This is a genomic window from Agrococcus sp. ARC_14 (genome assembly GCF_022436485.1).
Lineage (GTDB): Bacteria > Actinomycetota > Actinomycetes > Actinomycetales > Microbacteriaceae > Agrococcus.
Genome location: NZ_JAKUDO010000001.1, coordinates 1,509,846 through 1,565,539, shown reverse-complemented (window position 1 = coordinate 1,565,539; position 55,694 = coordinate 1,509,846). Strand labels below are relative to the sequence as shown.

Below are 55,694 nucleotides of genomic sequence, written 5' to 3'. Positions count from 1 at the left end.
CGCATGGCTGCAGATCATCGGCTTCGCCGCGATCATCTTCAACTTCGCCGTCGTCAACCTCTTCTTCACCGGGCTCCACGCATACTCCGGCCTGACATCCAACTAGAGGTCCGCTTCGGCCTCACCGGTGACGGGCTGTCGCTCTCACAGCTGTCACCCGGACAACGTAGTCTCGTGCTCGCGTTGTTCTACCTTGTCGTGGACCGGAGAACCACTCCGTGCTGGATCAACCCGAAGAGAACCTCGACAACGAAACCATCGCGTCCAAGCTCGTGCCAGCGATTCATGAAGCCGCAGGGCGCAGACAGACGATCGTCGTTACTCACAACGCCAACCTCGCCATCGTCGGTGACGCCGATCAGATCGTGCACTGCCAAATGAACGATCGACGCTTCACGGTGAACAGTGAGAGCATCGCCGAACTCGACGTGGCGAAATTCGCGCTCAACGTCCTCGAAGGAACCAAGCCAGCTTTCGACAACCGACGACACAAGTACGAAGCGTACCCCGAGCTGTCCTGATCCCTGGACCTCTCGATGCTTGTGCGTCACCGATCAGATGCGTTCGACCCGTCGTCCTCGATGAGCCCAGCCTCGACAAGCGCCGCCCGCACGACCTTGCGGTCCACACCCATCCGCCGCCCGATCGCCCGCGTCGAGACGCCTGCTCGCCCGAGGCGCACGGCCTCCGCCCTTTCCTCGATACCCAACCCTGGACGACGGCTCGGCACGTTCCGGCGACGAAGGTGGGAGAACACCGTGGCGCGGTGGACGCCGTACCGCTCGGCGAGCGCCTTGACGCCCATCCCGGTCAGGTAGTCGCCGACGAGAGCATCTACCTCCATGGCGGTGAGAAAAGTTTGAGCGGTCTCGACAGTCCTCACGACAGCGCCACGACCGTCTTTCGGGGCGCTGTCCCGGGGACGCCGCGAGATCTCGTAGACCCCACGATTCAAGCGGTTGACAAGAGTTTTCGTCTTGGGTGCGGTGTTGCCGAACGCGCTACCCAGGTACCCACAGACGGGTCAGGTGTGAACTTTCGACCAAGGGACCACCCTTGGAGGAAGTTCGCACCTGGCCCTATTTCTTTGCCTCGGCGGCCCACCAGGGAAAAGCATGGCGAGGGCCACACTTGCTCGGCGTGCCTACCGAGGCACAGAGACTCCCGCCGGAATCTCTAAGCGAGCGAGAGGAAGAGCTTCTCCAGCTCGTCGATGCGCTCGCCGTCGCCCGGCTCCTCGGCTAGGCACTCCTTCAGGGCGCCGGCGACCACGAGGAAACCCGCGCGGTCGACGGCCTTCGACACGGCGGAGAGCTGCTGCACGACGTCGCGGCAGTGGGCCTCGTCCTCGACCGCCGCGATGACGGCGGCGAGCTGGCCGTGCGCGCGGCGTAGCCGGTTCACGATCTTGCGCTTCGACTCCGGGTCGTGCGCCGCGGCGATATCTGGGCTGGTGCTCATCGGGTTCCTCCTGGGTTGACATCCACCATACCCCCCGGGGTATAGTTTTGATACCCCCCGGGGTATAAGAGATCCGTCGACACCGCCAGGAGGGCGAGATGTGCAGAGCTGTGAAGTGCAACGTGTGCGGGAAGACGACCTGGGCCGGTTGCGGCCAGCACGTGAGCGACGTGCGCCGCACGGTCCCGGCATCCGACTGGTGCCCCGGACGGCACACGCAGCGCGACATCGATGAGGCGAAGGCCTCGCGACCCGGCTTCCTTGCGCGCCTGTTCGGCCGCTGATCCACTGACGAGAGGACATCACCATGTGTGCACGCACCACCTGCGACCGCTGCGGCAAGCCGAGCTGGGCCGGATGCGGCCAACACGTCGAGGAGGCCCTCGAGGGCGTCCCCGCGGCCGACCGCTGCCACTGCTGACGACTACGACGACGACGACGAACAAGGAGAGCATCATGCTGCTGGAGCGCATCTACGACGAGGACCTCGCACAGGCGAGTTACGTCATCGGCTGCCAGGCGACCGGCGAGGCGATCGTGATCGACCCCCGCCGCGACGTCGACGAGTACGTGCGACTGGCCGACAAGCACGGCCTGCGCATCGCGCACGTCACCGAGACCCATATCCACGCCGACTACCTCTCAGGCACCCGCGAGCTCGCGGCGCGCACCGGTGCTCGTATGCATGTCTCCGACGAGGGCGGACCCGACTGGACCTACGGCGCCGGCTTCGACGACGCCGACCGGATGCGCGACGGCGACGAGATCGTCGTCGGGAACGTGACGCTCCGCGCGGTGCACAGCCCCGGTCACACGCCCGAGCATTTGTCGTTCCTAGTGACCGACGGCGCGCAGGCCGAGGAGCCCGGCTTCATGCTCACCGGCGACTTCGTGTTCGTCGGCGATGTCGGCCGACCGGATCTGCTCGACGAGGCGGCCGGGGGCATCGACACACGCTTCGAAGGCGCCCGGCAGCTCTTCGCGAGCCTGCGCGATCGCTTCCTGACGCTGCCCGACTACGTCCAGGTGCTGCCGGCGCACGGTGCCGGCAGCGCGTGCGGCAAGTCGCTCGGCGCGATCGCGGCGACGACGGTCGGCTACGAGCGCGCGTTCTCGTGGTGGGCTCCCTACCTCGCCGCCGAAGACGAGCGGGGCTTCGTGCGGGCTCTGCTCGACGGGCAGCCCGACGCCCACGCGTACTTCGCCCGAATGAAGTCCCAGAACCGCACGGGCCCCGCGGTGCTCCACCCGCGCGCACCGCTTCCCGAGCGGTCCACTGGGGAGGTGCAGCACCTCCTGGAGCGCGACCTCGCGATCTTGGTCGACACTCGGGACCGCCGGCAGGTGCACGACGGCACCGTGGTCGGTTCCCTCAACATCCCGGGCGCAGCGAAGGCCGCGACCTACGGGGCGTGGGTCTACGATCCGGAGGCGGAGCACCGGCCGCTCGTGCTGCTTGCCGCCGACCGGGAGGAGGCGGAGCGGATGCGCGACCACCTCGTGCGGGTCGGCATCGACGCCGTCGACGGTTTCATCCGCTCCCTCGACGGGCTCGAGCTGGTGCAGCCCCGACTGCTGCAGCCAGAAGAGCTCGACGGCCTCGTCGACGCGCACCTCGTCGACGTACGCGGCAGCTCCGAGCACGCCGCGGGCCACATTCCCGGCTCCGCACACCTCAGCGGCGGCCGTGCGCTCTGGCACCTCGACGCGCTACCCCCCGAGGGCACCGTCGTGACGTACTGCCAGAGCGGCGTGCGCAACAGCGTCGTGGCCAGCGCACTGCGGCGAGCCGGCGTCGACGTCGTCGAGCTCGACGGCTCCTACCTGGGGTGGCTGCGGACGGCCGGGCGCGAGCCCGCAAGCAACTGACCGCCGCAGATCGAACCCTCCCATGACGCTGAGCGCCACCATCGCCGTACTGGCGCTCGCCGTACTGGTCGGCATCAGCCTCGGCCTGCTGGGCGGCGGTGGCTCGATCCTCACCGTGCCCATCCTCACCGCCGTCGGCGGCGTGGACCCGCGATCCGCCATCGCGTCGTCGCTGCTCGTCGTCGGCACGACGAGCGCGATCGGCCTGCTGCAGGATGCTCGCGCGGGCCGCGTCCGCTGGCGTGTCGGCCTGGTCTTCGGAGCGGCCGGTGTCGTGGGCGCGCTCGGCGGCGGGCTGCTCGGCGGCATGCTGCCTCCGGGCGTGCTCATGGTGCTGCTCGCCGGCACGATGATCGCCGCCGCGGTGGCCATGCTTCGCCGGCGTCCTCGCCACGACCAGGCGGAGCCCGCGCGGCCGCGCATCGCTCAAGTCCTCATGCTCGGAGCAGCCGTCGGCACGCTCGCCGGGCTGGTCGGCGCGGGCGGCGGGTTCCTCATCGTCCCCGCGCTGATCCTGCTCGCCGGCCTGCCCGCATCGGCAGCGATCGGCACGTCCCTGCTCGTCATCGCTATGCAGTCGCTCGCCGGGCTCGCCGCACAGCCAGCACTGCCCGACATCCCCTGGGCGCTGGTGCTGCCCTTCACAGCAATCGCCGTCGCCGGCTCCTTCCTCGGCTCGGTGCTCACCGGCCGCATCCCCGAACAGGCACTGCGCACCGGATTCGCGGTGCTCGTGCTCGCCGTGGCCGTCGCGCTGCTCGTGCAGCAGCTCGCGCTCCACCTACCGCTCACCTGAGCGACACCCCCCATCACCGGAGAACACCATGACCAGAACCCAGCTCGTCGGCCTCGCCGGCCTCGCGCTCGCCGCCGTCACGACAGGCTGCGCGGCGACGCCCCCTGCCAGCGTCGCCCTACCAGCAGACGCCGTCGTCATCGACGTGCGCACCGCGCGCGAGTTCGCATCCGGTCACCTCGACGGCGCCGTCCTCCTCGACGTATCGAACGGCGACCTCGCCGCCGCACTGCCCTTGCTCGACCCTGATGCGCCCTACTTCGTCCACTGCAGGTCCGGCAGCCGGTCAGCCCAGGCGGTCGCGCTCATGCGCGAGGCCGGCTTCGCGGACGTCACCGACCTCGGCGCGCTCGAGAGCGCGTCCGCGGCGACCGGCCTCGCGATCGAGCGCTGACGCCGGCCCATCCGACCAACACGTATCCAAGGAGCCACCCCAAACATGACCACGCGTGACATCACCATCGAAACCATGGACTCGACCATCGCCGGCGACGGCATGGTGCTCCTCGATTTCTGGGCGGCATGGTGCGGCCCGTGCCGCGGCTTCGCGCCCGTCTTCGAGCGAGCCGCCGCCGCGAACCCCGACATCGTGTTCGGCAAGGTCGACACCGAGGACCAGCAGCAGCTGGCCGCGGCCTTCCGCATCACCTCCATCCCGACGCTCATGGCCTTCCGCGACGGCATCCTCGTCTTCTCGCAGCCCGGCGCGCTCGGTCTGGCCCAGCTCGACAGCCTCATCGCCGGCGTCCGCGCGCTCGACATGGACGACGTACGCCGCCAGGTCGCCGAGCAGCGCGCAACCGCCGAGGCCCCGTGACCTCCCGCAGCCGCGCACCGGTCTGCGCTCCGGGAAGCATCGAACGCGTCGTGCAGGCCGCCGTCGGCGCGCTGACTGGCGCGTTCGCGCTGAGCAACCTGCACGACCCGCCGCTCGCCATCGCGGCCACGCTCGGCGCTGCGTTCCTCCTCACCGGCGCAGTCCGTGGGGGGTGCCCGGCATCGCTGCTCGCGCGAGTCAGCGCCACCGCCCCGGAGCAGAACACGCTCGGCATCCCCGAAGCCCGGCAGCCGCTCGACCCGCGGAGCCCTCACTAGAGAGCAGGGTTCGGCCGCCCCTTCTCGTGCCGCGTCGCCGATTGCTCGTCGTCGAGGTGTGTGTCGTGAGCCATCGGTTAGATGACGAGGGCTTCGGAGTAGTGTGCGCCGAGGCGCACGACGTCCGGGCGCGATCGCGTGCGGATCGGCCCGAGCGGGGCCGAGCAGGATCAGTTCATCGGCCACGATCCGATGCCGTCAGCGGATCCGCTCCGGCTGGCGCCGCGGATTCCGCGCGATTTCCGCGGCGCGCCAGCGCGATCGTCCACGATGCCGGCGAGGAGCAGTAGCCCACCCGCGACATTCCACGCGATGTCATATGGCAAGAGCTCGACCCCGTACCGGATCTGGTGCAGCCGCAAGAGCTTGTGATCGACGATGCCGTCCCACAACTGGAACAGCCCGAGACCGACCAGGAAGCCTGCCCAAGCCGCCGCCCCCCGGAACGAGCGGCGGCGTCGCGCGTCGAGCATGAAGAAGAAACCGACGACGAACGCGAACAGCTCGGCCGCGTGCAACAGCCCGTCCGAGAGCAATGCGATATCCGGTGTAGCGCGGTCATAGAAATGGTGCCAGGCCAGGATCTGATGGAACACGATCTCGTCGACCGCGGACATCGTGGCTATCCCAAGCAGGAGCGCCGCCCAGTACGACCGGTTGCGCCATGGCTGCGCTGCGGTGCGCTTCGGGACAGTGCTCATGACCGTTTCTCCTTTCGCTCACCCGACCCGTTCGGCCAGGAGCTGATCGATTCCCGGCATGACGACGTGGCCGCGGCGTTCGGGGCCTGCTGGGGCCGGGACGTTCGGGCGGACCTGCCGCATGCTCCAGCGAGATTGGTGCGCCGCACCCGCAGCCCGCCGGCAAGCGATGATCCGGAAGTCGCCGGCGCGCGGCGTTGCAGGCGAGGCCCGGGAACGCAGCTGACCGCGCTTCCCGACTGAGGTCCAGCTCCCCCACCTCGGCTTGCGCGGCGCGCGGCTCGCAATAGGGGACAGCATCGACATGCGCCCAGCGTTGCACCCCATGCTTTTTGCGCGCTCGCCGGACGTCCGCGAACTCCCGGCGCCGATGACCACGTCGAAGACGCTCCACAGCGAATCGAAGGCCGACACCAGGCCGAGCTCGGGAGTGCCGCGGTCGTAGAAGTGGTGCCAGTGCAGCAACTGGTGGAAGACGGTCTCGTCGATGAATGCGACGAGGCCCACCCCGAACAGCACCCCCGACCAGGCCTTCCGTCCCGAGGTGCGGCTTCACTCGAACCAATCCTGCGGCTCGCGCGTCGTTCGGTCTGCAGTGGGGTCTAGCTGTCCACGGCGCGGTCCGCTACCACTCGACGCCGGTGCATGATCGGCTTCGCCGAAACCCTCGGCGCCCTCGTCTTTGACGAAGCACGGTGGCCAGATTCCAGCGGCGAAGCGGTCGTAGGGGGCTAGGCCGACCCTGGATCGCGCCTGCGCGTGTCGAGCGCGGGGGTGCTGTCGCTTGTGCGGACTCGACCGGGCGGGGCTGCGCTGTCCTTGCTACGGTCGCGGGGATGTGGTGCACTTACACCCTTCGGACGCGGCTGGCAGCAGGATGCGGTGTCTCGTGGTTCAAGAGTTTCGTCGTCAAGCTTCGGCCAGTTCATGGCGTGCGCCCCTGGCCGCCTTGTCCGCATCGTGGCCGGCAGCGGCCTCGGCGCCTGGGGCCTCTCGAGGGGCGGCACCGGCGGCTACGCGCTCGCCGCCGGTGGGTCTGGTCCCGCTTGCAGCTGGCGCCTCCGACCGGCGCGTGATCACCGGGCGCGCCGAGGGCCGCTGGACGGGAACCAGCGTGAGGGCGTGTGGCTGAGATGACCGGCGACCGAGTCCGAGCACACACTTCGGAAGAAATACAGGCCGGCATCGACCGCGAAGCTAGCCGACGCGTCGAGCACCTGGCAGGCGCCTCTGAGCAACAGCTCACCGCTCGGCTGGACGAGCTCAGCCGAGAGTGGGATGTTGAGCGGGCGCTCGAAGTCAACGCATCCACGCTCATCCTGGTTTCCGCGACGATCGCGGCCGTGAAGACCCGCAGTGGGTGGTTCCTGCTGCCAGCCGTCGTAGCGGCCTTCCTACTTCAGCACGGGCTACGAGGCTGGTGCCCTCCCCTCCCGCTGCTACGCCGGCTGGGCTTTCGCAGCCTGCGAGAGATCGACGCCGAACGCACCGCGGATCGACTGCTGCGCGGTGACCTCCGATCGCCTTCGGACGTGCCCCAGCTTGAAGGATCGGCCGCCTGGGCGACACTCTCAACCCAAAGGGCGGGGGCGGCTCGGCAGCAGCGCTGCGCGGCGGTCATTGCTCCCGGAGTCGCCGATTTCTACGGGACACTCGTGCAGTCAGCCAAGACAGAAGCCGGACCGCAGATGAGCGCCGCCCGCAGCGCTCGGCGTACGCAGCGGAGCCGGAACGTGCCGCTCCCCGAGTCGGGCTCGGCGCGGCGGCAGTTCGTCGCCGCGATGCTGCGACACAGCTACTGGCTCTGGTGGCTTCGGCCGGAGGCGCGCCGCCTTGCGGAGATGTACGCGAGGTCTAAACCATCACCGATACTGTCTCGCCCTCCCAGATGGTGCGCCCAGTGCACCCATTGCCACGATCTACCAGAATTCTGAGTTCGCAGGGAGACTCCAACAGATTGTGCGGCAGCCACTTCTGGCAGAGGGATGGCCAGATACGGTGTCCTCGTGGCGCGGGGGAACAAGAAGCAGCGCGAGCGCGCTGTCGCTGCGGACGCGCTAACCGTGCTCGTGTGCCGTGGCGGCGACTGCGGCAGCCGGACGAAGCACCCTGACGTCGACCATGTCGGGCTGCTGCGCGAGATGAAGGAAACGGTCGCAGGGTCGGCGCGGGTCGTGCCGAGCAAGTGCCTAGACGCATGCGAGCACTCGAACGTCGTCGTGGTGGTGCCGGGCGCCCGTGACAGCGAGCCAGTGTGGACCGGCGGCGTGAACGACCGCGAACTGAACACGGCGCTCTGCGAGTTTGTGCGATCAGGCGGACCGGGAGTCGCCGAGCTGCCGATCGAGGTCGAGCTGCAGCAGTTCCGTCCCTCGCGGCGAAACTGCCAGGAGTTGGACGTCGAGCGCTCGATGCCTGGTAGTTGATCACCGAGGTAGGGGCGTCAGAGGAGTGTCGAAGAGCGTCTTGGCGAGGATGCTGTGCGACGCCATCGTGGCGAGGGGTGCGACTGCGGTGATGAGGTGAGGCGCTCGATGCGGTGTCGAGTCGAGGCCGATGGCCGCGGTTGTCCGGAGGTAGCCCGCGAGGAGCAGGTGGGCGTGGACCGCCACTTGTACCAGCGAACCGGACTGCATCCAGCCGACCAGGGGTGTCGAATAGATCTGCCACAGTCCGCCGGCATTGAGACACGCTGCGGTGACGGCTCGCGGGTCGGCGGCGCGCCGCCCTCGCCCATCCACTCCGTAGTGCCTAATGTCAAGATGCTCGCGAAAGTTGATCGCGTGCCTCATCTGAATTTGCTCGCGAAACGGTCTGGCTGAGGACGTCGGTCTTGGCGGCGGCGAGGTGGATGAGGCGGGTCTGGATGTCGACGATGCGGCGGGTGAGCTCGGCCGGGTTTGTCGCGTCGAAGATCCCCTCGAGTTCGGCTCGTTTGGCGTCGGTGAGCACGCCGCTGTCGATCACCCGCTGGAACGGGGTGCGGGGCTTGTCGTAGACGCGGGTGGCTTTGCCGTTGCGGTTGACGCGCCAGCCGACCGCTTTGGTGGTGGCGGTGAACATGTTGAAGCGGATCCGGACCAGGTCGTAGAGCTCGTTCAGCAGGCGTAGCTCCATCGCGGTGTCGTAGCGGTAGTGGAACACGAACCGGCGGACGATGTCGGCGTTCTTCTGCTCCACGTGCGCGTTGTCGTTGGAGTGGTACGGGCGGGCTCGGGTGAAGAACAGGTCGCGTTCGCCGGCCCAGTTGATCAGGGCGTCGTTGATGAACTCGCCGCCGTTGTCGCTGTCGATGCCGATCAGCGGGAACGGCAGCCGCTGCTCGATCAGCGGCATCGCTTCGAGCACCCAGCGGTGTGCGCCGTTCTTCAGCGCCCGGTTCTCGGTCCAGCCGGTATGCACGCAGGTGACCGTCAGCGAGCGGCAGAACTCGCCCTTGAGGGTCGGCCCGCAATGCAACACCAGGTCGAGCTCGCAGAAGCCCGGTGCCTGCTCGTGCTCGTCGCCGGCCTTGCGGACCTGGATCGAGTTGCGCAGCAACGGGCCCGGCTTGGTGCCCGAGATGCCGGTCAACCGCATCCCGTCACGGGTGGGCTTCAGCAGCCGGTCGATCGTCGCGCCCGAGACGGTCAGCAGCTGCGCGCGCGTGTGATCGTCGAGTCGGTGCGTGTCCTCGCCGAACTCGCCGTGCTGCTCAAGCTTGGGCAGCCAGAGCGCCATCGTCGCGGCCAGGTACTTTCCCGAGGGCTGTCCGGCGAGCATCCAGATCCGGATCAGCAGGCGGAGCGTGTCATAGCCATACGTGCGCGGCCGTGGCGTGCGCCGCACGGCCCGTTGCGGCCCCTTCCGCTCGCTGGCAGCTTGCACCTGCCGGCGAGCGTTGGCGCGTGACCAGCCGGTCGTCGCGACCAGCGCGTCGAGCATTCGCCCGCGCTCCTTCTTCGCCGCCGTCGCGTACTCGCGCGCGTACTTCTTGGTGATCTCACGCCTGGTCGCCATCGACAGCTCAGAGCCCATCCCGCCAGCACACCGCAGCGCCCCAACGATGACCAGCGTTTCGCGAGCAAAACCCAAATGAGGCATGCACCCCATTACGCGAGCACTCTAGGTGAGTCTTGTCGCACTCTTGTTCTCCAATACTACCGGGGGTATAGTTAGATGCATCAGCGGGAACCGCGGATCATTTCAGCACAAGCCTTCGGCCGACTCCCGCCCGCCCCGAGTCGCTTGGAGCAAGTCATGAGTTACGGCATCACCACGACAGTCGCCCTCCCCTTCGACGAAGCGGTCACCGCGATCCGCGCGGCGCTCGCCACGCAGGGATTCGGCGTGCTGACCGAGATCGACATGGCAGCGACGCTCAAGGCGAAGCTTGACGTCGACATGCCGTCGCAGGTGATCCTGGGCGCGTGCAATCCTCCCCTTGCGCTCCGCGCGCTCCAGGCGGAGGAGTCCATCGGACTGCTGCTCCCCTGCAACGTCACGGTGCGCGACGCCGGCGACGGCACGTCGCTCGTCGAGGCGCTCGACCCGAAGGTCATGGTCGACGTCACCGGGAACGAGGCGCTGCGAGCGGTTGCAGACGAAGCGGCGGACCGCCTGGGCGCAGCGCTCGCCGAAGTCGGCAGCGGCAACGAGTGACGGCGCGACTGCGCCTCAAGCACGAGAACGGGGAGGTCGAAGCATGCTGATGGGCAACTGGAGCGGCATGGGCAACTGGGGCGGCATGGGCCCCGGAATGGGGTGGGTATTCCTGCTCTTGATGATCGCGGGCATCGCGGCGCTCGTCGTCCTGACGGTGCGGCTCGCGACCGGCGGTCTGAACCGCGGAGACCACCGGCCACCGGAACCGCGAGGCGGATCGGCGCGCGCCATTCTCGACGAGCGCTACGCGCGTGGCGAGATCGACCACGCTGAGTACGACGAGCGAGTCGCACGCCTGCGCGACGCTCCTTGATGGAGCCGATCACCCGCCGCCAGGCTCTGGTATTGGGCGCCTGCGGCGCCGCGGGCGTGGTGGTCGGTGGGCTCGGGCTCAGCAGCACGGGTCTGCCCTGGACCTCGCCCGATGCAACGCCCTCCGGGCTGCTGGCCGAGCCGAGCTCGCTGCGAAGCCGCGGGGGCGTGCTCCGCACCGAGCTGGTCGCCGCGGAGCACGAGAACGAGATAGCCGGCCGCAGGGCGCTCGTGCTCGGCTACAACGGCAGCGTCCCGGCCTCGACGTGGCGCGTGCGCCCGGGCGACCGCATCGAGGTCCGCCTCCAGAACCGCCTGCGCGAGCCGACCAATCTCCACACGCATGGGCTCCACGTCTCCCCGGCAGGGAACGGAGACAATCCCCTCATCAGCCTCGCACCCGGCGAGGTGTTCGACTACCTCTTCGACATCCCGCGCGACCACCCCAGCGGCGTGTTCTGGTATCACCCCCACCACCACGGCAACGTCGCCGATCAGATCTTCGGCGGCCTCTTCGGCGCCATCGTGGTCGAGGACGACGCGCTCGCGGTCGCCCGCGAGCGGGTGCTCGTGATCTCGGACATCTCGTTCGCCGGCGGAGCCGTCGCTGCCGCTTCGGAGGCAGATCGCATGATGGGCCGGGAGGGCGACTTCCTGATGGTCAACGGTCAACTGCTGCCCGAGATCGTCGCGCGGCCGCGGGAGCGAGAGCGCTGGCGGATCGTCAATGCCTGCACGGCGCGCTACCTCCGACTCGCGCTGCCTGGTCAGCGGCTGGAGCTCCTGGGCATCGACTCCGGGCACGAACCGCGGCCCCGCGCCGTCGATGAGGTCCTGCTGGCTCCCGGCAACAGGGCGGATCTCCTGGTGACGATGCAGACCGGAAGTGCCCAGCTGCGCACACTCGGCTACGACCGGGGCGCCGCCATGATGGGCGGGATGATGGCCGGCGGGGGCAGTTCCTCCGGCCCGGCGCTGCTCGCCTTCGTCGAAGTTCGCGGGCCCGACGCCGCGGTGCTGCCCGCCGTGCCCCCGCGCGCGCCCGACGCCGACCTGCGCTCGCACACGCCCGACGCGCGGCGCGAGATCTCCTTCACCATGACCATGGGCATGGGCATGCCGCAGCAGGGCGGGATGATGGCCCTGGGTTTCGACGGGCGCGCATTCGACGCGGGGCGCATCGATCAGCGCGTCGGCGCGGAGACCGTGGAGGAGTGGACGATCCGCAACCCCACGCCGATGGATCATCCGTTCCACCTGCACGTCTGGCCGATGCAGCTGATCCAGGTGAACGGATCGGCGATCGACGGCACCCAGTGGCGGGACGTCGTGAACGTCCCGGCTCAGGGCTCGGTCGTGGTGCGCATCGACTTCGCGCGGTTTACGGGCCTCACGGTCTACCACTGCCACATCCTCGATCACGAGGACCTCGGGATGATGGGAACGGTGAAGGCCGCCGCGTGAAGCGCGACGCGAGTCGCCCTGCTCCCGCGACCCGCGGAGCCTCGGTAGGCCGCGAGCCGCCGTCGACGGTAACGGCCCGACACGCCGGCCGGGATCGCGTCTCGATGTGATGCCCAGGGACGTTGTTTCGTGACACGCCCTCTTCGCCAGGCTGGTTGTGAATCATTTCACGATCAGCCAGGAGGCGATGTTCATGTCTATCGGTCCAGGGTCCACGGCGTCGGAGATTCGCGAGTTCGTGCATGAGTACCAGGTGCAGCCGCACGGGCAGAAGGGTGCGTGGCCGCTGGCGCGGAACGTCCCGAATCGGCGTCCACGATCGAGACGGCGCTCGAACATCAGACTGCTGAACCCGGCCGATGCTCATAGCCACGTCCTTCGCCTCCGGTGCGCTGAAACGGGCGCGCCAGACCTGCGCATCCACGGCGCTGAGACCCGCGACCGCTCCATCGCGCTCGGCGAGCCGGAGCATCTCGACAGCTCCGGGGCGGGCCAGGACGCGGCCGTCACCGGATCGTTGGGATCGACGAGCATAGACAGCACCATTCGCGCGGTTCGTTCGTCGGTCGCCAGCTCACTCAAGCTCGGCATCGTCGGTTCCTCTCGGCGTTCGTTACCGACGAGGTGCGCCGACAGCCCCAGTGGATCAGCTCCGCGGAGGTGCGCTATGAACCGTCGCTGGCGTCGTCCATGATGAGCCCAGCCTCGACCAGCGCCGCTCGCACGGCCTTGCGGTCTACGCCCATCCGGCGACCGATCGCCCGCATCGAGACACCCGCCCGCGTGAGCCGCACGGCCTCCGCCTTCTCGTCGAAGCCCAGCCCCGGTCGACGACTCGGCACTTTCCGGCGGCGGAGGTGGGAGAACACCGTGGCACGATGGATTCCGTACCGCTCGGCGAGCTGCTTGACGCCCATCCCGGCCAGGTAGTCGCCGACGAGAGTGTCCACCTCAGCAGCGGTCAGAAAAGTTTGAGCCGTCTCGACAGTCCTCACGACTGGCCCCCGATCGTCCCTCGGAGCGCTACACCGGGGACGCCGCGAGACCTCGTAGACCCCACGATTCAAACGGTTGACAAGGGTTTTCGTCTTGGAGGCGGAGTTGCCGAACGTACTACTCAGGTACCCCAGAGAGAGCGCGAAGCCCCGGCCTGCAGGCCGGGGCTTCGCCGCTCCCGGAGCGGATATTCTGCTCCGGTGAACCACGATCCGCAGCCGACTGCCCCGCATCCAGCCCCCGCATCGCTGCGCGAGCGCGTTCGCTCCCTCGTCGAATCGGCGCCATTCACGCGCACGATCACGACGCTCATCGTGGTCAATGCGATCGTGCTCGGACTCGAGACCTCCGCGCCCATCGTGGAGCGCTGGGGCGAGCTGCTGCACGCCGTCAACCTCACGGTGGTCATCGTCTTCACCATCGAGCTGGTGCTGAAGTTGTGGGCATACGGCTGGCGGTTCTTCCGCGATGGCTGGAACCTGTTCGACCTGTTCGTGGTGGTGATCTCCTGGGTGCCGGTCGCCCCGGGCGCGCAGGTGCTCCGCGTGCTGCGGGTGCTGCGCGTCATGCGCCTGCTCTCGCAGGTGCGATCGATGCGCCGGGTGGTGAACGCGCTGCTCGCGTCGATCCCGGGCATCGCCTCCATCGGCGGGCTGCTCGTCGTGATCGGCTACGTCTTCGTCGTCGCCTCGACGATGCTCTACGGAACGGATCGGCCGCAGGACTTCGGTGACCTCGGCGCATCCACCGTCTCCCTCTTCCGTCTCCTGAACGGCGACGGATGGGGTGAGATCGTGCAGCCGCTCTCGGAGCTCCAGCCGAGTGCCTGGCCCTTCTTCATGGTCTACGGCGTGCTCACGACGTTCGTGGTGCTCAACCTCTTCATCGCCGTGACGACCGAGGCGCTCAACATCCAGCGCGAGGCGGAGGACGAGCAGCTCGAGGAGCACATCGAGGAGCACCAGGATGCGGTCGGCGAGCGGATCCTCGCGGAGCTCGCCGCCGTGCGTGCAGAGCTGGCGCTGCTGCGCGCCGAGCGCGAGCTCGACACCTGAGCGCCCGTAGGCTGAGCGCGTGGTGAACTCGCTCCTGGTCGTGCATGACCGAGCAGCTGGGCGCGTGCTCGAAGCCTGGCTGGCCGCCAACGGCAGCCCCGCCTCCGAGCGCTTCACCGCGGCGCTCGATCGCCGGCGCAGCATCACCATCGTCAGCCGCGACGTCGCGGCGAGCATCAGCGGCAGCACCTACTTCCGCGGCACCGCCCTGTCTCCAGAGCATGGTGCGATCGCGTTCGGCGTCGATGGGTGGCTGCAGCTGCCGCGTCCGCTCGACGAGCATGGCGTCGCCGGTGAGTTCCTGACCGCCAGCTGGGATCGCCGCCGCGTGCGGATCCGGCACGACGTCTTCGGCAGCGCGGCCCTGCTGCACACCTCCGGCCCCGGCTTCGTCGCCGCTTCCGACTCGCTGCTGGTGCTCGACGACCTGCGGGCCGCGTTCGGGCTGCGCTCGACGCAGCATCGCGAGGCGCTGCTGGCGCGCTCGGTGCTGAACAGCCATGCCGCGCAGCAGCTCTCCCCCGACACGTACATCCGCGAGATCGACTGGGTGCCGGCGGCACAGGGGCTCGAGATCGGGCTCGGGCTGCGGCTCAGCGTGCAGGTGGATGGCACACCCCTGGCGGCGCGGATCGTCGACGGTGCGTCCGACCCCGTGCAGACGCTGCGCAGTGCCGCCGCCTTCATCGCCGGCAGCACTGCCGCGCTCGCCGGCGTCCCCGGCTGGTGGACCGACCTGCAGCTCTCCGGCGGCTACGACTCGCGCGTGATCCTGGCTGGCGCGCTGCGCAGTGGCGCGATCGACGGGATCCACGTCAGCGCTGCGAACAAGGTCGCTTCGCAGGCGGAGGACTACCGCGTGGCGAGCCTGCTCGCCGAGCGCTGGGGCTTCCCCCTCAACGCGCCGCCCGTCGCTGGCGAGCCCGTCGACTACCGCATGAATCCGGCGACCATCTGGGCCTCCAGCCTGCTCGGCATCTACGACCGAGTGATGCCGTGGACCTCCGAGCGGAAGCTGCCGCAGGAGTTCACGCTCACGGGGCTCGGCGCCGGGGTGCTCAAGGGCGGATGGGGATGGACCGACATCGACGGGATCGTCGCGGATCTCGATCTCCCACCCGAACGGCTCGCGCCCTTCCGATCCCAGATCGCCACGGGCATCCGGGCCATCGGCGCCGATCCCAGCTGGAGCGACGCATCCGAGCTGCAGTACGCGGGCTACCGCAACGGACTGCACGGCGCCGGCCACATCGGGATGCACATGACCGGCGTGCGCCTGCTGCAGCAGCTGCCGCTCGCCGTCGTCGGGCATGTGCGCAGCGACGGCCTGCCTCCGCGCGAGCGGCGTGAGAGCGCCGCGTTCGACGATCGCGTGCGCGGGATCACCGATCTGCTCGCGCTGCTCCACCGAGAGGTGGCGCTCATGCCCTACGAGGGCGAGGGGCGATCGCTCGATCCCGAACGGCTCGATCGGCGCCTGCAGGAGCTCGGGGGCGCGCTCGGCGATGACGAGCTCGCTCCGGTGCAGCTGCTCGGCTCCCCCGACGCCGTACCGGCCGGACCTGCCGTGCTCGGCGACGAGATCGCGAAGCGGCGGGGGTTCGACATCGAGCTCACGGCCGAGGCGATCGTGCCCGCCGCCGAGGGTGCGCTCGAGGCGATCGCCGACGACACCGTTCGCGAGGTCTACCGCGAGCTCATCGCGCATGCGCAATGGAAGCTCACCAAGAAGGGGCTGCCGCCGCACCACGCGGGATACTCGACGCCACGGTCGCTCGGGCTGCTGCTCTTCGCCCGCTGACCGATTGCCCGGGCCGGCTCAGCGTTGCGTCGATCCACGGCCATCCTCGCCTCGGGCCGAGTCTGGCCGCGTCGCCGCTGGCCATCGCTGGTGGGTCGCGAGGTGCTGCACCCCGTCATCGCCGACGACTACCGGCGGCAGCGCAATCGCAAGGGCATGGCGGCCATGGCCGGACTGTTCGTGGTGGACGGCATCGTCACGCTGCTCATGCACGAGATGGAGACGCGGCGCTGAGGCCCGCAGCTCACTCGCTCGGCAGGATCTGCCCCACAGGCTCGCGCTTCTCTGCTTGGAAGCGGTCTTCGGTGCGGCCCTGAGCCCAGTAGCCCGAGAGTGAGACCTGCGCCCGCTCCAGCCCGCGGCGCGTGAAGAGCTCGTCGCGCATCGCCTTCATCGACTCGCGCTCGCCGTGCACGAATGCGTGCACGCGGCCGTCCGGCCAGTCCAGCGCCGCCACGGTCGCGGCCAGCAGCCCGACCGTCTCTGCGCGGGGCGCTCCTCGGTGCAGCCATCGCACCTCGACGCCCGCCGGAGCGCTGATCCCGATCTCCTCCGACGCATCCCGCGCCTCGAGGATGGCGATGCCGCGTGCACCCGCCGGCAGCGACTCGACGGCGCGGGCGATCGCGGGCAGCGCTGTCTCGTCGCCCACGAACAGATGCCAGTCGGCCGTCGGGTCGGGCGCGTAGCCGCCGCCGGGGCCGCCGAACGCGACGAGCTCCCCGGGCTGCACGGTGGCTGCCCATGGTCCGGCGAGGCCCTCGTCGCCGTGCACGACGAAGTCGAGGGCGATGGAGTCGGCCGTCACCTCGCGCACGGAGTAGGTGCGGGTGACGGGCAGGTCTTCGGGAGCGAGCGTCTCGCGCAGGCCAGCCAGGTCGTAGGGCGGCTCGAGGCCGAGCTCGGGCTTCACGAAGTGCAGCTTGACGTAGGCGTCGGTGAACTCGTTCGGCGTGAAGGTGGCGAGACCGGCGCCGCCGAGGTGCACCCTCACGAGGCTCGGCGCGATGCGTTCGCTGCGGAGGACCTCCAGGACGTGCTGCGGTCGAGGCGGGCGCAGGGCGCGATCTGGAGTGCTCATATGCCTCGACGCTATCACTGAGTTAGGGTTACCTCACTTGAGGGGATCGCGTGGTCGCGGCAGGCGCGGAGCGTCAGCTGCGAGAGAATGACGCTCATGGAGATGACGGTCGACGACTTCGAGGCGCTCGTCACGAGCGTGCTCGACGAGCTGCCTGACGAGATGGTCGAGGGGCTCGACAACGTCGTCTTCCTCGTGGAGGACGCGCACCCGGAGGAGGATCTGCTGGGGCTCTACGAAGGCGTCGCGATCACGGAGCGCGGCACCTACGGGTTCGGCGAGCTGCCGGATCGCATCATGGTCTATCGGCTGCCGCACGTCCAGACCGCAGCGACCCCTGAGGAGCTGCGCGCCGAGGTGCGCACGACGCTCGTGCACGAGATCGCGCACTTCTACGGGATCGACGACGAGCAGCTGCACGAGCTCGGCTGGGCGTAGGCGACCCACACTGCCGAAGCGGGTACGTCGGTAGTGACACCTAGGCTCGCGGCCATGCACGAGCTCGAGCTTCCTGACCGCTACGGCGAGATCCTCGCCGCGCTCAAGGCGCGCGTGCACAGCGCGCACCTGCGGGCGCAGCGCATCGTCAACACCGAGCTCATCGGCCTCTACTGGCACATCGGCCGCACCATCCTCGAGCAGCAGCAGGCGGCCGGCTGGGGAGGCAAGGTTGTCGAGCAGCTCGCACACGACCTCCGCAGCGAGTTCCCTTCGATGACGGGTCTCTCGCGGTCGAACCTGATGTACATGCGCGGCTTCGCTGCCGCGTGGCCCGAAGCGTCGGCAATTGTCCCGCAGGCTGTGGGACACATGGTGCAGCAGCCTGTCGCACAGCTGCCATGGGGTCACATCCGACTCCTCCTCGACAAGCTCGACGAGCGCGAAGAGCGCGACTGGTACGCCCAGCGTGCTGCGACCGAGGGCTGGTCTCGGGCAGTGCTCGAGCACAACATGCTGGGCCAGCTGCGGCAGCGCGAAGGAGCGGCACCCAGCAGCTTCGATGGGAAGCTCGAGGAACGCGACGCACGGCTCGCACAGGCGATCTCGAAGGATCCATACGTGTTCGACTTCCTCGGGCTCAGCAAGGACGCTGCCGAGCGCGAGCTCGAGCAGGCGATGATGGACCGCATCGTCGATGTGCTGCGCGAGCTCGGGCCCGGCTGGGCCTTCGTCGACCGGCAGAAGCACCTCGAGATCGACGGCGACGACTTCTTCATCGACCTGCTCTTCTTCCACACCGAGCAGCTGCGCTACGTCGTGTTCGAGCTCAAGGCCGGCAAGTTCAAGCCCGAGTACACCGGGCAGCTCGGCTTCTACGTCGCCATCGTCGATGACCTCATCCGGAAGGCGCAGCACGCGCCGACCGTCGGCATCCTGCTGTGCAGCGACAAGAACGAGTCGGTGGTGCGGTATGCGCTCGGTGCGACGTCCGGGCCGCTTGCGGTGAGCTCCTACACGTACGACAACCTGCCTGCCGCCGAGCAGCAGGCGCTCCCCGACGCCGAGCGCATCACGCACGCGCTCGACGGGATCGACGGCGACTAGGGCAGCGGCACGGCCTCCGCGTCGGCGAACGTCGCCGTGTCGATCACGAAGCGGAACTGCACGTCGCCCGCGACCACTCGGTCGTAGGCCTCGTCCACCGCATCCACACCGATCGTCTCGATCATCGCGCCGATGCCGTGCGCCGCGCAGAAGTCGAGCATCTCCTGCGTCTGGCGGATGCCACCGATGTTCGAGCCCGCGAGGACCTTGCCGCCGTTGATCAGCGAACCCAGCTTGATCGACTGCGGCCCCGGCGGCAGGCCGACGTTCACCATCGCACCGTGCGGCTTGAGGAGCCGCAGGTAGCGATCGAGCTCCAGGTCGGCGCTGACGGTGTTGAGGATCACGTCGAAGCTGCCCCGCAGCTCCTCGTCCCAGCCCTCGACGCCGGTGGCGACGGTGCGGCTGGCACCCAGCTCGGCCGCGAGCGACTCCTTCGCCAGCGAGCGCGAGAGCACGATGACCTCTGCGCCCTTCGCGGCGGAGATCTGCACGCCCATGTGGCCGAGCCCGCCGAGCCCGATGACGGCGACGCGCTTGCCCTCGCCGACGCCCCAGCGGTCGATCGGCGAGTAGAGCGTGATGCCCGCGCACAGCAGCGGAGCGGCGACATCGAGCTCGATGCCCTTCGGGATGCCCAGCACGAAGCGCTCGTCGACGACCACGTGCTCGGCGTAGCCGCCCTGCGTGATGGTGCCGTCGCGGTCGACGGATGCGTAGGTGCCGACGTTGCCCTGCAGGCAGTCCTGCTCCTCGTCGGCGAGGCACTGCTCGCACTCGCCGCACGAGTCGACCAGGCAGCCGACGCCGACGCGGTCGCCGACGGCGTGGCGCGTGACTGCGTCGCCGATCGCCTCGACGATGCCGGCGATCTCGTGGCCGACCGTGAGCGGGAAGGGCGCCTTGCCCCACTCGTCGCGGATGGTGTGGATGTCGCTGTGGCAGATGCCCGCCGCCTTGATCGCGATGACCACATCGTTCGGGCGCGGGTCGCGACGCTCGATCTGGGCGACGCGATAGGGCTGATCGGGAGCGGTCTTCTGCAGTGCCTTGGTGAGGATGGGCATGCTGCCTCCTTGAGTCTGTGGCGGCAACGACGCGATGCCGGCCGCCAGCCTACGCGCCGACGGCGGCATGCGGATGCGTCGAGGGGGCCCGCGAGGCGATCGGTGCCAGCACGGGCGCGTGACGCTCAGCCGAGCGACGTCGGCTGCACCTCGTCGGCGATCGCAGCGGGATCGTGCGCGGCGATGTGCGCGTCCTCCTGCTCGCGCCACAGCAGCCACCACGAGTCGTCGCCGTCGCGCTCCAGCGCCCGCGCCCGCCGGACGCTCTCGGGTGCTTCGAGCCAGATGGTGCGCTGCGCGTGCTCGCGGCTCTCGATCGTGAGCGAGCCGCAGCCCTCGATGATGAGGTGCTCCCCCGGGGCCGCGCGATCCTCCGGACCCCAGTCGCTGATCTCCCAGTCCCAGCGTCGCCATCGCGCCACCGCGCCGGCGGTCAGCGGCGCGAGGATGCCGCGCTCGAGCAGCCGAGACCCGGTGGCGAGGCCGTGCCAGCCGGCATAGAGGTCGTCCATGTGGATGACGCGGGCACCGGTCTCCGCGGCGAGTCGTGCCGCGAGCTCGGTCTTGCCCGAGCCGGATCGGCCGTCGATGATCGTGATCACCACGCCCCCTGCCACACCGGTCGGAACGATCCCGCCGCGAGCGAGACCCCGAGGGCGAGCGCCGCGACGGCGATCGCCAGCAGCAGCATCAGGAGGTCTGCCCGCCCCACCGTCGATGGCCGAGCCCACGTGCGCTCCGGACCCCCGAATCCGCGTGCCTCCATCGCTGTCGCCAGCGTGCCGCCGCGACGCAGCGCCACCACCAGCAGCGCGAACGCCGCCTGCAGCGCTCTGCGCACCACACCCGTGTCGCCCAGCCCGCGGGCGCGCCGGGCGAGCGCGATCTGGCGCCAGTCCTCCCCCAGCACACCGAACAGTCGCACCCCGGCGAGCGCCGCGAGCACGAAGCGGTGCGGCAGCCGTGCCACCTGCGCGAGCCCGTCGGCCAAGCGCGTGGGATCGATGCCGACGAGCGCGACCAGCGTCGGCACGCCGATCGCCAGCACGCGCAGACCGATCGCGAGCGCCAGCTCGATCGACTGGTCGCTGATGATCGCGAGCCAGACCTGCGCGTGGATGCGTCCACCGGGCTCGGCGTAGAGGAGCATGCTGAGCGCCGACAGCGGGGCCGCGATGAAGAGCGGCCACGATCGGCGCAGCACCGTGCGCGGCCCGATGCCCGCTGCGGCGAAGACGACGATCCAGGCTCCGAGCGCGACCGCGGCAGTGACGATGTCGATCGTCAGCAGCATCGGGATCGAGTAGACGACCGCGGCGGCGAACGGCGTGACCGGGTTCACCTGCTCGAGCACGGTGGACGGGCGCACGGTGCTCGCCTGGATGGGGGCGGTCACGAGCTGCCCGCCTGCGCAGGGCGGTCGCTCGCGCTCGCGGCGGGCTCGCCGAGCCGCAGCGTGCGGTCGCCCAGCACGCGCTCGACGTCGGCGTCGTGCGTGATCGCCACGACGGCGCAGCCGCGATCGTCGACGAGCGAGGCGATGAGCCGCACGAGCTCCTGCCAGGTGCGCCGGTCCTGGCCGAAGGTGGGCTCGTCGAGCACCATCACGCGCGGCGCGGGCGCGAGCACCGTCGCGACCGAGAGCCGACGCTGCTCGCCGCCCGAGAGCGTGAACGGATTCGCGTCGGCGAGCGCATCGAGCCGCAGTGCCGCGAGCAAGCCGTCGACGCGCTGTGCGATCTCGTGGCGCGGCAGCGCGAGCGCGCGCAGCCCCGCGGCCACCTCGTCGTGCACCCTGGCCGTCACGAACTGGTGCTCGGGCTGCTGGAAGACCGTGCCGATGCGGCGTGAGAGCTGCTTCGGCCGCCAGCGCAGGGGTGCCTGCTCACGCAGCTCTGCCCCACGCAGCGTCGACGTCGCCCGCACCTCGCCCACGACCGGCGCCATGAGGCCCGCGAGCGTCAGCGCGAGCGTCGACTTGCCGGCGCCGTTCGGCCCGGTGACGACGAGCGCCTCACCGGCACGGATCGCGAGCGTGACGGGCTCGTGCGCCGGCACCCCGCCGCGGCCGGCGCGCACCGCGTCGAGCTCGAGCAGCGCGTCGCCCGGGTGCCTGCTCCCGCGGGCGATCTCGACGGGGAGCCCAGGCACCCAGACGCCGTCCGCGGCCAGCTGCTCGCGGCGGGCGTCGAGCACGGCAGTCGGCGCACCGTCGGCCACGGCGCCGCCGCCTGCGGCGAGCACCACGACGCGGTCGACCACCGGCAGCCAGGTCTCCACGCGGTGCTCGACGACCACGAGCGTCGCGCCGGTCTCGGCTGCGACGCGCGCCACGGCATCCCGCACCTCCACGACCCCCGCGGGGTCGAGGTTGGCCGTCGGCTCGTCGAGCAGGATGAGGCCAGGCCGCATCGCGATGACGCCCGCGAGCGCGAGCCGCTGCCGCTGCCCGCCGGAGAGCGCCGCCGTCGAGCGGTCGAGCGCCACGTCGAGCCCGACGGCGGCGAGCGCGTGGCGCACCCGCTGCCAGATCTCGTCGCGCGGCACCGCGAGGTTCTCGCAGCCGAAGGCCACGTCGTCGCCGACGTGCGACATGATCGTGTTCGCCTGCGGATCCTGCAGCACGAGGCCGGCGGTGCCGGCGTCGGTGGTGCCCCGTCGGGTCGCCGGGTGCGCGCCGTCGACGGTCAGCTCGCCGGACTCATCGCCCTCGTCCTCGCCGCCGAGCACGCCGGCGAGGGCCGAGAGCAGCGTCGACTTGCCAGCGCCCGAGGGCCCCAGCAGCAGCACCCGCTCGCCGGGCTCGACGTCGAGGTCGAGCCCGGCGAGCGCGGGCGCCGCGCGACCGGCGTGCTGCCAGCCCCAGCCGCGCGCGCGGATGCGGGAGCCGCTCACCTGCCGCGCGAGCGCCCGGACGCGAACCGGTCGAGCACGCCCGTCGCCGCGAGCGCACGGGTCAGCAGCCAGCCGACGAGGCCCGCCAGCAGCGCGCCGGAGACCACGAGGCAGCCGAGGTAGATGAGCAGGAACTCCCCGCTCATCGCGAGGTTGCCGGAGGTGAACAGCTCGAGCGTCCAGGCGGCGACGGCCGCACCGATGCCGGCGAGCATCGCCACGAAGACCCCGAAGCGGCGGTATGCGAACAGCAGGAAGATCAGCTCGGCGCCGAGGCCCTGCGCGATGCCTGCATAGACGGTCTCGATCGCCCACACGCTGCCGAGCAGCATCGAGACTGTCGAGGCCAGCAGCTCGACGAACAGCGCGGCGCCCGGCTTGCGGATGATGAGCCCGCCGAGCACGCCGCCGATGAGCCAGATGCCGACTGCCAGGCCGCCGAAGCCCGGCGTGAGCGCGTCCATGCCCTCGAACCAGACGTAGCCGACGCCGTTCCAGAGCACGAACAGGAGCCCCGTGGCGACGCCGAGCACGGCGGCGACGACGATGTCGACGACCCGCCAGCGACTGGTGCGCGCACGCGGCGACGCGGTGGATGTGGTGGATGTGGTGGTCATGCGGTGCCCTTCACTCGGAGTGATGGCACGGGTGGTGTGTCCTCCCTGCGCTGGCATGATCCAGATCAGGTTTGACGGTCGAAGACTGCAGTCTTCCTCTCAGCCCGGCGCACCGGACTCCCGTGTCAGAACTGCAGTCTAGCCCGACCGCAGGTCGCGGGCCGGCTCGTGGCCCTGCGGCCGTAGGCTGGGCCGGTGATCGAGACCGGGGCCGAGGGACCAGCAGCGACAGCGCAGCCGATCCGATCGTTCGTCGCCATCGGCGACAGCTTCACCGAGGGCGTCGGCGACGAGCTGCCTGATGGTTCGTTGCGCGGCTGGGCCGACTTCGTCGCCGCGGGCCTCGCGACCGCGCAGGGCGCGCCGGTGCGCTACGCCAACCTCGCCATCCGCGGGCGCAAGCTCCACGGCATCCTCTCCGAGCAGCTCGATGCCGCGATCGCCCTGCACCCCGAGGCGATCAGCATCAACGGCGGCGGCAACGACATCCTGCGGCCGCGCGTCTCCATCGACCACGTGGGCGCCCGCCTGGCCGAGGCCGCGCATCGCATCGCGGCCGCGGGCATCCGCCCGATCCTGCTCTCGGGCGGCAACCCCAGCCAGGTGATGCCGATCGGTGCCGTGATGCAGCGCCGCGGCGACGCCCTCGCTCGCGCCGTGGAGTCGCGCATCGGGGATCTCGATGCGCCCTACGTCGACAACTGGGGCGACCCCGAGCTGCGCAGCCCGCGCTTCTGGTCGATCGACCGGCTGCACCTCAACGCCGCGGGTCACGCGCACGTCGCGCGCAACGTGCTGCGCGCGCTCGGCCACGAGGCGCCGGCAGGCTGGCGCGATCTCGCCGGCGCGACCACTGCAGAGGGCAGGCGCGATCTGGGCTACTACCGCGAGTACGTGCTGCCGTGGCTCGGCCGTCGCTTCACAGGCCGTTCCTCCGGCGACGGCCGCGACCCGAAGCTGCCGCGGCTGACCGAGGTGCAGCCGCTCGCTTGACCGGTCCGGATGCGTCGCCGGCGGCGGCTACCCGGCCGGCGGTGAGGACGCCGCCGTCACGAAGTCGATGAGCTCCTCGACGCGGCCGAGCAGCTCTGGCTCGAGATCGTTCCAGTCGCGCACCCGGGAGCGGATGCGCTGCCACGCCCGCCCGACATCCTCCTGGCTGCCGTGCGGCATGCCGAGCCGCTGCAGGGTGCCGCGCTTCCAGTCCTCGCCCTTCGGCACCGCCGGCCACGCAGCGATGCCGAGCCGCGCCGGCTTCACCGCCTGCCAGATGTCGATGAACGGATGGCCGACGATGCGCACGTGGGCACCGTGCGGCCCGCTCGTCACGGCTGCGGCGATGCGCGACTCCTTCGAGCCCGGCACGAGGTGGTCGAGCAGGATGCCGAGGCGGCGCTCGCGGGTGGGCGCGAACTCTGCCACGATCGCGGCCAGGTCATCGGCGCCGTGCAGCGGCTCCACGACGACGCCCTCGACACGCAGGTCGTGGCCCCACACCTGCTCGACGAGCTCGGCGTCGTGCACGCCCTCGACGAGGATGCGACTCGGCAGCGCGACGCGCGCCCGCAACCCCCCGACGGCACGGGAGCCGGATGCGGTGCGCGTCGATCCCGCCTGCTTCGCGACCGCGGGCACGAGCTCGACCTCGACGCCGTCGATGAAGAAGCCGCGGCCCAGGGGGAACGCGCGCACGGCGCCGCGACGGTCCTCGAGGTGCACGTTGCCGGCCTCGACGCGCACGACGGCGCCGACGTAGCCGTCGTGACGCTCGACGACGAGCTCACGGGCGGCCTCGACGCGCGTCGGCGGCGCAGGCGTGCGCGCAGCCTTCGCGTCCGCGGAGAGCACGTCTCCGCCCCAGGCGTCCCAATCCATCCGCACTCCGTTCGACGCCGGCCGGGTCCCGCACCCGCCCATTCGGCACCGGCCGAGCCTATGCGCGTCCCGCGCGGGCACCACCGAGGCACGCGCGCGTGCCGCCGAACGACTGTGCTTGGCTGTCAGACATGGACTTCCGCATCTTCACCGAGCCCCAGCAGGGCGCCTCCTACGACGAGCTGCTCGCGGTCGCGCTGCGCACCGAGCAGCTCGGCTTCGACGGCTTCTTCCGCTCCGACCACTACCTGCGCATGGGCGACGGCGATGCGGGGTACGGGCCGACGGATGCGTGGACGGCGCTGGCAGGTCTGGCGCGCGACACCGAGCGGATCCGGTTGGGCACGCTCGTCTCCTCGGTCACCTACCGGCTGCCGGGCATCCTGGCAGTGCAGGTCGCCAACGTCGACCAGATGTCGGGCGGCCGCATCGAACTCGGCCTCGGCACCGGCTGGTTCGAGCAGGAGCACGCCGCCTACGGCATCCCGTTCCCGGAGAAGCGCTTCGACCTGCTCGAGGAGCAGCTGGCGATCCTGACCGGGCTGTGGCAGACGCCCGCAGGCGCCCGCTTCTCGTTCACGGGCGAGCACTACGCGATCGACGACTCCCCCGCGCTGCCGAAGCCTGTGCAGGAGCGGATCCCGGTGATCGTGGGCGGGCTGGGCGCCAAGCGCACGCCGCGGCTCGCGGCCGAGTTCGCCGACGAGCACAACCTCTCGTTCCCTGCCCTCGACCGCATCCAACCTCTGTTCGCCGCGCTCGACGAGGCGATCGAGCGAGCGGAGCGCACGCGGCCGGTGACGCGCTCCGTGGCGCTCGTGGCGTGTGTCGGCGAGGACGAGGCGAGCTTCGCGCGCCGCGCCGCGGCGATCGGCCGCGAGCCCGCAGAGCTGCGTGAGCACGGCATCGCCGGCACGCGCGCCGAGGTCGAGGACCGCTTGGGCACGCTCGCCGCGGACGGTGTGGAGCGGGTCTACCTGCAGACGCTGGACCTCACCGACCTCGACCACCTGGACGAGCTCGCCGCGTTCGCGGGGGTGGCTGCGGCCTCGTGACGCGTGCGTGCTGCGCACGCGCGCTCCTCGACCTGCGCTCTCACGCAGAAAGGGCCGCCCAGCGGGCGGCCCTTTCGTGCGTCAGGAGAGCGTCAGGCGCTCGTCTTGCCGCGGTTCTTGGTGATGAGGCCCCAGATGAGCAGCACGAGGATCGCGCCGCCGATGGCGAAGAGCCAGCCGAGCGGCGACCAGAACGAGTTGTAGACGTCCTGGCCGAGCAGCCCGGCGATCCAGCCACCGAGCATGGCGCCGACGACGCCGAGCAGCAGCGTGACGAGCCAGCCGCCGCCCTGCTTGCCGGGCAGGATGAGCTTTGCGAGCGCACCAGCGATGAGTCCGAAGATGAGGAAGACGAAGAATCCCATGTGTGTGTGGTCCTTCCGAGTCAGAGCGAGGCAAGGGAGCCAGCCCGGTCACCGCGATCTGCGGTTCCTTGGCCTGAGCGTACCCCGAATTCGGTGAAAGTCCCTGTAGATCGGGCCTTCCGATTCAACTTCCTGCGCGCTCCAGCACGATCTCGCGAACGCGCGCGGCATCCGCCTGACCCCGCATGGCCTTCATCACGGCGCCGATGACGGCTCCCGCGGCCTGCACCTTGCCGTCGCGGATCTTCTGCAGCACATCGGGCTGGGCTGCCAGCGCCTCATCGACCGCTGCGACCAGCGCCGACTCGTCGGTGACGACCTGCAGTCCGCGTGCCGCGACGACCTCGCTCGGGCTGCCCTCGCCGGCCATGACGCCCTCGAGCGCCTGGCGAGCCAGGCGGTCGGTGAGCGCTCCATCGTCGATGAGGCGCTGCAGCGCTGCCACGTGCGCCGGCTCGACGAGGCTCGCCGCCTCGACGCCCCGATCGTTGGCGACGCGGGCGATCTCACCCGTCCACCACTTGCGCGCAGACTGCGGCGCGGCTCCGGCGGCGACCGTCGCGTCGACCAGGTGCAGCATGTCGCCGTTCACGACATCCTGGAACTCCAGGTCGGTGAAGCCCCACTCGGCCTTCAGGCGCCGGCGGCGTGCGAGCGGCTGCTCCGGCAGCGCAGCGCGCAGCTCTTCGACCAGGGCACGGCTCGGCGCGACCGGCAGCAGGTCGGGCTCCGGGAAGTAGCGGTAGTCGTCGGCATCCGACTTGGGGCGACCGGGGCTCGTCGCACCGGTGTCCTCGTGCCAGTGGCGCGTCTCCTGCGTGATCGTGCCGCCGTCGGCGAGGATCGCCGCCTGCCGCTGGATCTCGTAGCGCACCGCGCGCTCGACCGAGCGCATCGAGTTGACGTTCTTCGTCTCGGTGCGGGTGCCGAGCGTCTCTGACCCGCGCGGACGCAGCGAGACGTTGGCGTCGCAGCGCAGGTTGCCGCGCTCCATCCGCGCCTCGGAGATGCCGAGCGAGAGCACGATGTCGCGGATCGCGCCGACGTAGGCCTTCGCGATCTCGGGTGCGTCGTGCTCGGCGCCGAAGATCATGTGCGTGACGATCTCGACCAGCGGCACGCCGGCCCGGTTGTAGTCGACGAGCGAGTACTCGGCGCCCTGGATGCGACCGGTCGAGCCGCCCACGTGGGTGAGCTTGCCGGCGTCCTCCTCCATGTGCGCGCGCTCGATCGGCACAGTGATCTGCCGACCGCTCGCGAGCTCGATCTCGACCTGACCCTCGAAGGCGATGGGCTCGTCGTACTGCGAGATCTGGTAGTTCTTCGGCGTATCGGGGTAGAAGTAGTTCTTCCTGGCGAAGCGGCACGACTCGGCGATCTCGCAGCCGAGCGCGAGGCCCAGCGAGATCGAGTAGCGCACGGCCAGCTCGTTCGTCACCGGCAGGCTGCCGGGCAGGCCGAGGCTCAGCGGGTCGATGAGCGTGTTGGGCGCGACGTCGTGGAAGTCCGGATGCGCCGGGTTCGGCGCCGCCGAGAACATCTTGGTCCTCGTGCCGAGCTCGACGTGCACCTCGAACCCGAGCACGGGCTCGAACAGCTCGAGCGCCTTGTCGAAGTCCATCAGCTTGGCCTTCATGCTGCGCCTCCGTTCAGTGTGGTCCCTGAGGAGCCGGCGGAGCCGGCGTCTCGAAGGGCCGGTGCCTTCGTGGTCAGGATGCCGCCCCAGCGGTCGGCGAGGAGCGCCTCGATGGTCGCGCCCGCGCGGTAGAGCCGCGCATCCTCGAACATCGGGGCGAGCAGCTGCAGGCCGACGGGCAGCCCGTCGTCGCCCAGCCCCATCGGCAGCCCCATGCCGGGGATGCCGGCGAGGTTCGCGGGGATCGTCGTGATGTCGTTGGCGTACATCGCCAGCGGATCGTCGATCTTCTCACCGAGCTTGAACGCCGTGGTGGGCGCCGCAGGGCTGATGAGCAGGTCGACCTGCTCGAACGCCGCGTCGAAGTCGCGCTGGATGAGCGTGCGCACCTTCTGCGCGGAGCCGTAGTAGGCGTCGTAGTAGCCCGCCGAGAGCGCGTAGGTGCCGAGGATGATGCGACGCTTGACCTCCGGGCCGAAGCCGGCCTCGCGGCTCGCGGCCATGACGTCTTCGACGGTCTGGCCGGGCTGCTCCACGCGCAGGCCGAAGCGCACCGAGTCGAAGCGTGCGAGGTTCGACGAGGCCTCTGCGGGCAGGATCAGGTAGTAGGCGGCGACCGAGTAGGCGAACGACGGGCACGAGACCTCGACGACCTCGGCTCCCGCATCCGTCAGCAGCTGCACGGTCTCCTGGAAGCGCGCCTGCACGTCGGGTGCGATGCCCTCGCTGTCGAGCTCCTTGACGATACCGACCTTGACGCCCGCGAGGCTGCCGGTGGCCGCGCCCTCGCGGGCGGCGGCGGTGAACGACGGCCACTCGCGCTCGAGGCTCGTGGAGTCGTGCGGGTCGTGGCCGCCGATGACGTCGTGGATGAGCGCCGAGTCGAGCACCGTGCGGGTGACGGGGCCGACCTGGTCGAGGCTCGAGGCGAGCGCGATCGCGCCGTAGCGGCTCACGCCGCCGTAGGTGGGCTTGACGCCGACGGTGCCGGTCACGGCGGCGGGCTGGCGGATGGAGCCGCCGGTGTCGCTGCCGAGCGCGAAGGGCGCCTCGAAGGCCGCGACCGCCGCCGCCGAGCCGCCGCCGGAGCCACCGGGGATGCGGTCGGTGTCCCAGGGGTTGCGCGTGGGGCCGTAGGCGGAGTGCTCGGTGCTCGAGCCCATCGCGAACTCATCCATGTTGGTCTTGCCGAGCGCGACGAGGCCTGCGTCCTTGAGCCGCGCGACCACGGTCGCGTCGTACGGCGGCACCCAGCCCTCGAGGATCTTCGAGCCCGAGGTCGATGGCATGCCGATCGTGCAGAGCACATCCTTGATCGCGACCGGGGCGCCAGCGAGCTCGTGCAGCTGCTCGCCGGCTGCGCGCCGCGCATCGATGGCGGCTGCCTGCTCGAGCGCACCGTCGTTGACGTGCAGGAAGGCGTGGATCTCGCCGTCGACCGCGGCGATGCGATCGAGGTGGGCTTGCGTGGCCTCGACGCTCGAGACCTCGCCTGCTGCGAGCAGGCCGGCGAGCTCGTGGCCTGCGAGGCGGGTGAGGTCGCCCATCACTGCTCCTCCCCCAGGATCGCGGAGACGCGGAAGCGCTCGCCGTCGTGGCCGGGCGCGCCGGCGAAGGCCTGCGCGTGCGTGAGCGTGTCGCCCACGACGTCGGCTCGCAGCACGTTCGTCATCGGCACCGGGTGGCTCGTGGCCGGCACATCGTCGCCCGCGACCTCGCGGACCGTGGCGATGGCGTCGACGATCTGCGACAGCTCGGTCGTGAGGCTCGTCACCTCGTCGTCGGTGAGCGCGATGCGAGCGAGCCCAGCCAGATGCTGGACCTCCTCGCGAGTGATCTCAGACATGAGTCTCCTCGTGTGAAGCCGGGGGGTTCCCTCAATTCTAGGCTTGCTGGAGGAGCACCCAGGCCGCGAGCGCCCACAGCGCCGCGGTGCCGCCGATGCACCACCAGCGGTGATCTGCGGCGACGGCGAGCGCCTCCCGCACGACGGCGCCCGGGCGGTACGACGGCCGGGTCCAGGCGCCGACGACCGTGCCCTCGATGCCGACGCCCGCGAGCAGCCACGCCGTGCGGAAGGCGTGGTACTCGCTCGTGACGACCGCGAGCGGCGCGCGCCGCGGGCCGGTGACGAGCATGCGGGAGAGCTCGAGGTTCTCGCGCGTCGTCGTCGATGCCTCCTCCTGATCGATCGCCTCCGCGGGCACGCCGAGGTGACGGATGAGGTGGTCGGCCATCGCGGAGGCCTCGGTGCGCACCTCGTCGGGCCCCTGCCCGCCGGAGACCACGATCCGCGCATCCGGCCTCGTGGCGAGGGATGCGCGCCAGACCTCTGCACCCCGTTCGACGCGGCGCCGCAGCAGGGGGCCGACCTCCCGGCCCCGCAGCCCAGCACCCAGGATCAGCACGGTGCCGGCAGCCGTGGGCGTCCGCGCGCCGCGCAGGTGGATGAAGCTGGCCATCGCGAGCGCGGCGGCGGCGAGACCCGCGGCCCACAGCGGCAGCGCGAGCACCAGGATCGCGCGCGCCAGGGCCGCGTCGATCGCGGCGGCGACGACGACCGCGATCGCGAGCAGCAGCATCCCGACCCCGAGCAGCGCGATGAGCACGTCGATGCGGCGCACGCGCACGAGCCTGGTGAGCACGAGGCCGTGCCAGAGCGATGCGCCGCCGAGGCCGAGCGTGGCGACGAGGGCTGCGGCGACCAGCAGCGCCCAGCCACCCTCCCCGGCCGGCACGTCGAGCCAGAGCGCGACCGGGCGGCGCAGCGCGCGCGTCAGCAGCAGCGTGAAGGCGAGCACGATCATCGTGGCCCAGAGCGCCGGGCGCAGCAGGCGCATCCGTCGGCTCGAGCTCATCTCCAGCAGACTAGTCGCCGAGCGCGCGCGCTATGCCACCGCGAGCGCTTCGGCGACCGGCGCATCCGCGGTCCGCGCGAGCGCCGCGCCGAGCAGCAGGGTGCGCACCACGCGCTCTGCGCCATCGGCGACGAACTCCGCACCGCGATCGAACGCCTCCTGCAGCTCGACCGGCGACGGCAGCACGCACTGGATGGCATCGATCCCGATGTCGTAGTTGCGGCCGGCGTCGCTGCCGATCGTGCCGGCGAGCGCGAGCACCGGGACGTGCAGGCGCTGCGCACGCGATGCGACCTCTGCAGGCACCTTGCCGTTCGGCGTCTGCCGGTCGATCGAGCCCTCTGCGGTGATGACGAGATCGGCCTCGGCGATCGCGCCATCGAGATCGATCGACTCGAGCAGCACCTCGAACCTGGGCAGCAGCGTGGCTCCGATCGCGGCCAGTCCCGCGCCCAGGCCCCCGGACGCGCCGGTGCCGAGACCGCGGCGAAGGTCGGTGCCGGCAGGGTATGCGGCATCGCGCTCGAGCGTGCGGACCCAGCGCTTGAGCGCCTTCGCGAGCCGGTCGACCTGGGCAGGGTCGGCACCCTTCTGCGGGCCGAACACACGGGCGACGCCGCGCGGCCCGGTGAGCACGTTCGTGGGGTTGCACGCGACCTCGATCGCCACGTCTGCCAACCGTGGGTCGAGCCCGTCCATGTCGATGCGGTCAAGCTTCGCCAGGGCCCTCGCTCCCGCGCCGATCTCGGAGCCGTGCGCGTCGAGCAGTCGTGCGCCGAGCGCCTGCAGCGCCCCCGCGCCACCGTCGGAGGTGCCGGAGTCGCCGCAGCCGACGACGATGCGGGTGCAGCCTGCGTCGAGCGCGGCGACCATGAGCTCACCGACGCCGCGGGTGGTCGTCCGTGTCGGGTCGCGTCGATCGCGCGGCACGAGGCTCAGCCCCGCGGCGGCTGCCATCTCGACGACCGCCGTGGTGCCGTCGCCGAGGATCGCGAAATGGCTGTCCACCTGCTCACCGACGGGTCCGGTGACGGAGCGACGCTCGATCCGGCCGCCCGTCGATGCCGCCATCGCCGCGGCCGTGCCCTCGCCGCCGTCGACGAGCGGCAGCAGCCGGATGCGAGCGCCGGGCACCACGCGTCGGATGCCGATCGCGATCGCCGCTGCGACCTCCTCAGCTGCGAGCGACTCCTTGAAGCCGCTGGGCGCCACGAGGAACGAGATGGGGTGCTGGACAGACATGGTCAACCTCCGTTGGTGTGGGTGAGGGGGATGCCCAGCGCCGGCCACAGGAACGCGGCGGCGAGGACGACGACGGCGATGACGGGCAGCGCGAGCGTGCCCGAGAGGCGCAGCAGGTCGCTGCGGTCGAAGGTGGTGAGATCGTCGAGCTGCGCGAACATCGCGACGGGCTTCGCCGATGCGGTCAGGGTGAGGCAGAAGCCGGCCGCAGCGGTGGAGGCGAGCGCCGCGATCACCGGGCTCAGGCCCGCCGCTGCTGCGAGCGCCATCACGGGCGGCAGGAGCACCGTCGCCCTGGCGGAACGGGACTGCACCAGCAGGTGCGCGATCGCGCTGGCAGCGACGATCGCGATCAGCACCAGACCCGGCGATGCACCGCGGAGCGCCCCGATGGCGGTGCTCGCCAGCGCATCCGCGGCCCCCGAGTCGATGATGGCGGCGCCCATCGCCAGCGTCGCCGCCAGGAACAGCAGCAGCGACCACGGCACGGCCGCCATCGCCTCCTTCGGCGCGACCGAGCCCCAGCCCGGCAGCATGACGGCGACGCCGCCCAGCAGCGCGACCACAGCGGCGTCGACGCCGTGCGACGGCTCCGACAGCCAGAGGCCGACCACGATCGCCAGCGTGATGAGCGCGCGGAGCTCGGCCCAGCGCATCCGCGTGCCGTGCCGACGCCCGTGCTGTGCACGGAGCTCGCGCGCGATCGGCGTGACGTCGAAGCCGCGGTCCTCGCGGTCGAGGTGACCGAGCAGGATCGCCTCGACGGCGAGGTGGCTCGTCACGATCGCGACCGGGAGCCCGAGCGCCGCCCAGAGCAGGAACCCGATCTCGACTCCGGTGCTCGCGGCGATCAGCTGCGCCGCGATCAGGTGTGCGCCCGCGCCCAGCAGCGACGCGACGGCCGACAGCAGGATGACGGTCGGGAACAGCAGCGAGAGCGCCCGCTGCAGCGAGGCGGGCATGCGTTCGGCGAGCGCCCGGTGCACGGGCAGGGCGAGCGCGGCGCGGCCACTCGTCGCCGGCACCGCGAACGCTGTGAGCAGCAGCGCGACGGCGACCAGGTGGGCCAGCCCGCGCACGCTGCGCGCACGCGCGATCAGCAGCACGGCGAGCCGTTCGGTGAGCCCGCTCGCAGAGACGCCCGCAGCGAGCATGCAGGCTCCGATGAGCAGCCAGATGGTCGGGTCGCCGAGCGAGGTGAGGAGCGTGTCCACGGGCGTCGCGCCGACCACCACGAGACAGAGGATGGCGCACAGGGCGACGAGGGTGTCGTCGAGCCGCGTCAGCGTCCAGGCCGCGACTGCGGTCGTGAACACGGCGGCGACCATCCGCGCGTCAGTCGACCACCCTGCCGTCAGACTGCCTGCGGCCGCACCCGCAGCCGCGACCGCGAGGATGCGCAGCGACCTCGCCGCCCAGAGCGGGAGGCTGGCGGCGATGCTGGCGGCGCGAGGCGGGTCGGCGGCTGCGGTGGACGACATGCACGCAACGATGCTCGTCGGAGGCGAGCCCCAGATGATGCGCAGATGAGCAGGCTCCCATCCGCAGTTGCGAAACCATCGAACGTATGTTCGAATGGTGGGCATGCGATGGGAAGGGCAGACCGCGACGCACGTCGACGCCGACGCGCTGCCGGGGCTCGAGGAGCGTTCGAGCGTGCTCGAGCAGTGGCCGACGCCGGGCTTCGACGGCGCCTCGTTCCTCGAGGTCACCGCGAAGAGCGCCCTCAATCGCGTGCCCGGCGGCGGCTTCATGGGAGGCACCTGGACGATCAACCCCTACCGCGGCTGCCAGCACGCCTGTCGCTACTGCTTCGCGCGCAACACGCACACCTACCTCGACCTCGACGCGGGCGCCGACTTCGACTCGCGCATCGTCGTGAAGGCCAACCTCGTCGAGGTGCTCGAGCGCGAGCTGGCCGGCCCGCGTCGCGAGGTCGCCGCTGTGCAGCTGGGCACGAACACCGACCCCTACCAGCGCGCCGAGGGGCGCTACCGCCTCATGCCGGGCGTGCTGCGGGCGCTCGCGCGGCACGGCGCATCCATCTCCATCCTCACGAAGGGCACGCTGCTGCGGCGCGACCTGCCGCTGCTGGCCGAGATCGCCCGCGACGTGCCCGTGGCGGTCGCCATGTCGATCGCGATCTTCGACGACGCGCTGCAGCAGGAGGTCGAGCCCGGCACCCCGACGACCCGCTCGCGCCTCGCGACGGTGAGCGCCGTGCGCGACGCGGGCCTCGACTGCGCCGTGTTCGCGATGCCGGTGCTGCCGGGCCTCACCGACACCCGCGAGCACCTCGAGCGCGCCTTCGCCGCGATCGCCGAGGCCGGTGCCACGAGTGCGATCGCCAGCTCGCTGCACCTGCGGCCCGGCGCCCGCGAGTGGTACCTCTCGTGGCTGCGGGAGGCGCATCCGCACCTGCTGCCGCTGTACGGGCGGGTCTACGGCCGCGACGCCTACGCCAAGCGGGAGTACCGCGAGTGGCTGCGGGCGCGCATCCGACCCCTGCAGCAGCAGCATCGGCTGGCGCCCGTGCGACTGACCGACGGCACGGGTCTCGCCGCTCCCCCGCCGCGGGCGCAGCAGCTGCCATCGACGAGCGAGCCCCTCACCGTCGCGGCGCCGCTCTTCTGAGCCTTCGTCGCACGCTCAGGCCGTCTCGACGAACGAGCGGATGCGGGCGCTCGCGTCGGGATGATCGATCACACGGTGCCCGTGGCCCGCCAGCACCTCGTGCTGGGCGCCGAGCGCTGCCAGGGCAGCCGCGACCTCCTCGTACTCGGCGTTCCAGCCGCCGGTGAGCACCAGCGTCGGCGTCTCGGCGAGGCACTCGGGGTCGATGGGGTGCCGCCAGGGGGCACCGTGCAGGCGCGTGCGGCGCGACCACCGCAGCGCATCCGCCGTCGCCAGCTCGCCAGGGTCCTCGCCGCGCAGCTCGCGCAGGAAGCTGCGGCCGAAGGCGTCGTCGGTGAGCGTCGGGTCGAGGTAGATCGGCTCGAGCCGCTCGATCAGGGCCGCGGTCGCCGGCCGGTCGCGCGCGAGCTGGAAGAGCGCGGGCTCGATGAGCACGAGCGCCGCCGGCAGCTCCATGCAGGCGGCCATCGCCGCGACCACGCCGCCGTAGCTGTAGCCGACGATCCCGTGGGCGTCAGCCGATTGCAGGGCGAGCGACTGGGCGGCCACTGCGACGTCGCCGACCGCCGGCTCATCGTCGCCATAGCCCGGCAGCACGGGGAACTCGGCGTCCGGGAACCCTGCGGCCTGCTGCGGAAAGGCATCGGCCCCGACCGCTCCGGTGCCGTGCGCGAAGACGAGGCGCATGGGCGGATCAGCGGCCGTGGTCGGTCGGTGCCAGGAAGCGCGGCTCGATGCGGCGCTCGATCGCCTGATCGCCATCGCGAGTCACGACGTAGGCGCCCTTGTCGGGGATGTCGCTGATGGCCTCGACCAGCTCGGTGCCGCGGTAGACGAGGCCGACGCCGTCGTCGGTGCAGTGCGTCTCGCCCAGCGTGCCGTTCGCGACCAGCTCGTGCACGAGCGGGCGGCGCCGCACCTCGTTGTCGTAGTGCACGCCGTTGTCGTAGGGCAGCAGCTCGAGGCCGTTCGTGATGGGGTCGAGGCCCGGGCCGAACGAGTCGGTCGTGCCGCCGCGGAACCAGCAGATCGAGCCTGCAGAGACGCCCGCGAGCACGACGCCGGCCTCCCACGCCTCGCGGAACACCGCATCCAGTCCGTGCAGTCTCCAGAGCGCCAGCAGGTTGGCGACCGAGCCGCCGCCGACCCAGACGGCATCGGCGTCGAGCACGAGCTCGCGCAGGTCGTCGACGTTGGGCATCGGATAGAGCGACAGGTGCCGCAGGTCGAAGCCCGCCACGCGGCCTGCGGCGCTCACCGAGGCCGCCACGTCGGGCCAATCGCCCAGCGCCGTGCCGACGTACAGCACCGTGGGGGTGCCGGCCGCGCCGGAGAGGTCGACCGCGTGGCGGGCGATGGGGCTGAACTCTCGCATGACGCGGCGTCCGCGCATCATGCCGCCGCTCGTGGCGACGATCGTCGGGTGATCTGCAGGCATGCGCTCCACTGTAGGAGCGCGGCGCCGCCTGCGCGAACCTGCGCCCGTCAGGCGAGCGGGTAGCGCGCGTGCTCGTCGAGCGTGAGGAGATCCTCGAGGTAGCCGAGGTTGCCCGTGGGCTCCGGCTCGACGCCCTCGGTCAGGTGCCAGGTGCCCCACTCGAGCTTCATGTAGGTGAGCGCTGCCGGCCACAGCTCGCGCTCCTGCCGCGTCAGCGGGCTCGCAGCGAGGTAGGCGTCGCGGAAGGCCACCCACTCGTCGCTGCCGAGCGCATTGCCACCGGAACCCGCGTGCTCGAGCGGAAACAGCAGCGCCGCGACGGCGAGGTCGAGGATGCGCGGGGCGAGCGCCGCGTTCTCGAGATCGAGCATGAGGGCGCCCTCCGCGTCGAACAGCAGGTTGTCGGCGCGGTGGTCGAGGGATGCGGGCAGCTGCGGCACGTCGGCGGCGCGCACCCGCTCGAGCAGCTGCGGGAAGCCATCGAGCTGCGCGACCCAGCGCTCGACGTCGGCGCTCGGCCAGTGCTCGGCTGCAGACGCGCGGATCGCCTCGATGTCCTCGTCGATCGAGTCGCGCTCGGGGTTGCCCCACTCGAAGCCGGGGAAGCCATCGATCACCAGCTCGGCGGAGGCCGCGTGCATCTCGCCGAGCAGCCGCCCGGCTGCGGCGAGGTCGGCGGCGCCGCCATCCCACGTGCTCCCCGCGAGCCGCGGGTAGGCGACCCAGTGCTCCGCGTCGGCGCTGCCGTCACCGACCGTGGCGACCGGAAGCAGGGGCGCGACGGTGCGGATGCCACGGGCGACGAGGGTGCGCTGCCAGGCCTCGAGGGGCTCCGGGCTGCTCCACGTCTGCTTCACCACCGCCGGCACGTCCTCGGCACCGCCGTGCACGCGCGCGCTCCAGACCTGGCTCCAGGAAGAGAGGGATGCACCGCCATCGATCGTGAGCAGGTCTCCGAAAGCGGTCTGGACGTCCTGTCGATCAGCCATGCCCCGCACGCTATCGGCCGCGACTGTGCGGCCGATCAGCGCTTCGGCCAGTGCCAGACGGGCTGGTCGAGCAGCCCCTCGCGACCGGCCACGGTGGTCTCGCCGCTGACCTTCTCCAGCTCGACGCGTGTGCCGCCCAGCGCATCCGCCAACGCCGCCTGGTGCGTGACGACGACGACCTGCGTCGCCTCGGCGGCCTCGCGGATGCGGGCGGCGAGCGCCGGCACGAGCTCGACGTGCAGGCTGCGCTCTGGCTCGTTCAGCACGATGAGCTCTGGCTTCTCGGCCGAGAGCATCGCGGCGGTGAGCAACAGGTACTGCAGCGTGCCGTCGGAGAGCTCGGGCGCCGTCAGCGGCCGCAGCAGCCCGGGCTGCTCGAGGGCGACCTGCATGCGGCCGTCGCTCATGGGCAGCAACAGGCTCGAGCCGGGGAACGCGTCGTCGATCGCGGCCGACAGCGCTCGCTCCCCGCCCATCTCGATCGCAGTCTGCAGCACCGCAGCGAGGTTCGCGCCATCGTCGTCGAGACGAGCCGAGCGGGTCGCGACCTGCGGCTGGCGCGCCGGTGCCGTCGCATCGGTGCGCAGCGCGTCGTGGAACCGCCAGCTGCGCAGCATCCGGCGTGCGCCGGCCAGCTCGGAGGCCTCCGCGTGGCCGGCGAACTCATCGAGCACCGACGCCCACGGGTGCAGGCTGCGGGCGAGCTCGGCCCAGCCGCCATCGGCCATCGCGCGCGCGGACCCGTGCTTGCGCTCGACCAGCACACCCGCCGGGCGCGGATCAGCGCCCGCGAAGACGTGCTCCTGCTTGATCTGCGGGTCGAGATCGAATGCGCTGCGCTGAGCGACCGGCAGACCCAGGTCGATCGCGTAGCCGAGGTGGTCGGTCGCGACGCCGAGGCGCAGCGACACCGGCCCGCTGCGCAGGGTGCCCTCCGTGCGCTGGCCGCGCATCGTGCCCCGCTCCGGCCCGGCCCAGCGCACCGCGTCGAGCCCGCCGACCCCGGCGAGCGAGCTGATCACGCGGCCCTCGCCGCAGTCGGCGAGCAGCCGCAGCGCCCGGTAGAGGCTCGACTTGCCCGAGCCGTTCGCGCCCGTGACGACCGTCAGCGGCGCCAGGTCGACCACCAGCGAGCGGATCGAGCGATAGCCCGCGATCGCCAGCCGCGTGATCACGCGCCGAGCATCCCGCGCGCGTAGGCCGCCTGGCCCGCGTGCTGCACGTCGTCGTCGACGATGCTCACGAGCCGCACGCCGAGCGTGACGGGCGGATCCCACGCCTCGTCGACGACCCGGTCGAGGTCGTCGCCGGTGAGCGTGCCGAGGTAGCGCAGCGTCGCAGCGTGCACCGCGTCCAGGTAGTCGAGCAGCGACTGCGCTGACTCCGGCTGCACCGAGCGCACCGCTGCAGCATCGTGCCCGTACCCCGTGTCGGATGCGTCGGGCTCGCGCCCGAAGCGCGCCGCCCATCCGCCGCTCAGGTAGACCTGCGGGGTGCCTGCGACATCGGCGATCTGGGCGTCCTGCCCGCGAGCGAGGTGCCAGACGAGCCAGCCGATGGGGTTCGTGCCGTCCGCGGGCGCGGTGGTGAGCTGCTGCGGCGTGAGGCCCTCCACCGCGACGCGCGCGAGCGCTGGCAGGCGCGAGAACGACTCGGTCAGCAGTGCGACGGCGTCCATCACGCCTCCTCGACGGCCGGGAGGGCGTCTGGGCCCTCGGTGACGAGGATGCGGAAGCCCTCGGCGTCGAGGATGCGGATGCCCAGATCCTCTGCCTTCGTCAGCTTCGAGCCCGCGCCGGGGCCGGCCGCGACGAAGTCGGTCTTCTTCGACACGCTCGATGCCGCCTTGCCGCCGGCGGCGATGATCGCCTCCTGCGCGCCGTCGCGCGTGTAGCCGTCGAGGCTGCCGGTCGCGACGACCGTGAGCCCGGCGAGCACGCCGCCGCGCTCTGCCGCCGCGCCGGGACCCGGGTGATCGGGCGTCGCGAACCGCACGCCGGCATCCCGCCACGTCTGCACGATCTCGCGGTGCCAGTCGACCGCGAGCCACTCGACGACGGCATCGGCGATGATCGGGCCGACACCTTCGACCTGCGCGAGCTCCTCCGCCGTCGCGGCTTCGATCGCAGCGAGCGAGCCGAACCAGTCGGCGAGCGCTCGCGCCGCCACGGGGCCGACGTGGCGGATGTTGAGCGAGACGAGCTGGCGCCAGAGCTCCTTGGTCTTGGCGGCCTCGAGCTCCTCGATGAGCGTCGTCGCCTGGGCTGAGGGGTGCAGCACCCGGTGGTCCTTGCGGATCCCCGCCTTGCGCCGCTCGGCGGCCGTCAGCTGCTCGGCACCGGGCGGGTAGGTCAGCTCGACCTTCTGGAACGGCGCGCGCACGACCGGCCGCCCATCCTCGTCGACCTTCGGCTCGCCCGTCTCGGCATCGCGCACGACCACCTCGATCGGCACGAGCTCGTCGAGCGTCAGCTGGAACAGCCTCGCCTCCGTCACGAGCGGCGGCGCCACCGGCACGGTCGGCTGCGTGAGCGCGGCTGCGGTGACCTCGCCGAGCGCCTCGACGTCGAGGCCGCCGCGCGAGCCGATGTGCTCGACGCGGCCGCGCACCTGCGCGGGGCACGACTCGGCGTTCGGGCAGCGCAGGTCGATGTCGCCCTCCTTCATGGGGCGCAGCGGCGTGCCGCACTCGGGGCATGCGGCCGGCATCTCGAACTCGCGCTCCGAGCCGTCGCGCAGCTCGACCACGGCGCCCAGCACCTCTGGGATGACGTCGCCGGCCTTCCGCAGCACCACCGTGTCGCCGATCAGCACGCCCTTCGCGCGCACCACATCCTGGTTGTGCAGCGTCGCCTGCCGCACGACCGAGCCCGCGACGTGCACGGGCTCCATGACCGCGTAGGGCGTCGCACGGCCGGTGCGACCGACGCCGACGGCGATGTCGAGGAGCTTCGTGTGCACCTCCTCCGGCGGGTACTTGTAGGCGATCGCCCACCGGGGGGCGCGACTCGTGACGCCCAGCTCGGCGTGCAGCGCGAGCTCGTCGACCTTGACGACCACGCCGTCGAGCTGGTGCTCGACCTCGCCGCGACCCGCGCCGTACTGCTCGACGAAGGCGACCACGCCATCCACTGCGTGCTCGACCCTCGTGTGCGGGCTCGTGGGCAGCCCCCATGAGGCGAGCAGCTCGTAGACCTCGCTCTGGGCTGCGACCGGCGGGTCGTCCCACGCGCCGATGCCGTGCACGTAGACCGCGAGCGACGCGATGCGCGCCTCGCCGCCCTCGAGCTCGAGGCCGCGCTTCTTCTCGAGCTGCTGGCGCAGGCCACCGGATGCGGCGTTGCGGGGGTTCGCGAAGGTGGGGAAGCGCGCGGCGGAGCTCTTCCTGGCACGCTCCTCGCCGAGCCGCGGCAGCGCATCCTGATAGGCCCGCTCGCGCAGCGCTTCCTGCAGCTGGTTGAGCCGTTCGAACGCAGCGACCGGGATGAACGCCTCGCCGCGCACCTCGACGATCTCGGGGTGGCCCTCGCCCGAGAGCCGCTCGGGGATGCCCGCGACCCGCAGCGCGTTCGTCGTGACGATCTCGCCGACCCGCCCGTCGCCGCGCGTGGCCGCGGAGGTCAGCACGCCTCGCTCGTAGCGCAGCGACACCGCGAGGCCGTCGATCTTCAGCTCGGTGAGCCATGCGACCTCGCGTCCGGCCGCCGCCTGGGCCTTCGCGCACCATTCGCGCAGCTCGTCGACCGAGAAGACGTTGTCGAGGCTGAGCATGCGCTCGGCGTGCTGGATCGTCGGCAAGCCGCTGGATGCGGCCCCCTGCACCGCCTGCGTCGGCGAATCCTGGCTCTGCAGCTCTGGATGCTCGCGCTCGAGCGCATCGAGCTCGTGCACGAGCGCGTCGTAGGTCGCGTCGTCGATCAGCGACTCGTCGCGGTCGTAGTAGGCAGCACTCGCCGCCTCGATCTGCTCTCGCAGCGCTTGCGCGCGGGCATTGGCATCGCTCAAGGAGGCCTGTGCCTCGATTCCCAGCATGGACCCATTGTGCACGGCGCCACCGACAGCCATGCTTGTCCCCCAGTCCGTTCCTGTGCACCGCCTAGCAAGTCCATGAGGAATCTCCCATCGCGGGCAATCCGAGTGGACCAGGGTTCCGAACCCTGACCGACACCCCGTGCGCCATGTCGGCGCACAGGCCGGCAACGGCCAACACAGAAGGAGGAGTCATGACCCAGTCCCCGAACCGACTCGTCGCCACGATCTTCGGCGCCGTCTACCTGCTCGTCGGCGTGCTCGGCCTCTTCGTCGCCGGCGGCAACTTCGCCGGCTCTGAAGGCGGCCTGCTGCTCGGCATCTTCCAGGTGAACCACCTGCACAACATCGCGCACCTCGCGATCGGCGCTGCTCTGCTCATCGCAGGTCTGCGCAGCACTCCCGCCGCGAAGGGCGTGAACGTCACCGTCGGTGCCGTCTACCTCCTGCTCGGCATCGTCGGATTCTTCCTGGTCGGCACGGCGCTCAACATCCTGGCGCTCAACACGGCCGACCACATCCTGCACCTCGCCTCGGCGATCGTGCTGCTCGGCACCGGGCTCGCGCTCGACCGCAGCACGACCTCGCAGCGCGCGCACGCGTAGGGGAAGAGCATGGATGCGCTGATGCGGATCATCGGAGCCGTAGCAGCGCTCGGCGCGGCGCTCATCGCACTCGCGGTGGGCGCCGCTGCCGCGCCGGTGGCGGCGGTGCCGCTGCTGGCCTCCGGCATCGCCCAGGCGGTGATCGCGGTGCTCGCGCTGCGTGGCACACGGCTTCCGGTCGCCGTCGTGCTGCTGCCGCTCACCGTGCCGACACTCGTCTGGCTCGGAGCACTGATGGTCATGCCTGACGGCACTGCTGTGCTGCCGCTCGGGCCGATGCTCGCTGAATCGGGGCTCGCGCTCGCCGCCGCCGCGCTCATCGCTCGGCCGTCGCGCTCGATGTCAGCGCCGAGGCCGCTGGCTGCGGTGCTGTCGCTCCTGGGCTCCGCCGCGGTGGTCGCCGCCGTAGCAACGGCCGCGCTCGCCGGCACCGAGGCCGGTCAGCATGCAGTGCCGCACGGAGAGCACGGCGGGCACGGCGCGCAGCAGGAGCAGGCGCCGCTGGATCCGCAGATCGACGAGTCGCTGCTCGAGGAGCACGGCCACCACTGAGCCCCCTGGGCGGCGTGGCCTGCGCGCCTCGACGTCCGCCGTCGCCTCCGCTCGCCGCCGCCCCGGTCGGCGAGCAGATCGTCGAACAGCCTCAGGCCGACATGCGGTCGTCTGCGGGCACACGCTCGTCAGCAGCGACCGTGCGGTCGATCGTGACCTGCCCCAGCACGCGCGTTCCGAGATACAGCACCGCAGACTGCCCGGTCGCGACACCGGTGAGCGGCTGCACCGCGTCGATCACGAGCTCGTCGCCGATCATGCGCGCATGCGCCGGCACAGGGTCGGCATGCGCGCGGATCTGCACCTCGATCTCGAGCCCATCGACGAGCGCCGGATGCGGTGCCCCTGCATGGGAGATGCGGCTGCCGGCGAGGCGCGACACGGCGAGCGCCTCCTTCGGGCCGACGACCAGCTGGCGAGTGGAGGGCTTGACCTCCAGCACGAAGCGGGGGCGGCCATCCGGTGAGGGCACGCCGAGCGAGAGGCCGCGGCGCTGCCCGACCGTGTAGCCGTGCACGCCGTCGTGGCTGCCGACGACCGTGCCGTCGCGCTCGACGATCTCGCCGGGGTCGACGCCGAGCCGCTCGGCCAGGAAGCCACGGGTGTCGCCGTCGGGGATGAAGCAGATGTCGTGGCTGTCGGGCTTCTGCGCCAGCAGGAAGCCGCGCTCCGCGGCCTCCGCGCGAACCTCGGCCTTGGTGGGCGTGGTCGCGAGCGGGAACCAGCAGTGCGCGAGCTGCTCGCCGGTGAGCACGCCGAGCACATAGGACTGATCCTTCGCCCAGTCGGCCGCGCGATGCAGCTCGACGCCGGGCAGCGTGCTGCCGGTCTGCTCGGCACTGGCCTCGGCGCGCTCGACGCGCGCGTAGTGGCCCGTCACGACGCGGTCGAAGCCGAGCCCGATCGCGCGGTCGAGCAGCGCCTCGAACTTGATCTTCTCGTTGCACCGCAGGCACGGGTTCGGGGTGCGCCCAGCGGCGTACTCGTCGACGAAGTCCTGCACCACATCCGCGTGGAAGCGCTCCGAGAAGTCCCAGACGTAGAACGGGATGCCGAGCCTGTCCGCGACCCGGCGCGCATCCATCGCGTCCTCGACCGTGCAGCAGCCACGGCTGCCGGTGCGCAGCGTGCCGGGCATGCGGCTGAGCGCGAGGTGCACGCCGACGACCTCGTGGCCGGCATCGACGGCGCGCGCCGCCGCGACGGCGGAGTCGACGCCGCCCGACATGGCTGCCAGCACCTTCATGCGTGCGCTCCCCTCATCCGTGGTCGCTCGAACCTTCTTCCCACCAGGCTACCGACCCCCTCGCCAGCGCGCCCCCGCGCCCCCGAGCCCCCGCGCCCCCGAGCCCCCGAGCCCCCGAGCCCCCGAGCCAGATTGTCGGGTCTGCGCTCGATTGTCGCGACATTCCTGCACAGACCTGACAATCTGCGGTCGCCCGGCGGCGGTCGGGGCGGCGCAGATGCGGCCGCGGGCGCGGCGGCGGATGCGTCAGCGGGCGCAGGCGCGGGCGCGGGCGCGCGGCGGATGCGTCAGAGGGTTCGGGCGCGGGCGATGGCGGTGGGGAGCGCGGCCAGCAGGGCGTCGACGTCGGCAGCGGTCGTCGTGCGGCCGAGCGAGAGTCGCAGCGGTGCGACGCCCTCGAGGCCGCACGCGCGCACCACGTGCGACTCGCGCGCGACGCCCGCCGAGCACGCCGAGCCGTTCGAGACGGCGAAGCCAGCCTCGTCGAGCAGGAACTGCAGCGACTCCCCCTGCGCGCCCTCGACGACGAGGTGCGCGATGTGCGGCAGCCGCTCCCGAGTGGCCAGCAGCTGCACGCCGGGCAGCGCCGCGACCGCCGCGAGGATGCGATCGGTGAGCTCGCGCAGCCGCGCCGACTCCTGCTCGAGCTCCGCGAGCGCCTCCTCTGCCGCGAACGCGAACAGCGAGGCACCGAGCGCATCCTGCGTGCCGGAGCGCAGCCCGCGCTGCTGCCCGCCGCCGTGATGCAGCGCCTGCAGCTTCGCGTCGCGCCGCACGACCAGCGCTCCGACACCGTGGGGGCCACCGAGCTTGTGGCTCGCGACGCTCATGAGCGACGCCCCGGTCTCGGCGAACCGCAGCGGCAGATGACCGAACGCGCCCACCGCGTCGAGGTGCAGCGGCACGCCCGCGCGTGCCGCCGCATCCGCCACCGCTGCGACCGGCTGCAGCGAGCCGACCTCGTTGCTCGCGACCAGCATGGTGGCGATGGATGCGATGGCGCCGGATGCCGTGGCCCCGGATGCGGTGGCGCCGGATGCCGTCGGCCCTCCTGCGAGCGCCGCAGCGAATGCGTCGGCGTCGGTCACGGCGTGCGCGTCGACGCCGATCCAGCGCACCGCCGCACCCTGCCGCTCGAGCCACTCGACGGCGTCGAGCGTTGCATGGTGCTCTGCGACCGGCACGACGATCGGGCCGATCGCAGCCGGATCGCGCCCGTCGGCTGCCGCCCACCACGCGCCTTTGACGGCGAGGTTGATCGACTCGGTGCCGCCGGAGGTGAAGATCACCTCGGTCGGATGAGCGCCGATGGCTGCAGCGAGCCGCTCACGGGCGTCCTCGAGCACGGCCAACGCGCGCTGGCCCTCACGATGCGTCGATGCCGGATTGGCGAGCGGCTCGGCGTCGGCGAGCGCCCTGCGCACCGATGGGCGCATGGGCGTTGCCGCTGCGTGATCGAAGAGCCGCATGACCGAATAGCCTAGAGCGCGTGGTGGAGGCTGTCGGTCGCGCGAGAGGGCTCGAGCGCATCGACGCCGGCAAGCGGCTCACGGTCTGGTCGAAGCATGCCGAGCGCATGGAGTTGCGCGTGTTCGACCGGGGCGACCCCGACTGGCTGCGCACGTCGATCCCGATGCAGCGGCATGGGGATGTCTTCGTCGTCGAGACCGACGCGCTGCCGACGGGTACCCCCTACGCGCTCGGCGTCGATGGCCCCGTCGGCCCCTGGCACGCCTTCGACTGGTCGCGCAACGCGCTGCCGCCGCACGCTCGCGGCGTCGTGCGCACGCCGCACGGCCAGCATCGCGCCACCGTGATCGACCCGGCGTTCGACTGGGGCGACACGGCCAGCCCGAGCATCCCGCTCGACCGCCAGGTGATCTATGAGGCGCACGTGAAGGGGTTCACGAAGCTGAGCCCCCACATGCCTGCCGAGCTGCGCGGCACCTACGCGGGCCTCGCCCATCCGTCGACGATCGCCTACCTCAAGGATCTCGGCGTCACCACCGTGCAGCTGCTGCCGGTGCACCTGTTCGCCTCCGAGCAGCGGCTGATCCAGCAGGGGCGCGTGAACTACTGGGGCTACAACACGCTCTCCTTCTTCGCCCCGCACAGCGCATACGCCTCCCGCAGGGCGCAGTTCGACGGCACCGGCGGTGTGCTGCGCGAGTTCAAGGGCATGGTGCGGCTGCTGCACGAGGCTGGACTGCAGGTGTACCTCGACGTGGTCTACAACCACACGGCCGAGGAGGGTGCGGGCGGGCCTCCCTCGAGCCTGCGGCTGATCGACAACGCCTCCTACTATCGCGTCGCCGACGACGGCTCGATGATCGACTACACCGGCTGCGGCAACACCGTCGACTTCTCGGTGCCGGCCGCGCAGGATCTCGTCATCGACTCGCTCGCCTACTGGCACCGCGAGATGGGCGTCGACGGGTTCCGCTTCGACCTGGCCCCGGTGCTCGGGCGCGGGGCCGACGGCGCCTTCGACCCCGGGCACCCGCTGCTGCACCGCATCCTCGCCGAGCCCGAGCTCGCAGCGGCGACCATGATCGCCGAGCCATGGGATGTCGGCCCCGACGGCTGGCGGACGGGCTCGTTCCCGGCAGGCTTCAGCGAGTGGAACGACCGCTTCCGCGACACCGCGCGGCAGTTCTGGCTCAGCGACCTGCGCTCGTTCCGGCACGGCGGCGAGGGCTCCACCGGCGTCGGTCCACTCGCCCACGCGGTCTCCGGCTCTGCCGGGCTGTTCGCCCACCAGCGCGGGCCGCTCGAGAGCGTCAACCTCATCACGGCGCACGACGGCTTCACGCTCAGCGATCTCACGCGCTACGACCGCAAGCACAACGAGGCGAACGGCGAGGACGGCCGCGATGGCGCCGACGACAACCGCTCCTACAACCACGGCATCGAGGGCCGCAGCGACGACGTCGGCGTGCAGCTCGACCGCCGCAGATCGATGCGCAACCTGCTCGGCACGCTGCTCGTCTCAGCGGGCGTGCCGATGCTGACGATGGGCGACGAGTTCGGCCGCACGCAGCGCGGCAACAACAACGCCTACTGCCATGACTCGGCGCTGACGTGGATGCGGTGGGATCGCAGCGACTGGCAGGAGGCCTTCCTCGCGCAGACGCGTCGCCTGCTGCAGCTGCGGCGCGAGCACCCGGCGCTGCGGCCCCTCTGGTACGGCCAGAGCGGCCAGCGCGTCGCCGGCTCCTCGCGGCTGGAGTGGTGCAACACCGCCGGCGAGCCCATGACGATCGACGACTGGGATCACTCGCACGAGCGCACCATGCAGCTGCTCGCCGAGTCGACGCCGCTCGACGAGCCCTACTCGCGCGTGCTGGTGATCTTCCACGGCTCGCCGCGCGACACGCTCGTGCAGACGCCCGCGCCCGACGGCGCCACCGCGCTGGAGCTGCTCTGGGACTCCGCGGCCGACCACCACGGCGACGAGCAGGTCTCCCCCGGCGCCCGCGTCACGGTCTCGGCGATGAGCATGCGGGTCTACGCCGTGCACGGCCTGCCGGCAGCCGGCGAGCCCGAGGCGACGGTCATGGTGCTGCGCACGCCGCCGTCCCCGCCTGCGGTCGAGGGGGACGCAGAGGTCGAGGTCGAGGCCGCGACCCCCGCGCGGGGAGCGCAGTCGTAGCCTCGCCCGCTCAGCCCTTCGGGTAGGTGACCAGCCCCAGCTCGGCGTCGGAGGCGAGCATCGCGTGCCTCGGCACCACCCGCACCGTGTAGCCGAAGGTGCCGGCCAGCGGCAGCCCGATCGCCGACTCGAAGCGGTGCACCGAGCCCTCGACGCTCATCTCGTCGAGCGGGAACCTGCGCGCGTGGCGCAGCTCGCCCTCCTCCGAGACCGTTCCGCCCACCACCTCCACCGCGACATCCTCGGCGGTCAGCGAGCCCAGCTCGACGAAGGCGCGCACACGCACATCGTCGCCCACGATCGGCGGCACGTCGACGCCCTCGATCTCGACGTGTCGCACCGAGACCTGCCCGAAGTCGTCGCGCATCCGCCTCGTCCACGCCGCGAACTCGCGGCCCGCCCTGGCACCGTCCGCGGCGGCGACCCGCGCGGCCTTCGCCGCAGGCGCATACAGCCTGCCGACGTACTCGCCCAGCATCCGCTCGGCAGAGAGCTCGGGGCTCAGCGTCGCGAGCGTGTGACGGATCGATGCGATCCAGGCGGTCGGCAGCCCGCGCTCGTCGCGGTCGTAGTACCGCGGCGCCACCTGGTGCTCGATCAGCTCATACAGCGCGTTGGCCTCGAAGGCGTCGCGCTCCGCAGCATCCATCTGCTCGTGCGCTGAGGGGATCGCCCAGCCGTTCTTGCCGTCGAAGTACTCCTCCCACCAGCCGTCGAGGATCGACAGGTTGAGCGAGCCGTTGAGCGCCGCCTTCATGCCGGACGTGCCGCAGGCCTCGAGCGGTCGCAGCGGGTTGTTGAGCCACACGTCGCAGCCCGGATAGAGCGACTTCGCCATGGCGATGTCGTAGTTCTCGAGGAAGACGATCCTGCCGCGCACGTCGGGCTCCTGCGAGAAGCGCACGAGCTCCTGGATGAGGGCCTTGCCCGCCTCGTCCGCCGGGTGCGACTTGCCGGCGATCACGAGCTGCACGGGGCGCTCGGGATGCGTCAGCAGCGCGCGCAGGCGGTCGCGGTCGTGGAGCATGAGTGTGAGCCGCTTGTACGTCGGCACGCGGCGCGCGAAGCCGATCGTGAGCACATCGGGATCGAGCAGGTCGTCGACCCAGAGCGGTGCCGCGCCCTCGTTGCGCACATGCTTCGCCCTGGTGCGGTCGCGCGCCTCCTGCACGAGCGCCTCGCGCATCTCCCTCCGCACCGACCAGAGCGTCTCGTCGCTCACGGCATCGGAGTCCCAGTCGCAGCGGGTTGTGTCGAGCGTGCCGAGCTCGCGCTCGGCGAGGTGCTTGAGGATGGGTGATGTCCAGGTGGGCGCGTGCACGCCGTTGGTCACGGAGGTGATGGGCACCTCGTCGGCGTCGAAGCCGGGCCAGCGGCTCGCGAACATGCCGCGCGAGACCTCGCCGTGCAGCTTCGAGACGCCGTTGGCGCGCTGCGCGAGCGAGAAGCCCAGCTGCGCCATGTTGAAGATCGCCGGATCCTCCTCGCGTCCCAGCGCGAGCACGCGATCGACGTCGACGCCGGGCACGAGGTCGCCGGAGAGGTGGCTGCGCACGAGCTCGACGTCGAAGCGGTCGATGCCGGCGGGCACCGGCGTGTGGGTCGTGAAGACGGTGCCGGCGCGCACGACCTGCAGCGCCTCGTCGAAGCCGAGCCCCTCGGCGATCAGTCGAGAGATGCGCTCGATGCCGAGGAAGCCGGCGTGGCCCTCGTTCGAGTGATAGACCGCCGGGGCCGGCGCACCCGTGAGCTCGGCGTGCACCGCGAGGGCGCGCACACCGCCGATGCCCAGCAGCAGCTCCTGCTGCAGTCGCTGCTCGCCACCGCCGCCGTAGAGCCGGTCGGTGACGGTGCGCAGCTCATCGGTGTTCTCGTGGATGTTCGTGTCGAGCAGCAGCAGCGGCACACGGCCGATCGTGGCCTGCCAGATGCGGGCGTGCAGGGTGCGCCCGCCGGGAAGGGCGATCGCCACCGTGGCGTGGCTGCCGTCCGGGTCGCGCAGGATGGTGAGCGGCAGGCCGTCGGGGTCGAGCACGGGGTACGACTCCTGCTGCCAGCCCTCCCGCGAGATCGCCTGCTTGAAGTAGCCGGCCTGGTAGAAGAGGCCGACGCCGATGATCGGCACACCCAGGTCGCTCGCGGCCTTCAGATGGTCGCCAGCCAGGATGCCCAGGCCGCCGGAGTACTGCGGCAGCGCGCTCGTGATGCCGAACTCGGGAGAGAAGTAGGCGATCGATTCGGGCGCGTCCTCGAGCGACTGGTACCAGCGCGCCTGCGACAGGTAGTCGTCGAGGTCGTCAGCGATGCCGTCGACGCGGGCGACGAAGGCGTCGTCGGCGGCGAGCTGCTCGAGGCGCTCGGTGCCGACCCAGCCCAGCAGCTGCACGGGATCATGGCCGGTCGCACGCCAGCCGTCGAGCGAGATCTCGCGGAACAGCTCGCGGGTCGGCTCATGCCATGACCAGCGCAGATTCGACGCGATGGTGTCGAGGCGGCGGAGCCGCTCCGGGAGGGAGGTGCGGACGGTGAACTTGCGGATCGCTCTCACACTCCCCGAGCCTAGCGGCGGGCCCTCGCAACCAAGCCACCCCCGTGAGTAGGTTTGGGGCGTGGCGAAGACATCTGACGCACTGCCCAAGACCATCCGCTCCGGGCGCATCCCGGTGCTCGACCTGCAGCCGCAGCAGCCCGGCAACCGCTTCCCTGCGAAGGCGGTGGTCGGCGACGTCGTGCCGTTCTCCGCGGCTGCCTTTCGCGAGGGCCACGACCGCATCGGCGTGACGCTCGTGCTGCAGGCCCCCAGCGGCGGCAAGCAGCGCATCCCCATGCTGCCGCTCGAGGACGGTCTCGACCGCCACCAGGCGCTCGCGCTCGTCGACGAGCAGGGCACCTGGAAGTGGAAGGTGGAGGCCTGGGCCGACGAGTGGGCCACCTGGCACCACAACGCCGAGATCAAGATCGCCGCCGACATCGACGCCGAGCTCATGGCCACCATGGGCGCGCAGCTGCTCGCGCGCGCCGCCAGCAGCGCGAAGGGCGCCGACGCAGCGCGACTGGCGAGTGCCGGCACCGCGCTCGCCGACGTGCAGACGCCGGTCATGCAGCGCTGGGCCGCCGTCAACGACCCCGACATCCTCGCCGCCGTCGACCGCAGCCGACCGCGTTCGCTCGTCACCGCATCCGAGACCCTGACGCTGCGCGTCGAACGCACGCGCGCGGGCGTCGGCGCCTGGTACGAGCTGTTCCCCCGCTCAGAGGGAGCGGTGCGGCTCGCCGACGGCACCTGGCGCAGCGGCACCTTCGCGACTGCCGCCCAGCGGCTGCACGCGGTGCGGGCGATGGGCTTCGACGTCGTCTACCTGCCGCCGGTGCACCCGATCGGCGAGGTCAACCGCAAGGGCCCCAACAACACGCTCACGCCCCAGCCAGGCGACCCCGGCAGCCCGTGGGCGATCGGCTCTCGGCACGGCGGCCACGACACCGTCCACCCCGATCTGGGCACGATCGACGACTTCCGTGCCTTCGTCAGGGCGGCGACGGATGCGGGGCTCGAGGTGGCCTTGGACCTCGCCCTGCAGGCGGCCCCAGATCACCCGTGGGTGACCGCGCATCCTGAGTGGTTCACGACGCTGCCCGACGGCACGATCGCGTTCGCCGAGAACCCGCCGAAGAAGTACCAGGACATCTACCCGGTGAACTTCGACAACGATCCGACCGGCATCGTCGCGGAGGTGCTGCGCATCGTCGAGCTCTGGATCGGCTGCGGCGTCGAGATCTTCCGCGTCGACAACCCGCACACGAAGCCGCTGTGGTTCTGGGAGCTCGTGATCGGGCGGGTGAACGCGGCCCACCCGGACGTGGTCTTCCTCGCGGAGGCCTTCACGCGCCCCGCCATGATGCAGGCGCTCGGCAAGGTCGGCTTCCAGCAGTCGTACACCTACTTCGCCTGGCGCAACACGAAGGCAGAGCTGGAGGAGTACCTGCGCGAGGTCACCGGCGAGCAGGCCGCCTGGTTCAAGCCCGCCTTCTGGGTGAACACGCCCGACATCCTCACCGAGTACCTGCAGTTCGGCGGCGTGCCGGCGTTCAAGGTGCGGGCGGCGATCGCGGCGACCGCCGTGCCCACCTGGGGCATGTACGCCGGCTACGAGCTCATCGAGGACGTCGCCAGGCCGGGCGCCGAGGAGGCGATCGACAACGAGAAGTACGAGTACCGGCCGCGCGACTGGGAGCGGGCTGCGCGCAACGGCACCACGATCGCCCCCTACATCGCCAAGCTCAACGAGATCCGCGCAGCGCACCCGGCAATCCGGCAGCTGTGGGCGCTCGACGTGCACTGGTCGGACGACGACGCCGTGCTGGTCTACTCGAGGCACCTCGACGGCAGGTTCACCGAGAGCGGCGAGAGCGACACCATCCTCGTGATCGCCAACGTCGACCCGCACTCGGCCCGCCAGACGACCGTGCACCTCGACCTCGCGAAGCTCGGGCTGCGGCCCGGCGAGGTCTTCGACGCGCACGACCTCATCACCGGCGAGACGTGGCAGTGGAGCGACCACAACTTCGTGCGGCTCGACGCCTTCGTCGAGCCCGCGCATGTGATCCACGTGCGACGATCGGGGGCATGATGCTCGACCAGGCCACCATCCAGCTGCTGGCAGACGGCGCGCACCCGGCACCGCACGACCTGCTGGGCGCGCATCCCTCGACCGGCGGTTCGGATGCGTCGAGCCACGTCGTTCGGGCTGTCCGTCACCTCGCCGACGCGGTGACGGTGCTCGTCGAGGCCGAGACCGACCAGGTGGCGACGCCGATGGAGCACCTCGGGCACGGGCTGTGGCAGGCCACCGTGACCGGACCCATCCGCCCCTACCGCTTGCGCACGACCTACGGCGACGGAGCCGCCTGGGAGGCGGAGGACCCGTATCGCTTCACGCCGACGCTCGGCGAGCTCGACCTGCACCTGTGGCGCGAGGGTCGCCACGAGCAGGCATGGCAGGTGCTCGGCTCGCGGCTGCGCGTGCACGAGGGCGTCGCCGGTGCCGGCTTCGCGGTCTGGGCGCCGAACGCGCGCGCCGTGCGCATCGTCGGCGACTTCAACGACTGGGTGGGTCGCTCGCACTCGATGCGCACCATGGGGGCCTCCGGCGTCTGGGAGCTGTTCGTGCCGGGCGACCTCGAGCACAGCGCCTACAAGTACGAGATCCTCACCGACGACGGCTGGGTCACCCGCGCCGACCCGATGGCGCGCTACACCGAGGTGCCGCCTGCGACCGCCTCGAAGGTCGGCTCGAGCCGCTTCGCGTGGAGCGACGACGACTGGATGCGCTCCCGGGCCGCCCGCGACCCGCACAACTCCCCCATGTCGGTCTACGAGCTGCACTTCGGCTCCTGGCGACCGGGCCTCGGCTACCGGGAGATGGCGGATGCGCTCATCGAGCACCTGGAGGTGACCGGCTTCACGCACGTGCAGTTCATGCCGCTCGCCGAGCACCCCTTCGGGGGCTCGTGGGGCTATCAGGTGACGGGCTACTTCGCGCCCACCAGCCGCTTCGGCCACCCCGACGACCTGCGTTACCTCGTCGACCGGCTCCACCGGGCGGGCTACGCCGTGCTCATGGACTGGGTGCCCGGCCACTTCCCCAAGGACGAGTGGGCGCTCGCGCGCTTCGACGGAAAGCCGCTCTACGAGCACCCGGATCCGCGCCGCGGCGATCAGCCCGACTGGGGCACGCACGTGTTCAACTTCGGCAGGCCGGAGGTCAAGAACTTCCTCGTCGCCAACGCGGTCTACTGGCTCGAGGAGTTCCACATCGACGGGCTGCGCGTGGACGCCGTGGCCTCGATGCTCTACCTCGACTACTCGCGCGAGGACGGCGAGTGGCTGCCCAACGTGCACGGCGGCCGCGAGCACCTCGAGGCCATCTCCCTGCTACAGGAGGTCAACGCGACCGTCTACCGCCGCTGCCCCGGCATCGTCATGATCGCCGAGGAGTCGACCTCCTGGCCGGGGGTGACGAAGCCGACGGATGCGGACGGCCTCGGCTTCGGCATGAAGTGGAACATGGGCTGGATGCACGACACGCTGCAGTACATGGCGGTCGACCCGATGTACCGCTCGCACCACCACGGTGAGATCACGTTCTCGTTCCTGTATGCGTTCAGCGAGCAGTTCCTGCTGCCGATCAGCCACGACGAGGTCGTGCACGGCAAGGGCTCGCTGCTGGGCAAGATGCCTGGTGACCAGTGGCAGAAGCTCGCCTCGGTGCGCGCCTACCTGACCTTCATGTGGGCGCACCCCGGCAAGCAGCTGCTGTTCATGGGCCAGGAGTTCGGGCAGCCGAGCGAGTGGAGCGAGGCACGCGGGCTCGACTGGTGGATCCTCGACCAGCCGGTGCATCGGGGCCTCATGTCGCTCGTCTCGCAGCTCAACCGCGCCTACCGCGACACCGAGGCGCTCTGGCTGCGCGACAACGAGCCGGGCGGCTTCGAGTGGATCGACGGCGGCAACTCCTCCGACAACCTCGTGGCGTTCCTGCGCTGGGGCGCCGAGGGCGACCCGGTCGCGGCGATCGTGAACTTCTCCGGCAGGCCCGTCGAGGGCTACCGGATGGGTCTGCCGTTCGCGGGCGAGTGGGAGGAGCTCGTGAACTCCGATGCGCTGGAGTTCGGCGGCTCCGGCGTCGGCAACCTCGGCACGGTGCACGCGGTCGAGGAGCCGTGGGGCGGGCGCCCGGCGTCGGCGACGCTCACGGTGCCGCCACTGGCGGGGCTCATCTTGAGGCCGAAGGCCGCGCGCAGCGTCACCCCGTAGGTCGAGGAGCGCCGCTCGCAGCGCGACGCGTCACCCCGTAGGTCGAGGAGCGCCGCGCGCAGTGCGACGCGTCACGAGACCGGAGCAGCCAACGAGGTCTCGTGACGCGTCGCCGCTTCGCGGCGGCGCTCCTCGACCTTGAGTCCTCCGCGCGCAACGCGGCTTCGCCGCATGGCGCGCTCCGGACTCAATACAAGAGGGTCGTCAACCGCTTCCGCGCCGCAGCGACGCGCGCGTCGTCGTGCCCGACGATCTCGAACAGGTCGAGCAGCCGCAGCCGCGCATCCTGCTTCTCATCGCCCTGCAGCGAGCCGATCAGGTCGAGCATGCGGAGGAAGGCGTCCTCCACGTGGCCACCGGAGAGGTCGAGGTCGGCGACGAGCATCTGCGCGTCGATCTCGGTCGGTGCGGCCGCAGCCGCCTCGCGGATCTCGTCAGCGCTGCGGCCATGCAGGCGCGCCAACAGCCGCACCTGCGCGAGGCCCGCCACTGCTTCGGCATCGCGCGGGTTCTGCGCGATGGCCTTCTCGAACGCGGCGATCCCGGTGGGGTAGTCGCCGGCGTCGATCGCGTCGTAGGCCTCCTGGTGCAACGGCGGCACGGGCGCGGGCGCGGGCTCCGCGGCCTCCTCGCCCTCCGCCGTGTCAGCCATGGGCACGCTGCCGGTGACGCCCTGCTGCGCGGCGAACTCGAGCACCTGCGCGAGCATGTCCTGCAGCTGGTCCTCCGGCAGCGAGCCGGTGAACAGCGGCGCGGGTCGCCCGCCGATGATCGCGGCGACGGTCGGCACCGACTGGGACTGGAACGCCTGCACGATCTGCGGGCTGCGCTCACCATCGACCTTCGCCAGCACCAGCTTTCCGCGCTGCGCCTGGACGAGACGCTCGAGCACGGGCATGAGCTGCTGGCTCGGCTCGCTCCACTCGGCGACGATCGCGATGATGACCGGCACGCGCGACGACAGCTCGACGAGCGTGTTCAGATCGGCATCACCGATGCTGATGACCACGCCGGGAGCAGCAGGCGCGGCGCCGCCACCTGCGGCCTGCTCGGGATCCGCCGCCCGGGCGTGCCGTGCCGCGAGCGCCGACAGGTCGACGGCCCCTGCGATCGATGCGGGCAGGTGCTCTTGCGTCATCCTTCAACCTCATCTGCGCTCAGCAGCGCCTGTCCGTAGCCGATCACCTGGATCTGCGCGCCCTCTGGCGCATCAGCGGGCGGCACAGCGAACAGCACCTGCAGCTGGTAGGTCTGCTCGATGCCGGTCTCCGACTGCTCGACGCCGGCGAGGATCGCGGCCCCGTC

At 71.1% G+C, this 55,694-nt stretch carries 55 protein-coding genes, 1 pseudogene and 1 riboswitch (2 of these 57 cut by a window edge); of the genes and pseudogenes, 25 read left to right on the top strand and 31 right to left on the bottom strand.

All coding sequences use genetic code 11. The annotated features are described in order from the left end of the window. Window positions 1-106, top strand: partial view of a c-type cytochrome biogenesis protein CcsB gene (gene ccsB, locus MKD51_RS07760; protein ID WP_240239759.1) — the 3' end only. 827 nt of this gene lie to the left of the window's left edge; 106 of the gene's 933 nt are visible here — the last part of the coding sequence; its start codon lies off the left edge, out of view; the stop codon is at window positions 104-106. Continuing rightward, a pseudogene (locus MKD51_RS07755) lies at window positions 94-521 on the top strand (TrlF family ATPase); the annotation flags it as partial. The gene ccsB and the pseudogene MKD51_RS07755, both read left to right, overlap by 13 nt. Before the next feature lie 26 nt (window positions 522-547). Here MKD51_RS07755 and MKD51_RS07750 read toward each other — a convergent pair. Next, on the bottom strand, window positions 548-883 hold the full coding sequence (locus MKD51_RS07750; RefSeq protein WP_240239757.1) for a hypothetical protein: 336 nt from the start codon (window positions 881-883) through the stop codon (window positions 548-550). 293 nt (window positions 884-1,176) lie between these two features. Further along, window positions 1,177-1,461, bottom strand: a complete 285-nt coding sequence (locus MKD51_RS07745) for a metal-sensitive transcriptional regulator (RefSeq protein WP_240239756.1) — start codon at window positions 1,459-1,461, stop codon at window positions 1,177-1,179. 98 nt (window positions 1,462-1,559) lie between these two features. Between MKD51_RS07745 and MKD51_RS07740 the strand changes: the two genes are divergently transcribed. The 6 genes from MKD51_RS07740 (at window position 1,560) to MKD51_RS07715 (ending at window position 5,221) form a co-directional block, all read left to right on the top strand. Then, entirely contained in the window at window positions 1,560-1,745 is a 186-nt protein-coding gene (locus MKD51_RS07740) for a hypothetical protein (RefSeq protein WP_240239755.1), read from the top strand. A 172-nt stretch (window positions 1,746-1,917) separates the two neighbouring features. Beyond that, window positions 1,918-3,330, top strand: coding sequence for an MBL fold metallo-hydrolase (locus MKD51_RS07735; RefSeq protein ID WP_240239754.1), 1,413 nt, complete (start codon window positions 1,918-1,920; stop codon window positions 3,328-3,330). Between the two features lie 22 nt (window positions 3,331-3,352). Further along, window positions 3,353-4,126: a sulfite exporter TauE/SafE family protein gene (locus MKD51_RS07730; RefSeq protein WP_240239753.1), complete on the top strand. Its 774-nt coding sequence runs from the start codon at window positions 3,353-3,355 to the stop codon at window positions 4,124-4,126. A 28-nt stretch (window positions 4,127-4,154) separates the two neighbouring features. Continuing rightward, window positions 4,155-4,520 (top strand): rhodanese-like domain-containing protein, encoded by a 366-nt coding sequence (locus MKD51_RS07725; protein ID WP_240239752.1) that lies wholly within the window; start codon window positions 4,155-4,157, stop codon window positions 4,518-4,520. Between the two features lie 45 nt (window positions 4,521-4,565). After that, entirely contained in the window at window positions 4,566-4,943 is a 378-nt protein-coding gene (locus MKD51_RS07720; RefSeq protein WP_240239751.1) for a thioredoxin domain-containing protein, read from the top strand. Then, entirely contained in the window at window positions 4,940-5,221 is a 282-nt protein-coding gene (locus tag MKD51_RS07715) for a DUF2892 domain-containing protein (RefSeq protein WP_346986698.1), read from the top strand. The genes MKD51_RS07720 and MKD51_RS07715 overlap by 4 nt, the downstream gene beginning before the upstream one ends. A gap of 170 nt (window positions 5,222-5,391) precedes the next feature. Here the strand turns inward: MKD51_RS07715 and MKD51_RS07710 are convergent, their stop codons facing one another. After that, window positions 5,392-5,922, bottom strand: a complete 531-nt coding sequence (locus tag MKD51_RS07710) for a DUF2243 domain-containing protein (RefSeq protein WP_240239749.1) — start codon at window positions 5,920-5,922, stop codon at window positions 5,392-5,394. A gap of 18 nt (window positions 5,923-5,940) precedes the next feature. Next, the gene (locus MKD51_RS07705; protein ID WP_240239748.1) at window positions 5,941-6,441 is read right to left on the bottom strand and encodes a DUF2243 domain-containing protein; all 501 of its coding nucleotides are present in this window, start codon (window positions 6,439-6,441) and stop codon (window positions 5,941-5,943) included. A gap of 1,487 nt (window positions 6,442-7,928) precedes the next feature. Here MKD51_RS07705 and MKD51_RS07700 point away from each other — a divergent pair. Beyond that, entirely contained in the window at window positions 7,929-8,348 is a 420-nt protein-coding gene (locus MKD51_RS07700; protein WP_240239747.1) for a hypothetical protein, read from the top strand. Window positions 8,349-8,679: 331 nt separating this feature from the next. On the opposite strand, the gene MKD51_RS07695 is transcribed toward MKD51_RS07700, so the two are convergent. Continuing rightward, entirely contained in the window at window positions 8,680-9,939 is a 1,260-nt protein-coding gene (locus MKD51_RS07695; RefSeq protein ID WP_240239746.1) for a transposase family protein, read from the bottom strand. A 222-nt stretch (window positions 9,940-10,161) separates the two neighbouring features. On the opposite strand from MKD51_RS07695, the gene MKD51_RS07690 reads away from it, so the two are divergent. From MKD51_RS07690 to MKD51_RS07680, 3 genes are read left to right on the top strand one after another with little or no spacing between them, the layout of a single operon-like run. Continuing rightward, window positions 10,162-10,563, top strand: coding sequence for a DUF302 domain-containing protein (locus tag MKD51_RS07690; RefSeq protein WP_240239745.1), 402 nt, complete (start codon window positions 10,162-10,164; stop codon window positions 10,561-10,563). A gap of 43 nt (window positions 10,564-10,606) precedes the next feature. Further along, complete coding sequence (locus MKD51_RS07685; protein WP_240239744.1) at window positions 10,607-10,879, top strand: SHOCT domain-containing protein; 273 nt, start codon at window positions 10,607-10,609, stop codon at window positions 10,877-10,879. Then, window positions 10,879-12,342, top strand: coding sequence for a multicopper oxidase family protein (locus MKD51_RS07680; RefSeq protein WP_240239743.1), 1,464 nt, complete (start codon window positions 10,879-10,881; stop codon window positions 12,340-12,342). The genes MKD51_RS07685 and MKD51_RS07680 overlap by 1 nt, the downstream gene beginning before the upstream one ends. 665 nt (window positions 12,343-13,007) lie before the next feature. Here the strand turns inward: MKD51_RS07680 and MKD51_RS07675 are convergent. Next, window positions 13,008-13,337, bottom strand: coding sequence for a hypothetical protein (locus MKD51_RS07675; RefSeq protein ID WP_240239742.1), 330 nt, complete (start codon window positions 13,335-13,337; stop codon window positions 13,008-13,010). Between the two features lie 201 nt (window positions 13,338-13,538). On the opposite strand from MKD51_RS07675, the gene MKD51_RS07670 reads away from it, so the two are divergent. The 3 genes from MKD51_RS07670 to MKD51_RS07660 all read left to right on the top strand — a co-directional run bounded on the left by MKD51_RS07670 (window position 13,539) and on the right by MKD51_RS07660 (window position 16,428). Beyond that, a complete protein-coding gene (locus tag MKD51_RS07670; RefSeq protein WP_240239741.1) occupies window positions 13,539-14,393 on the top strand; it encodes an ion transporter in 855 nt (284 codons plus the stop codon). Between the two features lie 19 nt (window positions 14,394-14,412). Further along, window positions 14,413-16,194: a hypothetical protein gene (locus MKD51_RS07665; RefSeq protein ID WP_240239740.1), complete on the top strand. Its 1,782-nt coding sequence runs from the start codon at window positions 14,413-14,415 to the stop codon at window positions 16,192-16,194. Between the two features lie 90 nt (window positions 16,195-16,284). After that, on the top strand, window positions 16,285-16,428 hold the full coding sequence (locus tag MKD51_RS07660; protein ID WP_240239739.1) for a hypothetical protein: 144 nt from the start codon (window positions 16,285-16,287) through the stop codon (window positions 16,426-16,428). A gap of 10 nt (window positions 16,429-16,438) precedes the next feature. Here MKD51_RS07660 and MKD51_RS07655 read toward each other — a convergent pair whose 3' ends face one another. Further along, on the bottom strand, window positions 16,439-17,275 hold the full coding sequence (locus MKD51_RS07655; RefSeq protein ID WP_240239738.1) for a siderophore-interacting protein: 837 nt from the start codon (window positions 17,273-17,275) through the stop codon (window positions 16,439-16,441). Window positions 17,276-17,362: 87 nt separating this feature from the next. On the opposite strand from MKD51_RS07655, the gene MKD51_RS07650 reads away from it, so the two are divergent. Continuing rightward, window positions 17,363-17,713, top strand: a complete 351-nt coding sequence (locus MKD51_RS07650; RefSeq protein WP_240239737.1) for a metallopeptidase family protein — start codon at window positions 17,363-17,365, stop codon at window positions 17,711-17,713. 54 nt (window positions 17,714-17,767) lie between these two features. Continuing rightward, window positions 17,768-18,820 carry a PDDEXK nuclease domain-containing protein gene (locus MKD51_RS07645; protein ID WP_240239736.1) on the top strand — a complete coding sequence of 351 codons (1,053 nt, stop codon included), beginning with the start codon at window positions 17,768-17,770 and terminating at the stop codon, window positions 18,818-18,820. Here MKD51_RS07645 and MKD51_RS07640 read toward each other — a convergent pair. From MKD51_RS07640 to MKD51_RS07620, 5 genes are all read right to left on the bottom strand, one after another. Beyond that, window positions 18,817-19,887 carry an NAD(P)-dependent alcohol dehydrogenase gene (locus MKD51_RS07640; protein WP_240239735.1) on the bottom strand — a complete coding sequence of 357 codons (1,071 nt, stop codon included), beginning with the start codon at window positions 19,885-19,887 and terminating at the stop codon, window positions 18,817-18,819. The two genes, MKD51_RS07645 and MKD51_RS07640, sit on opposite strands and share 4 nt — an antisense overlap. A 125-nt stretch (window positions 19,888-20,012) precedes the next feature. After that, window positions 20,013-20,489: an ATP-binding protein gene (locus MKD51_RS07635; protein WP_240239734.1), complete on the bottom strand. Its 477-nt coding sequence runs from the start codon at window positions 20,487-20,489 to the stop codon at window positions 20,013-20,015. Further along, on the bottom strand, window positions 20,486-21,283 hold the full coding sequence (locus tag MKD51_RS07630; protein ID WP_240239733.1) for an energy-coupling factor transporter transmembrane component T: 798 nt from the start codon (window positions 21,281-21,283) through the stop codon (window positions 20,486-20,488). Before MKD51_RS07630 ends, MKD51_RS07635 begins: the two co-directional genes overlap by 4 nt. Next, a complete protein-coding gene (locus tag MKD51_RS07625; RefSeq protein WP_240239732.1) occupies window positions 21,280-22,782 on the bottom strand; it encodes an ABC transporter ATP-binding protein in 1,503 nt (500 codons plus the stop codon). The genes MKD51_RS07630 and MKD51_RS07625 overlap by 4 nt, the downstream gene beginning before the upstream one ends. Continuing rightward, window positions 22,779-23,399: an ECF transporter S component gene (locus tag MKD51_RS07620; protein ID WP_240239731.1), complete on the bottom strand. Its 621-nt coding sequence runs from the start codon at window positions 23,397-23,399 to the stop codon at window positions 22,779-22,781. The genes MKD51_RS07625 and MKD51_RS07620 overlap by 4 nt, the downstream gene beginning before the upstream one ends. A gap of 24 nt (window positions 23,400-23,423) precedes the next feature. Then, window positions 23,424-23,533: riboswitch (TPP riboswitch) on the bottom strand. Between the two features lie 61 nt (window positions 23,534-23,594). On the opposite strand from MKD51_RS07620, the gene MKD51_RS07615 reads away from it, so the two are divergent. Then, window positions 23,595-24,392: an SGNH/GDSL hydrolase family protein gene (locus tag MKD51_RS07615; protein ID WP_240239730.1), complete on the top strand. Its 798-nt coding sequence runs from the start codon at window positions 23,595-23,597 to the stop codon at window positions 24,390-24,392. Between the two features lie 27 nt (window positions 24,393-24,419). On the opposite strand, the gene MKD51_RS07610 is transcribed toward MKD51_RS07615, so the two are convergent. Then, window positions 24,420-25,274 carry a DUF3097 domain-containing protein gene (locus MKD51_RS07610; protein ID WP_240239729.1) on the bottom strand — a complete coding sequence of 285 codons (855 nt, stop codon included), beginning with the start codon at window positions 25,272-25,274 and terminating at the stop codon, window positions 24,420-24,422. 131 nt (window positions 25,275-25,405) lie between these two features. Here MKD51_RS07610 and MKD51_RS07605 point away from each other — a divergent pair, with 131 nt between their 5' ends. Further along, complete coding sequence (locus tag MKD51_RS07605) at window positions 25,406-26,329, top strand: TIGR03560 family F420-dependent LLM class oxidoreductase (RefSeq protein WP_240239728.1); 924 nt, start codon at window positions 25,406-25,408, stop codon at window positions 26,327-26,329. Between the two features lie 92 nt (window positions 26,330-26,421). Here MKD51_RS07605 and MKD51_RS07600 read toward each other — a convergent pair whose 3' ends face one another. The 7 genes from MKD51_RS07600 to MKD51_RS07570 form a co-directional block, all read right to left on the bottom strand. Then, entirely contained in the window at window positions 26,422-26,694 is a 273-nt protein-coding gene (locus MKD51_RS07600; protein ID WP_240239727.1) for a GlsB/YeaQ/YmgE family stress response membrane protein, read from the bottom strand. 124 nt (window positions 26,695-26,818) lie between these two features. Beyond that, on the bottom strand, window positions 26,819-28,330 hold the full coding sequence (gene gatB, locus MKD51_RS07595; RefSeq protein ID WP_240239726.1) for an Asp-tRNA(Asn)/Glu-tRNA(Gln) amidotransferase subunit GatB: 1,512 nt from the start codon (window positions 28,328-28,330) through the stop codon (window positions 26,819-26,821). Beyond that, window positions 28,327-29,877, bottom strand: a complete 1,551-nt coding sequence (gene gatA, locus MKD51_RS07590) for an Asp-tRNA(Asn)/Glu-tRNA(Gln) amidotransferase subunit GatA (RefSeq protein WP_240239725.1) — start codon at window positions 29,875-29,877, stop codon at window positions 28,327-28,329. The genes gatB and gatA overlap by 4 nt, the downstream gene beginning before the upstream one ends. After that, a complete protein-coding gene (gene gatC / locus MKD51_RS07585; protein WP_240239724.1) occupies window positions 29,877-30,176 on the bottom strand; it encodes an Asp-tRNA(Asn)/Glu-tRNA(Gln) amidotransferase subunit GatC in 300 nt (99 codons plus the stop codon). The genes gatA and gatC overlap by 1 nt, the downstream gene beginning before the upstream one ends. 37 nt (window positions 30,177-30,213) lie before the next feature. Then, on the bottom strand, window positions 30,214-31,188 hold the full coding sequence (locus tag MKD51_RS07580) for a YdcF family protein (protein WP_240239723.1): 975 nt from the start codon (window positions 31,186-31,188) through the stop codon (window positions 30,214-30,216). A 30-nt stretch (window positions 31,189-31,218) separates the two neighbouring features. Beyond that, on the bottom strand, window positions 31,219-32,430 hold the full coding sequence (locus MKD51_RS07575; protein WP_240239722.1) for a glycerate kinase: 1,212 nt from the start codon (window positions 32,428-32,430) through the stop codon (window positions 31,219-31,221). A gap of 2 nt (window positions 32,431-32,432) precedes the next feature. Then, complete coding sequence (locus tag MKD51_RS07570; protein WP_240239721.1) at window positions 32,433-33,911, bottom strand: SLC13 family permease; 1,479 nt, start codon at window positions 33,909-33,911, stop codon at window positions 32,433-32,435. 103 nt (window positions 33,912-34,014) lie between these two features. Between MKD51_RS07570 and MKD51_RS07565 the strand changes: the two genes are divergently transcribed. Next, window positions 34,015-35,064: an Rv2578c family radical SAM protein gene (locus MKD51_RS07565; RefSeq protein ID WP_240239720.1), complete on the top strand. Its 1,050-nt coding sequence runs from the start codon at window positions 34,015-34,017 to the stop codon at window positions 35,062-35,064. A 15-nt stretch (window positions 35,065-35,079) separates the two neighbouring features. Here MKD51_RS07565 and MKD51_RS07560 read toward each other — a convergent pair whose 3' ends face one another. The 6 genes from MKD51_RS07560 to ligA are packed head-to-tail and all read right to left on the bottom strand — an operon-like array spanning window position 35,080 to window position 41,523. Then, window positions 35,080-35,751, bottom strand: coding sequence for an alpha/beta hydrolase (locus MKD51_RS07560; RefSeq protein ID WP_240239719.1), 672 nt, complete (start codon window positions 35,749-35,751; stop codon window positions 35,080-35,082). 7 nt (window positions 35,752-35,758) lie between these two features. Continuing rightward, entirely contained in the window at window positions 35,759-36,502 is a 744-nt protein-coding gene (locus MKD51_RS07555; RefSeq protein WP_240239718.1) for a peptidase E, read from the bottom strand. A gap of 47 nt (window positions 36,503-36,549) precedes the next feature. Next, window positions 36,550-37,491 (bottom strand): phosphotransferase, encoded by a 942-nt coding sequence (locus MKD51_RS07550; protein ID WP_240239717.1) that lies wholly within the window; start codon window positions 37,489-37,491, stop codon window positions 36,550-36,552. 35 nt (window positions 37,492-37,526) lie between these two features. Beyond that, window positions 37,527-38,666 (bottom strand): AAA family ATPase, encoded by a 1,140-nt coding sequence (locus tag MKD51_RS07545; protein WP_240239716.1) that lies wholly within the window; start codon window positions 38,664-38,666, stop codon window positions 37,527-37,529. Further along, window positions 38,663-39,169: a DinB family protein gene (locus tag MKD51_RS07540; protein WP_240239715.1), complete on the bottom strand. Its 507-nt coding sequence runs from the start codon at window positions 39,167-39,169 to the stop codon at window positions 38,663-38,665. The genes MKD51_RS07545 and MKD51_RS07540 overlap by 4 nt, the downstream gene beginning before the upstream one ends. Continuing rightward, window positions 39,169-41,523 (bottom strand): NAD-dependent DNA ligase LigA, encoded by a 2,355-nt coding sequence (gene ligA / locus MKD51_RS07535; protein WP_240239714.1) that lies wholly within the window; start codon window positions 41,521-41,523, stop codon window positions 39,169-39,171. The genes MKD51_RS07540 and ligA overlap by 1 nt, the downstream gene beginning before the upstream one ends. Window positions 41,524-41,714: 191 nt before the next feature. On the opposite strand from ligA, the gene MKD51_RS07530 reads away from it, so the two are divergent. Together MKD51_RS07530 and MKD51_RS07525 are read left to right on the top strand one after the other, a co-directional pair. Further along, a complete protein-coding gene (locus MKD51_RS07530) occupies window positions 41,715-42,125 on the top strand; it encodes a DUF4383 domain-containing protein (RefSeq protein WP_240239713.1) in 411 nt (136 codons plus the stop codon). A gap of 21 nt (window positions 42,126-42,146) precedes the next feature. Then, complete coding sequence (locus MKD51_RS07525; protein WP_240239712.1) at window positions 42,147-42,677, top strand: hypothetical protein; 531 nt, start codon at window positions 42,147-42,149, stop codon at window positions 42,675-42,677. 91 nt (window positions 42,678-42,768) lie between these two features. On the opposite strand, the gene mnmA is transcribed toward MKD51_RS07525, so the two are convergent. Beyond that, window positions 42,769-43,923 (bottom strand): tRNA 2-thiouridine(34) synthase MnmA, encoded by a 1,155-nt coding sequence (gene mnmA / locus MKD51_RS07520; protein WP_240239711.1) that lies wholly within the window; start codon window positions 43,921-43,923, stop codon window positions 42,769-42,771. 287 nt (window positions 43,924-44,210) lie between these two features. After that, window positions 44,211-45,392, bottom strand: a complete 1,182-nt coding sequence (locus tag MKD51_RS07515) for an aminotransferase class V-fold PLP-dependent enzyme (RefSeq protein WP_240239710.1) — start codon at window positions 45,390-45,392, stop codon at window positions 44,211-44,213. A 20-nt stretch (window positions 45,393-45,412) separates the two neighbouring features. On the opposite strand from MKD51_RS07515, the gene glgX reads away from it, so the two are divergent. Further along, window positions 45,413-47,575 (top strand): glycogen debranching protein GlgX, encoded by a 2,163-nt coding sequence (gene glgX / locus MKD51_RS07510; RefSeq protein ID WP_240239709.1) that lies wholly within the window; start codon window positions 45,413-45,415, stop codon window positions 47,573-47,575. A 10-nt stretch (window positions 47,576-47,585) separates the two neighbouring features. On the opposite strand, the gene glgP is transcribed toward glgX, so the two are convergent. Then, window positions 47,586-50,123, bottom strand: a complete 2,538-nt coding sequence (gene glgP, locus MKD51_RS07505) for an alpha-glucan family phosphorylase (RefSeq protein ID WP_240239708.1) — start codon at window positions 50,121-50,123, stop codon at window positions 47,586-47,588. 115 nt (window positions 50,124-50,238) lie between these two features. Here glgP and MKD51_RS07500 point away from each other — a divergent pair, with 115 nt between their 5' ends. Together MKD51_RS07500 and glgB are read left to right on the top strand one after the other, a co-directional pair. After that, entirely contained in the window at window positions 50,239-52,203 is a 1,965-nt protein-coding gene (locus MKD51_RS07500; protein ID WP_240240867.1) for an alpha-1,4-glucan--maltose-1-phosphate maltosyltransferase, read from the top strand. Beyond that, a complete protein-coding gene (gene glgB / locus MKD51_RS07495) occupies window positions 52,200-54,389 on the top strand; it encodes a 1,4-alpha-glucan branching protein GlgB (RefSeq protein ID WP_240239707.1) in 2,190 nt (729 codons plus the stop codon). Before MKD51_RS07500 ends, glgB begins: the two co-directional genes overlap by 4 nt. A gap of 187 nt (window positions 54,390-54,576) precedes the next feature. Here the strand turns inward: glgB and MKD51_RS07490 are convergent, their stop codons facing one another. Together MKD51_RS07490 and MKD51_RS07485 are read right to left on the bottom strand one after the other, a co-directional pair. Then, window positions 54,577-55,527 (bottom strand): tetratricopeptide repeat protein, encoded by a 951-nt coding sequence (locus tag MKD51_RS07490; protein WP_240239706.1) that lies wholly within the window; start codon window positions 55,525-55,527, stop codon window positions 54,577-54,579. Next, window positions 55,524-55,694 carry the final stretch of a hypothetical protein gene (locus MKD51_RS07485; protein WP_240239705.1) on the bottom strand. 1,734 nt of this gene lie beyond the right edge of the window, so the window shows 171 of its 1,905 coding nt (coding positions 1,735-1,905); its start codon lies off the right edge, out of view — the gene reads right to left on this strand; the stop codon is at window positions 55,524-55,526. The genes MKD51_RS07490 and MKD51_RS07485 overlap by 4 nt, the downstream gene beginning before the upstream one ends.

What these genes read in the sequence shown, in the direction of transcription:
- glgB (WP_240239707.1), top strand. Translation starts at nt 52,200, where the DNA reads ATGATGCTCGACCAGGCCACCATCCAGCTGCTGGCAGACGGCGCGCAC.
- MKD51_RS07620 (WP_240239731.1), bottom strand. Translation starts at nt 23,399, where the DNA reads ATGACCACCACATCCACCACATCCACCGCGTCGCCGCGTGCGCGCACC.
- MKD51_RS07610 (WP_240239729.1), bottom strand. Translation starts at nt 25,274, where the DNA reads ATGGATTGGGACGCCTGGGGCGGAGACGTGCTCTCCGCGGACGCGAAG.
- MKD51_RS07575 (WP_240239722.1), bottom strand. Translation starts at nt 32,430, where the DNA reads ATGTCTGTCCAGCACCCCATCTCGTTCCTCGTGGCGCCCAGCGGCTTC.
- mnmA (WP_240239711.1), bottom strand. Translation starts at nt 43,923, where the DNA reads ATGAAGGTGCTGGCAGCCATGTCGGGCGGCGTCGACTCCGCCGTCGCG.
- MKD51_RS07640 (WP_240239735.1), bottom strand. Translation starts at nt 19,887, where the DNA reads ATGCCCATCCTCACCAAGGCACTGCAGAAGACCGCTCCCGATCAGCCC.
- MKD51_RS07560 (WP_240239719.1), bottom strand. Translation starts at nt 35,751, where the DNA reads ATGCGCCTCGTCTTCGCGCACGGCACCGGAGCGGTCGGGGCCGATGCC.
- MKD51_RS07645 (WP_240239736.1), top strand. Translation starts at nt 17,768, where the DNA reads ATGCACGAGCTCGAGCTTCCTGACCGCTACGGCGAGATCCTCGCCGCG.
- MKD51_RS07740 (WP_240239755.1), top strand. Translation starts at nt 1,560, where the DNA reads ATGTGCAGAGCTGTGAAGTGCAACGTGTGCGGGAAGACGACCTGGGCC.
- MKD51_RS07720 (WP_240239751.1), top strand. Translation starts at nt 4,566, where the DNA reads ATGACCACGCGTGACATCACCATCGAAACCATGGACTCGACCATCGCC.
- MKD51_RS07490 (WP_240239706.1), bottom strand. Translation starts at nt 55,527, where the DNA reads ATGACGCAAGAGCACCTGCCCGCATCGATCGCAGGGGCCGTCGACCTG.
- gatB (WP_240239726.1), bottom strand. Translation starts at nt 28,330, where the DNA reads ATGAAGGCCAAGCTGATGGACTTCGACAAGGCGCTCGAGCTGTTCGAG.
- gatC (WP_240239724.1), bottom strand. Translation starts at nt 30,176, where the DNA reads ATGTCTGAGATCACTCGCGAGGAGGTCCAGCATCTGGCTGGGCTCGCT.
- MKD51_RS07580 (WP_240239723.1), bottom strand. Translation starts at nt 31,188, where the DNA reads ATGAGCTCGAGCCGACGGATGCGCCTGCTGCGCCCGGCGCTCTGGGCC.
- MKD51_RS07695 (WP_240239746.1), bottom strand. Translation starts at nt 9,939, where the DNA reads ATGGGCTCTGAGCTGTCGATGGCGACCAGGCGTGAGATCACCAAGAAG.
- MKD51_RS07680 (WP_240239743.1), top strand. Translation starts at nt 10,879, where the DNA reads ATGGAGCCGATCACCCGCCGCCAGGCTCTGGTATTGGGCGCCTGCGGC.
- MKD51_RS07515 (WP_240239710.1), bottom strand. Translation starts at nt 45,392, where the DNA reads ATGCGGCTCTTCGATCACGCAGCGGCAACGCCCATGCGCCCATCGGTG.
- MKD51_RS07530 (WP_240239713.1), top strand. Translation starts at nt 41,715, where the DNA reads ATGACCCAGTCCCCGAACCGACTCGTCGCCACGATCTTCGGCGCCGTC.
- MKD51_RS07725 (WP_240239752.1), top strand. Translation starts at nt 4,155, where the DNA reads ATGACCAGAACCCAGCTCGTCGGCCTCGCCGGCCTCGCGCTCGCCGCC.
- MKD51_RS07730 (WP_240239753.1), top strand. Translation starts at nt 3,353, where the DNA reads ATGACGCTGAGCGCCACCATCGCCGTACTGGCGCTCGCCGTACTGGTC.
- MKD51_RS07650 (WP_240239737.1), top strand. Translation starts at nt 17,363, where the DNA reads ATGACGCTCATGGAGATGACGGTCGACGACTTCGAGGCGCTCGTCACG.
- MKD51_RS07540 (WP_240239715.1), bottom strand. Translation starts at nt 39,169, where the DNA reads ATGGACGCCGTCGCACTGCTGACCGAGTCGTTCTCGCGCCTGCCAGCG.
- MKD51_RS07570 (WP_240239721.1), bottom strand. Translation starts at nt 33,911, where the DNA reads ATGTCGTCCACCGCAGCCGCCGACCCGCCTCGCGCCGCCAGCATCGCC.
- MKD51_RS07525 (WP_240239712.1), top strand. Translation starts at nt 42,147, where the DNA reads ATGCGGATCATCGGAGCCGTAGCAGCGCTCGGCGCGGCGCTCATCGCA.
- MKD51_RS07710 (WP_240239749.1), bottom strand. Translation starts at nt 5,922, where the DNA reads ATGAGCACTGTCCCGAAGCGCACCGCAGCGCAGCCATGGCGCAACCGG.
- MKD51_RS07555 (WP_240239718.1), bottom strand. Translation starts at nt 36,502, where the DNA reads ATGCCTGCAGATCACCCGACGATCGTCGCCACGAGCGGCGGCATGATG.
- MKD51_RS07550 (WP_240239717.1), bottom strand. Translation starts at nt 37,491, where the DNA reads ATGGCTGATCGACAGGACGTCCAGACCGCTTTCGGAGACCTGCTCACG.
- MKD51_RS07600 (WP_240239727.1), bottom strand. Translation starts at nt 26,694, where the DNA reads ATGGGATTCTTCGTCTTCCTCATCTTCGGACTCATCGCTGGTGCGCTC.
- gatA (WP_240239725.1), bottom strand. Translation starts at nt 29,877, where the DNA reads ATGGGCGACCTCACCCGCCTCGCAGGCCACGAGCTCGCCGGCCTGCTC.
- MKD51_RS07735 (WP_240239754.1), top strand. Translation starts at nt 1,918, where the DNA reads ATGCTGCTGGAGCGCATCTACGACGAGGACCTCGCACAGGCGAGTTAC.
- ligA (WP_240239714.1), bottom strand. Translation starts at nt 41,523, where the DNA reads ATGCTGGGAATCGAGGCACAGGCCTCCTTGAGCGATGCCAATGCCCGC.
- MKD51_RS07745 (WP_240239756.1), bottom strand. Translation starts at nt 1,461, where the DNA reads ATGAGCACCAGCCCAGATATCGCCGCGGCGCACGACCCGGAGTCGAAG.
- MKD51_RS07655 (WP_240239738.1), bottom strand. Translation starts at nt 17,275, where the DNA reads ATGAGCACTCCAGATCGCGCCCTGCGCCCGCCTCGACCGCAGCACGTC.
- MKD51_RS07565 (WP_240239720.1), top strand. Translation starts at nt 34,015, where the DNA reads ATGCGATGGGAAGGGCAGACCGCGACGCACGTCGACGCCGACGCGCTG.
- MKD51_RS07690 (WP_240239745.1), top strand. Translation starts at nt 10,162, where the DNA reads ATGAGTTACGGCATCACCACGACAGTCGCCCTCCCCTTCGACGAAGCG.
- MKD51_RS07605 (WP_240239728.1), top strand. Translation starts at nt 25,406, where the DNA reads ATGGACTTCCGCATCTTCACCGAGCCCCAGCAGGGCGCCTCCTACGAC.
- MKD51_RS07685 (WP_240239744.1), top strand. Translation starts at nt 10,607, where the DNA reads ATGCTGATGGGCAACTGGAGCGGCATGGGCAACTGGGGCGGCATGGGC.